This is a genomic window from Saccharopolyspora sp. NPDC002578 (assembly GCF_053592695.1).
Genome location: NZ_JBSFWJ010000046.1, coordinates 1 through 52,775, shown reverse-complemented (window position 1 = coordinate 52,775; position 52,775 = coordinate 1). Strand labels below are relative to the sequence as shown.

General features: G+C 71.6%; 43 protein-coding genes. 25 read left to right on the top strand and 18 right to left on the bottom strand.

Translation table 11 applies throughout. The features are described from left to right. Both ACWD38_RS20920 and ACWD38_RS20915 read left to right on the top strand, forming a co-directional pair. Positions 1 to 382: hypothetical protein (locus ACWD38_RS20920; RefSeq protein WP_450124718.1), on the top strand; the 382-nt coding region annotated here is incomplete at its 5' end. After that, positions 366 to 881 carry a GNAT family N-acetyltransferase gene (locus ACWD38_RS20915; protein ID WP_184477922.1) on the top strand — a complete coding sequence of 172 codons (516 nt, stop codon included), beginning with the start codon at positions 366 to 368 and terminating at the stop codon, positions 879 to 881. The genes ACWD38_RS20920 and ACWD38_RS20915, both read left to right, overlap by 17 nt. Here the strand turns inward: ACWD38_RS20915 and ACWD38_RS20910 are convergent, their stop codons facing one another. Further along, positions 882 to 5,468 carry an ATP-dependent helicase gene (locus ACWD38_RS20910; RefSeq protein ID WP_450124717.1) on the bottom strand — a complete coding sequence of 1,529 codons (4,587 nt, stop codon included), beginning with the start codon at positions 5,466 to 5,468 and terminating at the stop codon, positions 882 to 884. A 139-nt stretch (positions 5,469 to 5,607) separates the two neighbouring features. On the opposite strand from ACWD38_RS20910, the gene ACWD38_RS20905 reads away from it, so the two are divergent. Next, positions 5,608 to 7,374 carry an Hsp70 family protein gene (locus tag ACWD38_RS20905; RefSeq protein WP_184477924.1) on the top strand — a complete coding sequence of 589 codons (1,767 nt, stop codon included), beginning with the start codon at positions 5,608 to 5,610 and terminating at the stop codon, positions 7,372 to 7,374. Here the strand turns inward: ACWD38_RS20905 and ACWD38_RS20900 are convergent, their stop codons facing one another. Then, positions 7,375 to 7,500, bottom strand: coding sequence for a hypothetical protein (locus tag ACWD38_RS20900; protein WP_281398785.1), 126 nt, complete (start codon positions 7,498 to 7,500; stop codon positions 7,375 to 7,377). It lies immediately after the preceding gene. A gap of 42 nt (positions 7,501 to 7,542) precedes the next feature. Between ACWD38_RS20900 and ACWD38_RS20895 the strand changes: the two genes are divergently transcribed. The 3 genes from ACWD38_RS20895 (at position 7,543) to ACWD38_RS20885 (ending at position 10,127) form a co-directional block, all read left to right on the top strand. Continuing rightward, on the top strand, positions 7,543 to 7,737 hold the full coding sequence (locus ACWD38_RS20895) for a DUF3046 domain-containing protein (RefSeq protein WP_184477925.1): 195 nt from the start codon (positions 7,543 to 7,545) through the stop codon (positions 7,735 to 7,737). A gap of 498 nt (positions 7,738 to 8,235) precedes the next feature. Further along, positions 8,236 to 9,279: a recombinase RecA gene (gene recA, locus ACWD38_RS20890; RefSeq protein WP_184477926.1), complete on the top strand. Its 1,044-nt coding sequence runs from the start codon at positions 8,236 to 8,238 to the stop codon at positions 9,277 to 9,279. Between the two features lie 8 nt (positions 9,280 to 9,287). Continuing rightward, complete coding sequence (locus ACWD38_RS20885) at positions 9,288 to 10,127, top strand: regulatory protein RecX (protein ID WP_425503533.1); 840 nt, start codon at positions 9,288 to 9,290, stop codon at positions 10,125 to 10,127. 70 nt (positions 10,128 to 10,197) lie between these two features. Here the strand turns inward: ACWD38_RS20885 and ACWD38_RS20880 are convergent, their stop codons facing one another. Then, a complete protein-coding gene (locus ACWD38_RS20880; RefSeq protein WP_450124720.1) occupies positions 10,198 to 10,650 on the bottom strand; it encodes an N-acetyltransferase family protein in 453 nt (150 codons plus the stop codon). 180 nt (positions 10,651 to 10,830) lie between these two features. Between ACWD38_RS20880 and ACWD38_RS20875 the strand changes: the two genes are divergently transcribed. After that, entirely contained in the window at positions 10,831 to 11,496 is a 666-nt protein-coding gene (locus tag ACWD38_RS20875; protein WP_184477928.1) for an HAD family hydrolase, read from the top strand. A 5-nt stretch (positions 11,497 to 11,501) separates the two neighbouring features. On the opposite strand, the gene ACWD38_RS20870 is transcribed toward ACWD38_RS20875, so the two are convergent. The 4 genes from ACWD38_RS20870 to edd form a co-directional block, all read right to left on the bottom strand. After that, positions 11,502 to 12,245, bottom strand: a complete 744-nt coding sequence (locus ACWD38_RS20870) for a hypothetical protein (RefSeq protein ID WP_450124716.1) — start codon at positions 12,243 to 12,245, stop codon at positions 11,502 to 11,504. A 26-nt stretch (positions 12,246 to 12,271) separates the two neighbouring features. Beyond that, positions 12,272 to 13,687 (bottom strand): polysaccharide deacetylase family protein, encoded by a 1,416-nt coding sequence (locus tag ACWD38_RS20865; protein WP_184477930.1) that lies wholly within the window; start codon positions 13,685 to 13,687, stop codon positions 12,272 to 12,274. 129 nt (positions 13,688 to 13,816) lie between these two features. Further along, entirely contained in the window at positions 13,817 to 14,440 is a 624-nt protein-coding gene (eda, locus tag ACWD38_RS20860; RefSeq protein WP_184477931.1) for a bifunctional 4-hydroxy-2-oxoglutarate aldolase/2-dehydro-3-deoxy-phosphogluconate aldolase, read from the bottom strand. 105 nt (positions 14,441 to 14,545) lie between these two features. Further along, entirely contained in the window at positions 14,546 to 16,405 is a 1,860-nt protein-coding gene (gene edd, locus ACWD38_RS20855; protein ID WP_184477932.1) for a phosphogluconate dehydratase, read from the bottom strand. Positions 16,406 to 16,951: 546 nt separating this feature from the next. On the opposite strand from edd, the gene ACWD38_RS20850 reads away from it, so the two are divergent. After that, positions 16,952 to 17,569, top strand: a complete 618-nt coding sequence (locus ACWD38_RS20850) for a transporter substrate-binding domain-containing protein (RefSeq protein ID WP_184477933.1) — start codon at positions 16,952 to 16,954, stop codon at positions 17,567 to 17,569. 19 nt (positions 17,570 to 17,588) lie between these two features. Here the strand turns inward: ACWD38_RS20850 and ACWD38_RS20845 are convergent, their stop codons facing one another. The 4 genes from ACWD38_RS20845 to ACWD38_RS20830 form a co-directional block, all read right to left on the bottom strand. Then, entirely contained in the window at positions 17,589 to 18,455 is an 867-nt protein-coding gene (locus ACWD38_RS20845; protein WP_184477934.1) for an amino acid ABC transporter permease, read from the bottom strand. Beyond that, positions 18,452 to 19,102 carry an amino acid ABC transporter permease gene (locus tag ACWD38_RS20840; protein WP_343071260.1) on the bottom strand — a complete coding sequence of 217 codons (651 nt, stop codon included), beginning with the start codon at positions 19,100 to 19,102 and terminating at the stop codon, positions 18,452 to 18,454. Before ACWD38_RS20840 ends, ACWD38_RS20845 begins: the two co-directional genes overlap by 4 nt. 74 nt (positions 19,103 to 19,176) lie before the next feature. Further along, positions 19,177 to 20,070 carry a glutamate ABC transporter substrate-binding protein gene (locus ACWD38_RS20835; protein ID WP_184477936.1) on the bottom strand — a complete coding sequence of 298 codons (894 nt, stop codon included), beginning with the start codon at positions 20,068 to 20,070 and terminating at the stop codon, positions 19,177 to 19,179. Between the two features lie 64 nt (positions 20,071 to 20,134). Next, on the bottom strand, positions 20,135 to 20,863 hold the full coding sequence (locus tag ACWD38_RS20830) for an amino acid ABC transporter ATP-binding protein (protein ID WP_184484907.1): 729 nt from the start codon (positions 20,861 to 20,863) through the stop codon (positions 20,135 to 20,137). Between the two features lie 684 nt (positions 20,864 to 21,547). Between ACWD38_RS20830 and miaB the strand changes: the two genes are divergently transcribed. Both miaB and ACWD38_RS20820 read left to right on the top strand, forming a co-directional pair. Then, positions 21,548 to 23,038: a tRNA (N6-isopentenyl adenosine(37)-C2)-methylthiotransferase MiaB gene (gene miaB / locus ACWD38_RS20825; RefSeq protein ID WP_184477937.1), complete on the top strand. Its 1,491-nt coding sequence runs from the start codon at positions 21,548 to 21,550 to the stop codon at positions 23,036 to 23,038. After that, positions 23,035 to 23,625, top strand: coding sequence for an Rv2732c family membrane protein (locus tag ACWD38_RS20820; RefSeq protein ID WP_246456695.1), 591 nt, complete (start codon positions 23,035 to 23,037; stop codon positions 23,623 to 23,625). Before miaB ends, ACWD38_RS20820 begins: the two co-directional genes overlap by 4 nt. 175 nt (positions 23,626 to 23,800) lie before the next feature. On the opposite strand, the gene ACWD38_RS20815 is transcribed toward ACWD38_RS20820, so the two are convergent. Then, complete coding sequence (locus ACWD38_RS20815) at positions 23,801 to 25,129, bottom strand: DUF349 domain-containing protein (RefSeq protein WP_184477938.1); 1,329 nt, start codon at positions 25,127 to 25,129, stop codon at positions 23,801 to 23,803. Positions 25,130 to 25,410: 281 nt separating this feature from the next. Between ACWD38_RS20815 and ACWD38_RS20810 the strand changes: the two genes are divergently transcribed. From ACWD38_RS20810 to ACWD38_RS20790, 5 genes are all read left to right on the top strand, one after another. Next, a complete protein-coding gene (locus ACWD38_RS20810) occupies positions 25,411 to 26,175 on the top strand; it encodes a class III extradiol ring-cleavage dioxygenase family protein (RefSeq protein WP_184477939.1) in 765 nt (254 codons plus the stop codon). Between the two features lie 54 nt (positions 26,176 to 26,229). Continuing rightward, positions 26,230 to 27,141, top strand: a complete 912-nt coding sequence (gene miaA / locus ACWD38_RS20805) for a tRNA (adenosine(37)-N6)-dimethylallyltransferase MiaA (RefSeq protein ID WP_450124715.1) — start codon at positions 26,230 to 26,232, stop codon at positions 27,139 to 27,141. A 9-nt stretch (positions 27,142 to 27,150) separates the two neighbouring features. Beyond that, a complete protein-coding gene (gene dapF, locus ACWD38_RS20800) occupies positions 27,151 to 28,002 on the top strand; it encodes a diaminopimelate epimerase (RefSeq protein ID WP_450124714.1) in 852 nt (283 codons plus the stop codon). 237 nt (positions 28,003 to 28,239) lie between these two features. Further along, positions 28,240 to 29,610, top strand: a complete 1,371-nt coding sequence (gene hflX / locus ACWD38_RS20795; protein WP_221316231.1) for a GTPase HflX — start codon at positions 28,240 to 28,242, stop codon at positions 29,608 to 29,610. 112 nt (positions 29,611 to 29,722) lie between these two features. Beyond that, on the top strand, positions 29,723 to 30,733 hold the full coding sequence (locus ACWD38_RS20790; protein WP_450124713.1) for a hypothetical protein: 1,011 nt from the start codon (positions 29,723 to 29,725) through the stop codon (positions 30,731 to 30,733). A gap of 277 nt (positions 30,734 to 31,010) precedes the next feature. Here ACWD38_RS20790 and lexA read toward each other — a convergent pair whose 3' ends face one another. Next, positions 31,011 to 31,694, bottom strand: coding sequence for a transcriptional repressor LexA (gene lexA, locus ACWD38_RS20785; RefSeq protein ID WP_450124719.1), 684 nt, complete (start codon positions 31,692 to 31,694; stop codon positions 31,011 to 31,013). Positions 31,695 to 32,170: 476 nt separating this feature from the next. On the opposite strand from lexA, the gene ACWD38_RS20780 reads away from it, so the two are divergent. From ACWD38_RS20780 to ACWD38_RS20770, 3 genes are all read left to right on the top strand, one after another. Next, positions 32,171 to 32,482 (top strand): LysM peptidoglycan-binding domain-containing protein, encoded by a 312-nt coding sequence (locus tag ACWD38_RS20780; protein WP_450124712.1) that lies wholly within the window; start codon positions 32,171 to 32,173, stop codon positions 32,480 to 32,482. A 273-nt stretch (positions 32,483 to 32,755) separates the two neighbouring features. After that, positions 32,756 to 33,241, top strand: a complete 486-nt coding sequence (gene nrdR / locus ACWD38_RS20775) for a transcriptional regulator NrdR (RefSeq protein WP_184484919.1) — start codon at positions 32,756 to 32,758, stop codon at positions 33,239 to 33,241. Positions 33,242 to 33,362: 121 nt separating this feature from the next. Continuing rightward, positions 33,363 to 36,191, top strand: coding sequence for a vitamin B12-dependent ribonucleotide reductase (locus tag ACWD38_RS20770; RefSeq protein WP_184477942.1), 2,829 nt, complete (start codon positions 33,363 to 33,365; stop codon positions 36,189 to 36,191). Positions 36,192 to 36,397: 206 nt separating this feature from the next. Here the strand turns inward: ACWD38_RS20770 and ACWD38_RS20765 are convergent, their stop codons facing one another. Together ACWD38_RS20765 and ACWD38_RS20760 are read right to left on the bottom strand one after the other, a co-directional pair. Continuing rightward, positions 36,398 to 37,657: an aminotransferase class I/II-fold pyridoxal phosphate-dependent enzyme gene (locus tag ACWD38_RS20765; RefSeq protein WP_343071695.1), complete on the bottom strand. Its 1,260-nt coding sequence runs from the start codon at positions 37,655 to 37,657 to the stop codon at positions 36,398 to 36,400. Positions 37,658 to 37,802: 145 nt separating this feature from the next. Further along, positions 37,803 to 38,117, bottom strand: coding sequence for a hypothetical protein (locus tag ACWD38_RS20760; protein ID WP_184477944.1), 315 nt, complete (start codon positions 38,115 to 38,117; stop codon positions 37,803 to 37,805). A gap of 165 nt (positions 38,118 to 38,282) precedes the next feature. Between ACWD38_RS20760 and ACWD38_RS20755 the strand changes: the two genes are divergently transcribed. Both ACWD38_RS20755 and ACWD38_RS20750 read left to right on the top strand, forming a co-directional pair. Beyond that, a complete protein-coding gene (locus ACWD38_RS20755; RefSeq protein WP_450124711.1) occupies positions 38,283 to 41,615 on the top strand; it encodes a phosphodiester glycosidase family protein in 3,333 nt (1,110 codons plus the stop codon). A gap of 104 nt (positions 41,616 to 41,719) precedes the next feature. Then, positions 41,720 to 42,823, top strand: a complete 1,104-nt coding sequence (locus ACWD38_RS20750) for a DUF4192 domain-containing protein (protein ID WP_184477946.1) — start codon at positions 41,720 to 41,722, stop codon at positions 42,821 to 42,823. A gap of 71 nt (positions 42,824 to 42,894) precedes the next feature. Here ACWD38_RS20750 and galE read toward each other — a convergent pair whose 3' ends face one another. The 3 genes from galE to ACWD38_RS20735 all read right to left on the bottom strand — a co-directional run bounded on the left by galE (position 42,895) and on the right by ACWD38_RS20735 (position 45,818). Next, complete coding sequence (gene galE, locus ACWD38_RS20745; protein ID WP_450124710.1) at positions 42,895 to 43,857, bottom strand: UDP-glucose 4-epimerase GalE; 963 nt, start codon at positions 43,855 to 43,857, stop codon at positions 42,895 to 42,897. Positions 43,858 to 43,944: 87 nt separating this feature from the next. Continuing rightward, positions 43,945 to 45,123: a galactokinase gene (galK, locus tag ACWD38_RS20740; protein WP_184477948.1), complete on the bottom strand. Its 1,179-nt coding sequence runs from the start codon at positions 45,121 to 45,123 to the stop codon at positions 43,945 to 43,947. Beyond that, the gene (locus ACWD38_RS20735; RefSeq protein WP_184477949.1) at positions 45,120 to 45,818 is read right to left on the bottom strand and encodes an iron dependent repressor, metal binding and dimerization domain protein; all 699 of its coding nucleotides are present in this window, start codon (positions 45,816 to 45,818) and stop codon (positions 45,120 to 45,122) included. Before ACWD38_RS20735 ends, galK begins: the two co-directional genes overlap by 4 nt. A 135-nt stretch (positions 45,819 to 45,953) precedes the next feature. Here ACWD38_RS20735 and ACWD38_RS20730 point away from each other — a divergent pair, with 135 nt between their 5' ends. The 5 genes from ACWD38_RS20730 to ACWD38_RS20710 all read left to right on the top strand — a co-directional run bounded on the left by ACWD38_RS20730 (position 45,954) and on the right by ACWD38_RS20710 (position 52,607). Then, the gene (locus tag ACWD38_RS20730; RefSeq protein WP_184477950.1) at positions 45,954 to 46,805 is read left to right on the top strand and encodes a sulfurtransferase; all 852 of its coding nucleotides are present in this window, start codon (positions 45,954 to 45,956) and stop codon (positions 46,803 to 46,805) included. Positions 46,806 to 46,916: 111 nt separating this feature from the next. Continuing rightward, a complete protein-coding gene (locus ACWD38_RS20725) occupies positions 46,917 to 48,092 on the top strand; it encodes an acetoin utilization protein AcuC (RefSeq protein WP_450124709.1) in 1,176 nt (391 codons plus the stop codon). An 84-nt stretch (positions 48,093 to 48,176) separates the two neighbouring features. Next, positions 48,177 to 51,014, top strand: coding sequence for a bifunctional acetate--CoA ligase family protein/GNAT family N-acetyltransferase (locus ACWD38_RS20720; protein WP_246456697.1), 2,838 nt, complete (start codon positions 48,177 to 48,179; stop codon positions 51,012 to 51,014). Between the two features lie 90 nt (positions 51,015 to 51,104). Continuing rightward, entirely contained in the window at positions 51,105 to 51,998 is an 894-nt protein-coding gene (locus ACWD38_RS20715) for an alpha/beta hydrolase family protein (RefSeq protein WP_450124708.1), read from the top strand. Between the two features lie 153 nt (positions 51,999 to 52,151). Next, positions 52,152 to 52,607, top strand: a complete 456-nt coding sequence (locus ACWD38_RS20710) for a hypothetical protein (RefSeq protein ID WP_450124707.1) — start codon at positions 52,152 to 52,154, stop codon at positions 52,605 to 52,607. Positions 52,608 to 52,775: the final 168 nt, after the last annotated feature.

The following is a 52,775-nucleotide window of genomic DNA, read 5'->3' as shown; positions in this document are numbered from 1 at the left end:
AACCTCAGCGGTTTCCTCGCTGCGGGATCTTTTTTCCAAGTGGCTCCGCCACGAGGGAAAAAGCTGTCCTCGCGAGGAAACCGCTGAGAACCCGCTGGTGGTCTTCTTGCTCTGGTGGTCACTGCTCAGCGGCTTCGCCGCTGACAAGACACTGAACACGAACGCCGCTCAGCGTGAAGGGAAAGAGCAAAGACATGCTGAGAACTCGGTGTGGTCCCGGTTGTTTTGGTGGTTGCTGCTCAGTGGCTTCGCCGGTGACGAGGCGGTGAGGGGAAGATCGAACCAGATGGGGAGTGTTGTCCACAGTGGATTGACCTTGGTTAATTCGTTTGCCGGGGGGTGGGGCGGGTTGGGAAGGTGGCGGCATGTTGTTGAGGCGTGAGCTCGCATCTGATGCGGAAGCCGTGCGAGCCGTCCACCGCGATGCGTTCGCCACCGCGGAAGGCACCGCTCCGGTCGAAGTCGGGCTCGTCGACGCCTTGCGCGCCGACGCCGGGTGGATTCCGGCGCTGTCGATCGTGGCCGTCGAACCCGGTGGCGAGGTCGTCGGTCACGTCGTGGCGACCCGCGGCCACGTGGGAGACCGGCCCGCGCTGGGCCTGGGGCCGCTCGGGGTCCTGCGCCGGGCGCAGCGCCGCGGCGTCGGCAGCGCACTGATGCACGCCGTGCTGGCCGCAGCCGACGCGCGGGACGAACCGCTGGTCGCGCTGCTCGGCCACACCGAGTACTACCCGCGCTTCGGATTCGTGCCGTCCACGGACCTCGGCATCACCCCGCCGGACCCCGAGTGGGCCGCGCACTTCCAAGTCCGCGCGCTCACCGAGCACACCCCGGAGATCACCGGCACCTTCGACTACGCGCTCCCGTTCCGGGAGCTGTGATCACGCGCGCAACCGGAGCCCTTTCGGAGTGGCGCGGAACCCGGCGTCGGTGAGGATGTCGGCCATCCGCGACCCCCAAGCGCCCGCGCCGTCGGTGCGCTGCACCGCCAACTGCTCCAGCCAGCCTTCCCGCACCGCCCGCGCGAGCCCGCCCGCCGCGTCCCGCAACGGCTGTTCGTCCTCGGTGAACGACAGCAACGACTTCCCGCCGCGCTCCACGTACAGCACGGCCGCGCCGTTGACCAGCACCACGAGCGAACCGGCCTTGCGGCCCGGCCGGTGCCGGGTGTCGCCCACCGGGTCCGGCCACGGCAACGCGGCACCGTAGGGCTGCGCCGGGTCCGCCGCCGCCAGCACCACGACCGAACGGTCCTCCCGCTCCTCCTGCCCGGACAGCGCGCGCACCCGGTCGATCGCGCCCGGGACCGCGAACTGCGCCGCGCCCAACCCCTCGACGACGTAGCCGCGGCGGCACCGCCCGGACTCCTCCATCGCCCGCAACACCTTGTACACGGCGGAGAACCCGCCGGTGACGCGTTCCGCCTCCAGCGCGCCGCGGGTCAGCACGCCGTGCCGCTCCAAGAAGGCCTCGGCTCGAGCGTGTGCCCGCCGGGTCGGTTCTGCCGCCGGTACCGGTGCCAACGACCACCTGCCCGACACCGTCGGCGGACCGCTGCGGCTCGGCATCGACGGGCGCCCGGCGCGCAACCGCGCGTACCTGCCGCGCGGAGCACTGCGCCGCGGCTTGTGCGCGGCCCCCTTGCCGGAGACCAGCGACCGCAGCGGAGCCAGCGTGTCGTTGGTGACCGTGCCGGACCACACCAGGTCCCACAGCGCCGCGATCACCGCGTCATCCGCGGGCGCCTGCTCGCCGCCTTCCACGACGATCGCCCCGGCCCGGTCGGCCAAGGTCCGGAAGAACTGCGCCCCGCCGTCCAAAGTGGACAAGATCGCTCCGTGCAGCGGGCTGTCCGCGGTCGCCTCCGGCAGGTCCGGCAGCAACAGGTCCGCCACGTCGGTGGGCGCCAGCGCGATCCACCCGTCGCCACCGGCCAGCGCACCCGACCCCACCCAGGTCACCTCGCCGGTGGAGGTCAGCTCGTCCAGCAGCGCGGGCGAATAGCCCGGCAACCTGGCGGGCAGCACCAGCGACTCCCACGCGCTCGCCGGAACCGGCGCGCCCGCCAGCTGCTCCACCACCGAATACACGTCGTCCACCGTCGGCGCCGTGCGCAACCGGGCCCCGACGCCGTGCCACACCGGGAGGAACCGGCCCAGCGCCGCGGGCTCCACCGGTTCCACTTCGGCCCGCAACCGCGCCAGCGACCCCCGCCGCAACCGGCGCAGCACCTCCGAGTCGCAGTACTCCAGCGCCCGGCCACCGCCGGATTCCAGCGGGCGCAGCTCGCCGCGCACCAACCGGCCCGAACCCGCGAGCCGATCCAGCACGTCGTGCACCACCGCGACGCCCAGCCCGAAGCGCCGCGCCGCGGACTCCGCCGCGAACGGGCCGCGGCAGCGCGCGTACCGGATCAGCAGTTCCCCCAACGGATCCGCGACCGGTTCGGTGAACGCCTCCGGCACGCCCACCGGCAACGCGACTCCCAGCGCGTCCCGGACCTTGCCCGCGTCCTCGATCGCGATCCACCGGGGCTCCCCGGCCACCCGCACCTCCAGCACGCGGCGCTGCGCGCGCAGGTCCGCCAGCCACTCCGGACGGATCCCGCGCTCCGCGGCCTCCGCGCTGGACAGATCGCCCAGGAACCGCAGCAGGTCCACCGCGGACTCCGCGTCCTTCGCGTGCCGTTCGGGGACGAGCCGCTGCAACTGCTGCTCGACCTCCGCGATCACCTCCGGATCCAGCAGCTCCCGCAGCGCTTCCGACCCGAGCAGTTCCGCCAGCAGCGTCGAGTCCAGGCTCAGCGCCGCCGACCGGCGCTCCGCCAACGGCGCGTCCGTCTCGTACAGGAACATCCCGATGTAGCCGAACAGCAGGCTGCGCGCGAACGGCGACGGCGACGGCGTCTCCACCTCCACCACCCGCACCTTGCGGGCGGCGACCTGCGACATCAGCTCCGTCAGGCCCGGCACGTCGTAGACGTCCTGCACGCATTCCCGCATCGCCTCCAGCACGATCGGGAACTGCTCGTACTGCGCCGCCACCGCCAGCAGCTGCGCCGACCGCTGCCGCTGCTGCCACAGCGGTGAGCGCTTGCGCGGATCCCGCCGCGGCAGCAGCAACGCCCGCGCCGCGCACTCCCGGAACCGCGCCGCGAACAACGCCGAGCCGCCGACCTCATCGGTGATCACCCGCTGCACCTCGTCCGGGGACAGCAGCACGTCCTCCGCGGTCGGCAGCACGTCCGCACCGGACTCGTCCAACGCGTCCGCCAGCCGTACCACGATCCCGTCGTCGGAGGACGCGACCTGCGGATCGATGCCGCGCCGCTCCCGCAACCGGGCCCCGATCGCCAAACCCCACGGACCGTTCACCTGCGCGCCGAACGGCGAATGCACCACCATCCGCCAGTCGCCGAGCTCGTCGCGGAACCGCTCCACCACGATCGTCCGATCGTCGGGCACGTGCCGCGTCGCGTCCCGCTGCTCGGCCAAGTACGCCAGCAGGTTGTCCCGCGCCCACTCGTCCAGCCCGGCGCGCGCCATCCGTTCCGTCGCCGCCTCCCGGTCCGCGGCCACCAGCTCCCGGACGAAGGCGCCCAGCGCGCGGCCCAGCTCCAACGGCCGGCCCGGGGAGTCGCCCTTCCAGAACGGCATCCGCGCGGGCTGCCCCGGCGCGGGCACCACCACGACCCGGTCGTGGGTGATGTCCTGCACCTTCCACGACGAGGTGCCCAGCAGGAACGTGTCGCCCACCCGCGACTCGTAGACCATCTCCTCGTCCAGCTCACCGACCCGCACGCCGCCGCGACCGGCCTCCTCGTCGCCCGGCGTCGTCACCGTGAACAGGCCCCGGTCCGGGATGGTGCCGCCCGAGGTCACGGCGAGCCGCTGCGCACCCGGCCGCGCCCGCAGCTCGTCCTGCACCCGGTCCCACACGATGCGCGCCCGCAGCTCGCCGAACTCCTCGCTCGGATACCGCCCCGCCAGCATGTCCAGCACCGCGTACAGCGCCGAATCCGGCAGGCCCGCGAACGGCGCCGCCCGCCGCACCACCCTGGCCAGCGACTCCAGGTCCCACGGCTCCATCGCCACCATCGACACGACGTGCTGGGCCAGCACGTCCAGCGGGTTCCGCGGGAAGGACAGCGACTCGATCAACCCGGCGGCCATCCGCTCCGCCACCACCGCGCAACCCACCAGGTCACCCCGGAACTTCGGGAACACCACCCCGTGCGAGACCGCCCCCACCTGGTGCCCGCCCCGGCCGATGCGCTGCATCCCGGAGGCGACGCTCGGCGGCGTCTCCACCTGCACCACCAGGTCCACCGCGCCCATGTCGATGCCCAGCTCCAGCGAGGAGGTCGCCACCACGCACGGCAACCGGCCCGACTTCAGCTCCTCCTCGACCGCGGAGCGCTGCTCCTTCGACATGGACCCGTGGTGCGCCCGCGCCACCGTCACCGCCGCGCCGGAGGTGACACCGGAACCGCCCACCGCTTCGGCGGGGAACTTCCCGGCCCGCTCGGCGGTCTCGCCCGCCTGCTCGGTGGCGAGCTCGTTGATGCCCGCCGTCAGCCGTTCCGCGAGCCGCCGCGAGTTCGCGAACACGATCGTCGACCGGTGCCGCCCGATCAGGTCCAGGATGCGCTCCTGCACCGACGGCCAGATCGAGGTGCGCTGCTCGGCTCCCGCGGCCGACCCCGTCACCTCGCCGGTCGGCTGTCCCAGCTCCGCCAGGTCCGGCACCGGGACCTCGACGGCGACCTCGACCTGCTTGGCGTGCTCCGGCTGCACCACGCGCACCGGACGGCCGCCGCCCAGGAACGTGCTCACCTCGGAGACCGGGCGCACCGTGGCCGACAACCCGATCCGCTGCGCCGGTCGAGCCAGCAGCTCGTCCAGCCGTTCCAGCGACAACGCCAGGTGCGCCCCGCGCTTGGTGCCCGCCACCGCGTGCACCTCGTCCACGATCACCGCCTCGACGCCGCGCAGCGACTCCCTGGCGGCCGAGGTCAGCAGCAGGAACAGCGATTCCGGGGTGGTCACCAGCACGTCCGGCGGTTTCCTGTTGAACGCGCGCCGCTCCTCGGCGGGCGTGTCGCCGGTCCGCATCCCGACCCGGATCTCCGGCGGCGTCCCGCCGTGGCGCTGGGTGGCCTGCCGGATGCCGGTGAGCGGGGCGCGCAGGTTGCGCTCGACGTCGACCGCGAGCGCCTTCAGCGGCGACACGTACAGCACCCGGCAGCGCCGCTTCGGGTCCTCCGGCGGGGGCGCGGAGGCCAGCCCGTCCAGCGCGGACAGGAACGCGGCGAGCGTCTTGCCGGACCCCGTCGGTGCCACGACCAGCGCGTTCTCGCCCGCGCCGATCGCCTGCCACGCCCCGGTCTGGGCCCGGGTCGGCGCGTCGAACGCGCCCCGGAACCACTCGCGGGTCGCGGGGGAGAAGTCGTCCAGCGGATCGCTCACCCCTCCATGCTGGACCACGGCACCGACAGTGCCGCCGATGACGATTCGCCCGAACCACCCACTTGTGATCGTCCGCCGTGACAACATTCCGCAGAACGGGTGAGTCCACCCCGGATCTGGCTACGGAAGGACAAAACCGGTGCGCGTGTTGTCGGTCGATCTTGGCACCTCCAACACGGTGGCGGTGCTTTCGGCGCACGGCAGGCCACCCAGGGTCATCGAGGTCGACGGCTCGTCGACGATGCCCTCGGCGGTGTTCGCCACCGAGGACGGCGCGATCATCGTGGGCCGCGACGCGGAACGCCGAGCGCGCCTCGACCCCTCCCGGTTCGAGCCGAACCCGAAGCGCCGCATCGACGAAGGCACCCTGCTGCTCGGTGAAACGATCATCACCGTCACCGACGCGATGGCCGCCGTCCTGCACCGCGTGGCGGAGGAGACCACCCGCCAGCTCGGCGGCGTCCAGCCCGACGAAGTGCGGCTCACCCACCCCGCGCAGTGGGGTACCACCCGCTGCAACGTGCTGCTGTCGGCGGCCCGGCTCGCCGGTTTCGGCAGCAACCTGGTGCTGGTGCCGGAACCCGTCGCCGCCGCGGCGCACTTCGCGTCCTTCCCCGACCGCTCGCTGCCGCAGGGCAGGGCACTAGCGGTCTACGACCTCGGCGCCGGCACCTTCGACTGCGCCATCGTCGGCGCCACCCAGAGCGGCTTCGCGGTCCTCGCCGAGGACGGACTGGCCGACCTCGGCGGACTCGACGTCGACGAGGCGCTGCTCGAACACGTCGGCCGCCAGGTCTCCAACAAGGACCCGCAGCGCTGGCAGGCGCTGCTGCGCCCCACCACCACCGCCGACCGCCGCACCCAGCGCACGCTGCGCGAAGACGTCCGGGAAGCCAAAGAAGTGCTGTCCCGGCACGTGCAGACCGAAGTGCCCATGCCGGAACCGTTCGCCGACGTGCTGGTCACCCGCCAAGAACTGGAGGCGCTGACCCGGCCGAGCCTGCGCCGCAGCGTCGAGATGCTCGCCGCGCTGCTGCAGGCGAACGGGATGACGCCGCAGCACCTCGCCGGGCTCTACCTGGTCGGCGGTTCGAGCCGGTTGCCGCTGGTGGCGAGCCTGATCGGGGAGCAGCTCAACGTCGTCGCCACCAGCCTCGACCAACCGGAGACCGCGGTGGCGCTCGGCGCCCACCACGTCCCGCGCGACGGCGCCGCGCTGCGCACCGGCGACCTCGGCGGCATCCCGCCGCAGGCCGCGTTCGGCCCGCCGCAGCCGATGGCGCAGCCGCCCGCGCCGCCCGGCCCGCAGCAGCCGTCCCGCCGACCCGGTCGCCGCCCGTGGCTCATCGGCGGGTCGATCGCGGCGGCGGTGCTGCTCGTGGCGGTCGTGGTGTTGGCCGCCGTCCTCGGCGGGGGCGGCGGGGTGCCCACCGCCGAGCAGTGCCGGGACACCACCACCCAGGACGCCGCCGGCTTCACGCCGTGCCTGAACAGGCTCGCCGGGGACCTGCCGGAACGGTCCAACTGCGTACCCGGCTGGCAGCGCTTCGTCGCCGGGCTGCGCGACCTCGACGGCACCGTCGTGTCCTGCGCGGAGGGGAACCCGAACGAGGACACCCTGGTGATCTACACCCACCTGGGCTCACCGGAGGAGGCGCGGCAGCGCGCGGACCTGCTGCTGATGTTCCACGGCGCCACCGGTGACCAGGTGCAGGCGAACTGGTCCGGCAACGGCTACTCCGGCCACTACCGGGCGGTCACCGGGAAGACCACCGGGACGCTGGTGTTCACCGTCACCGACCGGCCCGTGGTGGGCATGGTGCTGGCGCCCAACCAGGACGGGCGGCTGACGCCGGACGCGCTGGCCGACGACTTCGAGCGGACCGTGCAGCCGGGCGCGGCGTGATCAGCGCCCGCGCTGGTTCCACAGCCAGCGCAGCGCGACGACGATCGCGACCAGCAGCATCGCCGCGATCACGAGTTGCCCCAGCGGGCTGGACATACCGGTCGGGTCGGCTTGCATCAGCAGCACACCACGACGGTACCCGCGGGCGCCCTCGGTAGGCTGGACGCGATGCGACACACCGATTTCCGCGAACGCATGGCCGAGGAGTTCGGCCGGTTGCGAGCCGAGATGCTCGCCGAGGACCACGTGATGTCGGAGCTCGGCGGCCGCACCGTGGACGAGGCGCTCGAAGCCGGCTTCTCGCCGAAGCAGGTGTGGCTAGCCCTATGCAACACCTTCGAAGTCCCTGCTTCGCGTCGTTGAATCTCTGCTTCCTGCTTCGGCTCGTTTTGCTTTGGTGGTCGGGTAGCGGAACCTCAGGTGTCTTCTCGCTGCGGGATCTTTTTCCCGAGTGGCTCCGCCACGAGGGAAAAAGCCGTCCTCGCGAGAAGACACCTGAGAACCCGCGGGTGAGGGCTTTTCGACGTGGGCTATGTGCTTCGCACATACAGGCACGGCTTCGCCGCCAAGCAGGCTTGCTTCGCCGCCCAAATGCACGGCTTCGGCGTTTAGGTGGAGGGCTGTCGGGGGTTGGTGGGGATCTTGTTCATGCGGAAGGGTGATGGTGTTGGCGTGTCGGCTCGATGATCGAACATCCGTTCGCCTATGATCGGGTTTGCGGATCGGACCTCGGTGTTCGCCGGGCCCCGTCGCCGGGCAACGGGCGGCCGGGTGGCCAGGGCAGTCCACCGGAGTGTCGGTCCCTACCCGTAGCGTCGTGCGCACACGACGAAGCTTCGACTTGACCGAGGTGGACCCCCGATGGCAGCGACACCGGACAAGGGCAAGGCGCTCGAACTGGCCCTCGCCCAGATCGACAAGCAGTACGGAAAGGGATCGGTGATGCGTCTCGGCGACGAGACGCGGGCACCGGTCGAGGTCATCCCGACCGGGTCCATCGCGCTGGACGTGGCCTTGGGCATCGGTGGCCTGCCGCGGGGGCGCATCGTGGAGATCTACGGCCCGGAGAGCAGTGGTAAGACCTCGGTCGCGCTGCACGCGGTGGCCAACGCGCAACGGCTCGGCGGCACCGCCGCGTTCATCGACGCCGAGCACGCGCTGGACCCGGAGTACGCGAAGGCGATCGGGGTCGACACCGACGCGCTGCTGGTCTCCCAGCCCGACACGGGCGAGCAGGCGCTGGAGATCGCGGACATGCTGATCCGCTCCGGCGCGCTGGACTGCATCGTGGTCGACTCGGTGGCCGCGCTGGTGCCGCGCGCCGAGATCGAGGGCGAGATGGGCGACAGCCACGTCGGCCTGCAGGCCCGGCTGATGAGCCAGGCGCTGCGCAAGCTGACCGCGGCCCTCTACAACGCCAAGACCACCGCGATCTTCATCAACCAGCTCCGGGAGAAGGTCGGCGTGATGTTCGGCAGCCCGGAGACCACCACCGGTGGCAAGGCGCTGAAGTTCTACTCCTCGGTGCGGCTGGACGTGCGGCGGATCGAGACGCTCAAGGACGGCTCGGACGCGGTCGGCAACCGCACCAGGGTGAAGGTGGTCAAGAACAAGACCGCGCCGCCGTTCAAGCAGGCCGAGTTCGACATCATCTACGGCATCGGGATCAGCCGCGAAGGTTCGCTGATCGACATGGGCGTGGAGCAGGGCATCATCCGCAAGTCCGGTGCCTGGTACACCTACGAGGGCGACCAGCTGGGCCAGGGCAAGGAGAACGCCCGCAAGTTCATGCGGGAGAACCCGGACGTGGCCAACGAGATCGAGAAGCGGATCAAGGAGAAGGTCGGCATCGGGGCGAAGGTGGACGCCGAAGAGGCCGCGGACCCGGCTCCCGTCGAGTTCTGAGCCCGGCGGTGTCGGCAGACGACGACTCCGCGGAGTTCTCCCGGTCACGGTCGGACTCGGCGGGTGCGCAGCGCGGCGGCGGCCGTTCCGGGCGGGGCGTGTGGCGCAGTACCGACCACGCGCCCGGTTCGCCGGTCGCCGGTGCGGGGCTGAGCTCATCCGAAGCGGAGACCACCGGACCGGACGGTTCCCCGCCGCGGGGCACCGGCAAGCGCCGCCGCCGCAGCGCCATGGCGGAGTCCTCGGAGTCTCCGGAACCGTCGGGGACGCCGGACTCCTCGGCGGCTCGGTCTCCGGGGCGCACCGGCAGGCGGCGGCAGCAGGAGGAACGCCCGCCGGGGGTGCCGCAATCCCCGGAGGCGTCGGCCCGCGACGTGGTGTACCGGCTGCTGGCGGTGCGTGCCCGCAGCCGAGCCGAGCTGCGCCAGGCCTTGCTGCGCAAGGAGATCGACGAAGACGTCGCGGACGCGGTGTTGCAGAAGTTCGTCGACGCGGGCCTGGTCGACGACGCCGAGTTCGCCGAGGCGTGGGTTAGCGAGCGGCAGCGCAACCAAGGTCTGAGCCGCAAGGCGTTGGGCTACGAGTTGCGCCGCAAGGGCGTCGAGGAGCACCTGGTCGCCGAAGCTCTCTCCACTGTGGACACGGATGCCGAGCAGGAGCGGGCGCGGGAACTGGTGCGCCGCAAGCTCCGCTCGCTCACCGTGGACGACCCGGAGAAGCGGCTGCGCCGGCTCGTCGGAATGCTGGCCCGCAAGGGCTACCCGGAAGGCATGGCCTTCCGGGTGGTCAAGGACGAGCTCGACCGGTCGGACCTGGAAGCCGGTGCGGACGACGCGGAAGCACCGTGACGAGCACGCTTTCCCGGCGCACCGCCCTTCCCACCGTCGGTAATCCTGAGCGACGGCGGGTGGGCACGGCTCATGGGGCCGCGTCACCGACGGAGCGTCCGACGAACACGAGGTCGTGGACCACGCCGTCCAGGTCGGCGACGCCCGGCAGCAGTCCCCACTGCTGAAATCCGTGCGACCGGAAGAGCCGGATGCTCGCCTCGTTGGCGGCGAAGATGCTGGCCGCGAGGGTGCGCACGCCCAGCCGCGGCGCGTGCGCGATGGCCTCGTCCAGCAGGTGGTGGCCCTGCCCCCGTCCGCGGTGGTCCGGGTGCAGGTAGATCGCGAGATCAGCGGTCACGTCGTACCCGGGCCGCCCGTTGAGGAACGGGTCGAACGACAGGTACCCGGTCACCGTCCGCGGCGAGCCCGGTTCGTGCCCGACCCAGACGGGACGACGGTCGGGGGGCGACTCGGCGAACCACGCTTCGCGCGCCGAGACGTCGACCGGTTCGAGGTCGCACGTGCTCGCCTTGGCGGGGATGGCGGCGTTTAGATGTCGACGATGGCAGGCAGGTCGTCCCGGGTGGCGAGGCGGTGCGCATAGGGCAAGGTCGTTCTCCGCGGTTCGGGGGATGACGGGAGATCGTCGGGTTTGGCTAGGCTGCCGGATCTGGCGGCGGTAGTCGATCGGGACAGGGGTGTTATGCGAGTCGGCGGTGGGATGACCTCAGCGGCACGGCACATCGTGTGGGACTGGAACGGCACGTTGCTGGACGACAACGACGCGGTCGTCTCGGCGGTGAACGCCGTGTGTGCAGAGTTCGGGCGCGAGCACATCGACCTCGAGCAGTGGCGGTCGATCTTCAGCCGCCCGCTGCAGCAGTGCTACGAGCGGCTGCTGGACCGCCCGCTGTCCGAAGCCGACTGGAGCAGGCTCGACGTGCTCTACCACGAGCACTACCGGGAGCTGCTGCACACGGCGAAGCTGGCCACCGGCGTCCCGGACGTGCTGCGCGAATGGGGAGAAGCGGGCCGCACGCAGTCCTTGCTGTCGATGTGGTTCCACGACGAGCTGGTCCCGCTGATCACCCGGCTGGAGCTGCTGCCGTTGTTCGAACGGGTCGACGGGTTGCGCACCGACATCGGCGGCGGAGCCAAGGCCGAGCACCTGCGCCACCACCTCGCGGAACAGGGACTCGACCCGGCCGACGTGGTGCTCATCGGCGACGTGCTCGACGACGCGCTCGCGGCGGAGCGGGTCGGTACCGGCTGCGTGCTGGTGACGACGGGCGTCATGAGCCGTCGCGCGCTGGAGACCGCCGGCGTTCCCGTGGTCGATTCCATTCCCGAAGCGGTGGACCGGATCTCCACGAACCTCGCGGCCTAGCCGGATCAGTACAGCGTCGGCGGCGAGGTCGTGACGACGCGCCGCCACGGCCCGTCGGGCACGTCGGACTCCTCGACGAAGCGCCAGTCGACCCGGTCGTGCGCGCCGTTGAGTTGGGTGAAGCCGAGGCAGCCGTTCAACGCGGGGGACACGTCCAGCCCCGCCCCGTTGAACCGGGTGTTCACCGGCCGGGGGTCGTCGTGCCCGAAGACGTACCGCGCGTCGTGGTACTCGGCGGGCCCGGCGTCCTGGACCTGGCCGAAGCACACGGCGTCACCCCTGGTGAGCTGCACCCAGCGGTTCTTCAGGTAGCTGAACGACTCGTCCCGCTCGCGGCCGGCGTAGCCCGGATCCCGGCTCCAGGGCACCACGGCGCCGCGCTGCTCGAAGGCGATGGGGTCGTTGAGGTCGTCGAAGGGGAGATCGAGGTAGAACGGGTTCTCCCGCGGCGTCATCCTGGTCGGGAAGTAGCCGTTGGCGGCGGTCCGCGGCTCCGTGTCGCACCGGCCGTCGAGCAGGACTCCGTCGCAGCCGCCGTAGTGCTGCTGCCAGGCGGAGTCGTAAGTCGAGATGACCTGGCTGCCGTCGGAGGTGTCCGGGTCGAGGACCTCACCGACCCAGAAGGTCGTCGCCACGATGCCGGTGTGCCACGGGTACTGGCGGCCGTGCACCTGCTCACCGCCCGCGCAGGAAGCGGTGATCAGTGCCGCGGCCAGCGCCGCCGTCGCGCGACCCCGGGGCACCGGCATGCGCGGTCACCCCGATTCCGGGCAGGTCACAGGCACAGCCACCTCCGGGGGACCCACCAGTCCAGGTCGCGGCAGGCGCTGTCGTTGCTGGCTTCGGCGTTCACCCTGACCCCGTAGTCGTCGGTGGTGAGCGAACCGCGGGAGAACAGGGCGAGCCCGAAGCTGATCCCGGTGGCCTCCTCGGGCACGGCCGGGGTGGTCCAGGACGCCTCCGTCCACTGCTGCGCGGGCGCGAACGTCGGGCCCGCCGCCCAGTACCGCCACTGGCCGACGCGGTCCCGGTAGTACACCGCGAGCTGGGTGGGCGCGGTGGACTTGTACCAGGTGCTCAGCGAGTAGTTCTGCCCCTTCCGCGCGGGCAGCGCGTATTCGCCGAGGTCCAAGGTGGACATGAGCTTGGCGTCCCCGTCGGTGAACCGCGGCATGTCCAGCCGCTGCGCCCACTCCCCGTCGTGCGCGTCGCGCGTCCTGGTCCACACCGGCGTGTTCGTGCCCCAGCCACCGGTTTCCCACCCGAGCGGGACGCCGTCGGGACCGGCCTGTTCGAGCGAGGCGTTCACCGGCCGGTCCCGCTGCTGCGGCGGCGGTGCCCGGTGGACCGGCGCGACGGCGCCGCCGATGACCTCGTGCACGGTGCGCACGGCGGTCCCGCGGTCGTGCAGCCACGCCGCGAACTCGTCGAGCACCCCGGGGCTCACCGCCAGCGGACCGCACATGTCGCAGGTCTGGTGCAGCACCAGCGGCACCCAGCCGCCTCCCGAGTCGTCCGCGCGGGTCACCGCCTCCTTCAACTCGTCGACGGTGGTGTCCCGCGTGAGCATGCCGGGCGACCGGATCTCGTAGGGATCGGCGGGCGGCATGGATTCGGCGGCGACGCAGTCCGGGCAGTCGCGAGCGCGGAGCCCGCCCATGGTCCGCGCGCTGCTGTAGCCGCACTGCTCGACCGCGGCGCGCACGTCGTCGTCGACTTCGTCGAACGGGGCGGTGAACGAGGTGACCTGGTAGCCCCACCGGTTCAAGTTGGCGCGATCGTCGCAGATCTGCCTGCGCATCTCGTCGGGGCTCACCTGGGTCAGGTCCGGGTGAGTGACGGTGTGCCCGCCGATCTCGTGGCCTTCCTCGGCGACGCGCCGCAGTTCCTCGTGGCCGAGGTAGCCGGGGCTCGCGATGGCGCCGGAGATGATGTAGAAGGTGCCGTGCATCCCGTGGCGCTGCAGGACTTCGGCGCCCGTGGTCTGCGAGACGCTGCCGTCGTCGAAGGTGAACGTGACCACGGTGCCCGGCTGCGGGGAGTGCTGCGCGGGCGCGGCGGTGACCGGACTCGCCGCGGCGACGCCGAGCAGGGCCGCCAGCAGCAGGGAGACGAGCGCTCGCCGGTGCGTGGCGAGGCGACCCGGCCAGCGGTGTCGGATGTCGCGCAGGTGCATTCGGTGACCGCCCAAGCTTCGAGGTCCTCCGACGCTACGAGCTGGCGACGACCGCTCGGATCGCCTGCGGAGGGGACACCGCCTACCGCGTTCGCACGAGTGCCGGTGCCACCCGCGACGAGCCGCGGGTGGCACCGGTCGTGCTCAGCCGAGGGCCGCGGCCTGCCGGGCGAGCGCCTCGATCTGGCCCCACTGCCCGGTGGCGAGCAGCTGCTTCGGAGCGAGCCACGACCCGCCGACGCAGCCCACGTTGGGCAGCGCGAGGTAGCGCCCGGCGTTGTCGGTGCCGATGCCACCGGTGGGGCAGAACCGCAGCTGCGGCAACGGCCCGGCGATGGACTTCAGGTAGGGCACGCCGCCGCTGGCTTCGGCGGGGAAGAACTTCATCGCGGTCATGCCGCGCTCGGCCAGCCGCATCGCCTCGGACACGGTGCTGATCCCGGCGAGGTAGGGGAGGCCGGTGGCGTCGATGTCGTCGAGCAGCCGATCCGTGCTGCCCGGCGTGACGATGTAGCGCGCCCCGGCTTCGCGGGCCTTGTCGGCCTGCCCGACCTCGGTGACGGTGCCCGCGCCGACGACGATCTCCGGCACTTCGGCGGCGAGCTGTTCGATCGCGGGAAGCCCGGCGGGCGTGCGCAGGGTGACCTCGATGGTGCGGATGCCGCCGCGCAGCAGCGCCTGCCCCAGCGGGACCGCGTGGGCGGCGTCGTCGAGGGCGACGACGGGAACGACGGGACTGATGTCGAGCACTTCGGAGGCAGTGTTCATGGCGGGGTTCACCTGTTTCCGTAAACGCCAGTTCAGGCGGTCGATCGCATTGATCCTGTCATGTCGCGCGGGGGCCGCGGGAGGTTCGCGGCCCCCGGCGGAGGATCAGACGGGCAGGTCGCTCGGCGCGCCGGTGCGCTGCTGCGGCGCGAACACGCTAGCGCCCTGGTCGGCGCGGCCGACGGAGCGGCGGAACGCGGCGAACAGCTCGCGCCCGGTGCCGTGCTGGGTGGCGGGGGCGCCGCGAGCCGGTTCGCGGGCCGCGAAGTCCTCGTCGCCGACGAGCACTTCCAGGGTGCCCTGCTCGGCGTCCAGCCGGATCATGTCGCCGTCGCGCACCCGCGCCAGCGGGCCGCCCGCGGTCGCCTCGGGGGTGAGCTGGATGGCGGCGGGGATCTTGCCGGAGGCCCCGGACATCCGTCCGTCGGTGACGAGCGCGACCTGGTGCCCGCGGTCCATGAGCACGCCCAGCGACGGGGTGAGCCCGTGCAGCTCGGGCATGCCGTTGGCCTGCGGACCCTGGTTGCGGATCACGACGACGACGTCCTGGTCGAGCTCGCCGGACCGGAACAGCGCGGTGAAGTCGTGCTGGTCGTCGAAGACGCGCGCGGGCGCGGTGACGACGCGGTTCTCCGGCTTGACCGCGGAGACCTTGATGACGGAGCTGCCGAGGTTGCCGCGCAGCACCCGCAACCCGCCGTCGGGCGCGAACGGGTCCTGCACCCCGCGCAGCACGTCCGGGTCGAGGCTCTCGGCGGGAGCGTCGCGCCAGACGAGCTCGCCGTCTTCGAGGAACGGCTGCTTGCGGTAGTGGTCCAGGCCGAACCCGGCGACGGTGTGCACGTCGGGGTGCAGCAGTCCGGCGTCGAGCAGCTGGCCGACCAGGGTCTGCACGCCTCCGGCGGCGGCGAAGTGGTTGATGTCGGCCGAGCCGTTCGGGTAGACCCGCGACAGCGACGGCACGATCGCGGAGAGCTCCGCGAAGTCGTCCCAGGTGAGTTCGATGCCCGCTGCGGCGGCGATCGCGGGCAGGTGCAGCGTGTGGTTCGTCGAGCCGCCCGTGGCCAGCAGCGCGACGACCCCGTTGACCAGCGCGCGCTCGTCCAGCAGCCGCCCGATCGGGGCGGGGTCCTCGCCGCGGGCGAGCTGCACGACGCGCCGCGAGGCCTCCTCGGTGAGCGCTCGGCGCAGCGGGGTGCCGGGTGCGACGAAGCTGGAGCCGGGCAGGTGCAGACCCATCACTTCGACGACGAGCTGGTTGGAGTTCGCGGTGCCGTAGAACGTGCAGGTGCCGGGGGAGTGGTAGGAGGCCGATTCGGCTTCGAGCAGGTCTTCGCGGGTGGCTTTGCCTTCGGCGAACAGCTGCCGGATGCGGCTCTTCTCCGTGTTGGGCAGGCCGGAGGCCATCGGGCCCGCGGGCACCAGGATCGTCGGCAGGTGCCCGAAGGCGAGTGCGCCGATGAGCAGGCCGGGCACGATCTTGTCGCAGACCCCGAGCAGCAGGGCGCCGTCGAACATCTCGTGCGACAGCGCGACACCGGTGGCCATCGCGATCACGTCGCGCGAGAACAGGGACAGCTCCATGCCCGCCCGGCCCTGGGTGATGCCGTCGCACATGGCGGGAACCCCACCGGCGAACTGGGCGACCCCGCCTGCTTCGCGCACCGCGTCCTTGATCTGCGGCGGGTATTCGGCGTAGGGCTGGTGCGCCGAGAGCATGTCGTTGTAGGCCGACACGATCGCCACGCCCGGCTTGGTCTCGCCGCGCACCGCGATCCGGTCGGCGCCGCTACACGCCGCGAAACCGTGGGCGAGGTTGCTGCACGGCATTCCGGACCGGACCGGTCCGTCGGCCGCCGCCGCGCTGATGCGGTCGAGGTACTCGCGCCGGGTCTGCTCGCTGCGGCTGCGGATACGTTCCGTGACTCGCTGCACGACGGGGTGGATGGTCGCTCGCGTCGCCATTCGTCGCCTCCTGACGGATTCGGTGCTGCTTGCGCACACGGGCGACGACGCTGGCGCCTCTGATCTTCGTGACGCCAGCCACACTAACGGGTGTGATGCAGAAGTCAAAACCGATACAGAGCAGGCCATGATCGTGAACTCGGCATGTCGGATGGATGACGAGCCGCGATACGCGTCCGTTCAGCGGCACTGACCTGGAGCGATGCTCGCGCGCCCGGGACGCCGCTGCCTGCGGGCGGGCCGTACGAGGTCAGCGAGGTTCTGGTGATTTCCCGAGCGCGCCGGAGGGCCCGGAGCCCGCGGTCGACGGCGCGGCGGTGCCGTGAACGGCCGGTTGCGGCGGACCTCCCGCGGCCGAAGAAGATCACCACTTCGAGTCGGGGGTGCGGAATCGCCACGCGCGGCGCGACGGGATCCGCCTTCGATCGGGCGGAATCCCGTGGCCGCCGCGGCCGATCGGAGCTCCGCTGATCACCGCTCGTGTTCGGGACGGCCGGCGCGGTGGAGGGGCTTCCGAAGATCCGCTCGGCTGGCAGGATGGGGCGCATGCGCAGCGGTGTGGTGGCAGTGGTGCTGGCGAGCGCGGTGGCGCTGGCCGGATGTTCCGGCGGCAGCGGCGAACCGGAGCGGTCGCCCGACGCCGCGCCGCCGCCGGTGGCACCGCCGACGAGCGTGGCGCCGCCGCCCCCGGTCGAGCTCGACGACTCACCGACCCTGGAGAAGATCCGCCGGCGCGGTTCGCTGCTGGTCGGACTCCGCGCGGAGGAGCCGGACTTCGCCGCGCGCGACGGCGCGGGCGGCTACCGCGGCTTCGACGTCGAGGTCGCGAAGCTGGTGGCCCAGGAGCTCGGCCTGAACCCGGACACCCAGATCTCCTACCGGTTGCTGCCGAAGACGCTGCGCGCCGACGCGCTCGCGGGCGGCAGCGTGGACCTGCAGTTCGGCGGCCTGGACCCGGCCGGCCCCGGCGTTGCCGGGGTCGGGCCGTACGCGGTCACCGAGGACGGCGCCGAGCACTTCCTGGTGATCAAGTCCGGGGACGACGCGATGCGCGATCAGCTCTCCGATGCGCTCACCGCGGTGGTGAGCGACGGCGGCTGGCAGCGGGCCTACGACGGCACGCTGGCCACGGCCGGGGTGCAGGCCCGCCCCGCTCCGCGCTGAGCGGCGGCGGACCCGCCGGTCACACCGCGCGGCCGGTCTCGACCGCGCTGGGCGCGGTGAGCCCGCCCTTGCGCCCCTGGCTGAGCCTGCGCTCGGTGAACACCGCGGCGCGGCTCAACGCGTAGTTGATCAGCACGAACACCACGCCGATGACGAAGTACGTCTGGATCGGGTTGTTCAGGTTCTGGATGACGATCTGCCCCTGCCGCACCAGATCCACGTACGAGATGATGAAGCCCAGCGAGGTGTCCTTCACGATCACCACGAGCTGGCTGATCAGCGCGGGCAGCATCGCCCGGAACGCCTGCGGCAGCACCACGGTGCGCAGCACCTGCGAGCGGCGCAGCCCGATCGCGTAAGCCGCCTCGCTCTGCCCGCGCGGCAGCGACATGATCCCGGCGCGCACGATCTCGGCGATGATCACCGAGTTGTACGCGGTCAGCCCGATCACCAGGTACCACATCACCGGCATGTCCAGGCCGAACGACGGCAGCACCCGGCTGGCGAAGAAGACCGCGATGACGACCGGCACGCCGCGCAGCAGCTCGACGAGGCCGACCACAGCCCACCGGTACCAGGGCGCCGCCACGACGCGCGAGACCGCGAGCAGCGTGCCGATGGCCAGCGAGAGCGCCATCGCCAGCACGGCCGCGAGCAGCGTGTTGCCGAGCCCGGCGCCGAGCAGGCTCCACAGCGCGGTGAACGTCCCGTTGGTGGGGTCGATCAGCGGCCCCCACTTGTCCACGGTGAGCTGGCCGTTGGTGCCGAGCGTCACCAGCACCCACGCCAGCAGCGCCAGCAGCAGCGCGCCCACGACGACGCTGACCACCAGTCCGCGCCGCTTGGCGACCGGCCCGGGAGCTTCGTAGAGCACCGAGTTCGTCATCGGGCGATCGCCACCTTCCGCTCCAGGACGCCGAGCAGCAGCCCGGCCGGGATCGTGATCACCAGGTAGCCGAGGACCACCCCGATGAGCACCGGCAGCACGGCCTCACCGCGCGCCGAGGTCAGCGTGTCGCCGACGGCGAACAGGTCCCCGCCGACGCCGAACGCGCCCACGATCGCCGAGTTCTTGATCATTGCGATGATCACGTTGCCCAGCGGCGGAACCACGGTGCGCACCGCCTGCGGCAGCACGACCAGTCCCAGCGTCTGGCCGAATCCGAGGCCGATCGCGCGCGCCGCCTCGGCCTGGCCGGGCGGCACGGCGTTGATGCCGCTGCGGATCGCCTCGCACACGAACGCCGAGGTGTAGAGGGCGAGCCCGATGGTCCCGAACCAGAAGTACGAGCCGTTGAGCCCGAGCTCGGGCAGCCCGAAGGCCATGAAGAACAGCACCACGGTCAGCGGGCAGTTGCGGAACACGGTGACCCACGAGGTGCCGGTGGCGCGCAGCGGTGGCAGCGGCGCCACCCGGAACGCCGCGATCACGGTCCCCAGGACCATCGCGAGCACTCCCGCGTACAGGCAGATCTGCAGCGTGCGCAGCAGTCCGTTCAGGTACAGGGGCAGGTTGTCGGTGATGACGTGCACGGTTCTCTCCGGCTCTGCGGACAGGGGAGGCATGGATGAGGGGCGCCGTCGCGGCGCCCCTCACCGGAATTCGATCAGCTGCAAGGGTCGAGCTGCGGCAGCGGCGGCGTCTCCGGCGACACCTTGCCCGCGCTCGCCTGCCAGGCCTTCTCGTAGGTCCCGTCACCCGCGGCCTTGGTGAGCGTGTCGTCGATGAACTGGCAGAACGGCACGTCGCCCTTCTTGATGCCGATGCCGTAGGGCTCCGAGGTGAACTGCTTGTCGACGAGCTTGAACTGCCCGCCGCTGTTCTCCACCAGACCCATGAGGATCACGTTGTCGGTGGTCACGGCCTGCACCTGGCCGGTGCGCAGCGCGTCGGAGCACTTCGAGTAGACGTCGAACAACGTCAGGTTCTGCGGGTCGACGAACTTCTTGATCTCTTCGGCGGGGGTGGAGCCGGTGACCGAGCAGACCTTCGCGCCGCTGGCCCGCAGCGACTCGGGGCCGGTGATCTCCGCGTTGTCGCTCTTGACCATCAGGTCCTGCCCGGCTTCGTAGTACGGCCCGGCGAAGCTGATGCGCTCCTTGCGCTTGTCGTTGATCGTGTAGGTGGCCACGACCATGTCGACGAGGTCCTGCTCGATCTTCTCCTCGCGGGTCTTGCTCGGGGCTTCGACCCATTCGATCTGCTCCGGGGAGAGGCCGAGCTTGGCGGCGACGATCTTGCCGATCTCGACGTCGAAGCCCTGCGGCGTGCCGTCGAGGCCCTTGAGGCCGAACAGCGGCTGGTCGAACTTGGTGCCGATGCGGATCTTGCCCGCCTGCTTCAGGTTCGCCATCGTGCTGCCGGGCGCGAACTCGGCGTTCGTGTCGACCGGGACGTCGGTGCCGCCCGCGAGCTGGTTGCCCCCGCCGCCTCCGCAGGCCGTCAGCACCAGCGCCGCCGACGCCACCAGCACGCCCCAGCGCATGCTCCGAGCTCTCATCTCGAATGCCCCTCTCTGAAATGAACCGAACGGCGCGTCCCGCGACGTGCGCGGGACCGCGAGGTCAGTGGGTGAGGATCTTGCTCAGGAAGTCCTGGGCCCGCGCGCTCTCCGGTGCTTCGAAGAACCGGCTCGGCGTGGAGTCCTCGACGATGCGGCCGTCGGCCATGAACAGCACGCGGTGCGCGGCGCGGCGGGCGAAGCCCATCTCGTGGGTGACGACGAGCATCGTCATGCCCTCGGCGGCCAGCCCGGCCATCACGTCGAGCACCTCGTTGACCATCTCCGGGTCGAGCGCGGAGGTCGGCTCGTCGAACAGCATGACCTTCGGCTTCATCGCCAGGGCGCGGGCGATCGCCGCCCGCTGCTGCTGGCCGCCGGAGAGCTGGGCGGGGTACTTCTGCGCCTGGTCGGCGATCCCGACCCGTTCCAGCAGTGCCGTCGCCTCCCGCTCGGCGGTGGCCTTGTCGAGCTTGCGGACCTTGATCGGGCCGAGCAGCACGTTCTCGAGGATCGTCTTGTGCGCGAACAGGTTGAACTGCTGGAACACCATGCCCACGTCGGCGCGCAGCTCGGCGAGCGCGCGTCCTTCGGCGGGCAGCGGCTTGCCGTCGATCTCGACGGTGCCGGAGTCGATCGGTTCGAGCCGGTTGATCGCGCGGCACAGCGTGGACTTGCCCGATCCGGACGGACCGAGCACGACCACGACCTGGCCGGGCGGCACGGTCAGGTCGATGTCCTGCAGCACGTGCAGGGACCCGAAGTGCTTGTCGACCGAGGACATGCGGATCATCGGCGAATCCGGGGTACCTGCGGTCATGCACTCTCCTAGCCCGAGAAGTCCGGATCTGATGGCGAAAATTTAAGCCGCCGGACACGATTAGTCCATATGGTGCGGGTCAACGCAGGTTGCAACTCGGTTACGCGTCCGGGGAAGACGAGGGTTTTCCCGGATTCTCACAAGATCTGCCCGCAGGCCCGCCAACTGCGTGTACGCGTCTCTTCGCGGAGGGTTCCAGTGCGCGATCGATGATCGTTCCGAGCGTTCCCGCTGCTTCTGCTCGGTGACGTTCCGTGCTCGCAGGATTTCGGGTTCGCCCGTACGGCCGCGTTCGTGCGTGACTCGTAGTAGCGCCTGCGGGTGAAGTTCGATTGCGCCATTCGCCACTCATCTCGTACTCGCGGCCACGGCTTCGCCGACCGGATCGAACAATGCCCACTATGAATGAGCCGACCCGCGCGGCGAGGCGTTTTCATTCGATTTCCCCGCCGGTCCGGAAATCGCGCGAGCACGCGGATTCCACCGCGCGGACCCGGTCCGGCGCCGGTCGGCACCGACGAGCGCGGGACCGCGCCACCCGCTCGGAAACGGCGGTCGTCGCAGCTCCGGGAGCTCCTGCGCAGGACCGGCAACGACCGTCGGCACTGGTCTCCGGGCGGCCATCGAACGCTCCTGAGCAGCCGATATGGTGGCGGGGTGAGCACGACGAGCGTTTCCAGGACATATGACATCCGCACGTACGGATGCCAGATGAACGTGCACGATTCCGAGCGGCTGTCCGGAATGCTGGAAGACGCCGGTTACGTGCGCGCCGCGAAGGACCACGACCCCGACGTCGTCGTGTTCAACACCTGCGCGGTCCGGGAGAACGCCGACAACCGGCTCTACGGCAACCTCGGCAGGCTCCGGCCCGCGAAGCAGGAACACCCCGGCATGCAGATCGCCGTCGGCGGTTGCCTCGCGCAGAAGGACCGCAGCGAGATCGTGCGCCGCGCGCCCTGGGTCGACGTCGTGTTCGGCACCCACAACCTCGGTTCGCTGCCCACGCTGCTCGAACGCGCCCGGCACAACGACGAGGCCGAGGTCGAGATCCTCGAATCGCTGGAGACGTTCCCGTCCACGCTGCCGGCCCGGCGCGAATCGGCCTACTCCGGCTGGGTGTCGGTCTCGGTGGGGTGCAACAACACCTGCACGTTCTGCATCGTGCCCGCGCTGCGCGGCAAGGAGAAGGACCGGAGGCCCGGCGACGTGCTCGCCGAAGTGCAGGCCCTGGCCGACGAGGGTGTGCTCGAGGTGACGCTGCTCGGCCAGAACGTCAACGCCTACGGCGTCGAGTTCGGCGACCGGCTCGCCTTCGGCAAGCTGTTGCGCTCCTGCGGCGAGATCGACGGCCTCGAACGCGTGCGCTTCACCTCGCCGCACCCGCGCGACTTCACCGACGACGTGATCGAGGCGATGGCCGAGACGCCCAACGTCTGCCACCAGCTGCACATGCCGCTGCAATCCGGCTCGGACCGGGTGCTCAAGGCGATGCGCCGGTCCTACCGCTCGGACCGCTACCTGAACATCCTGAGCAAGGTGCGCGAGGCGATGCCGGACGCGTCGATCACCACCGACCTCATCGTCGGTTTCCCCGGCGAGACCGAAGAGGACTTCGAAGCGACCCTCGACGTCGTCCGCCGAGCGCGGTTCAGCACGGCGTTCACCTTCCAGTACTCCAAGCGCCCCGGCACGCCCGCCGCCGAGCTGCCCGACCAGCTGCCGAAGGAAGTCGTGCAGGAGCGCTACGAACGGCTCGTCGCGGTGCAGAACGAGATGTCCTGGGAGCTCAACAAGGGCCTCGTCGGCCAGGACGTCGAACTGCTCGTCGCCGAAGGCGAAGGCCGCAAGGACGTCGAGACCCGCAGGCTCTCCGGCCGGGCCCGCGACGGGCGGCTCGTGCACTTCCACCCCGGCGGTGCCATCGACCGCGAGATCCGGCCCGGCGACATCGTGCGCACCACCATCACCAGGGGTGCCCCGCACCACCTCGTCGCGGACGGCGAGCTCAGCGCGCACCGGCGCACCAAGGCCGGCGACCGGTGGGAGGAGGGCCGCAGGCCCAAGACCTCCGGGACCAGCCTGGGGCTGCCCACCTTCGGCGCCCCGGCGGCGCCGCCCGCGACCGAACAAGGATGTGGCTGTTGAGCGACGACGAGCGGCGATCCCGCCCCGAGCCGGACGAACCGGTGGACCCCGGCGACTCGACCAGCCCGGACCTCGACGCTCAGGAAGGGACCGACGTGCAGCGCACGGAACCAACGGACACGAGCGGCACCGACCAGGACCGCGCCGACCGGCAGAGCCTCTCCCAGGCCGAACGCGACCTGCTGCGGCGCATCGACCCCGGCAGCAAAGCCGTCACCATCGCGGCCGTCATCCTGGTCCTGATCGTCAGCTCGCTGCTGCCGTGGATCGGGGACTCGACCGGCCTGGAGATCCTGCTCGGACGCGCCGACCCGGCGTTGGACGTCGGCCTGCTTCCCAGGCTGTTCGCGCTCAACGCCACCATCGTCGGCGTGCTGATCGGTGCGCTGGCGCTCACCACCCGCCGCTGGGCGATCGCGTGGGTGGCGGGGATGGCGGCCATCATCGTGTCCTTCGAAGGCATGATCGCGATCTGGTCCCGACAGACCACGCCTTCGGGCGGCCCCTCGTGGGGTTTGGTGCTCGCCGCGCTGTGCATGGTCGTGCTGGCCGTGCAGTGGATCCGCGTGGTGCTGACCCGGCCCTGACGTCCGCTTCCGGCGAGGACCTCGTTCTCGCGGCGAGGCGAAACCCGCGCGGATCGCGGCTCGGCGGCTCAGCTGCGACGAACCCGTTGGCGCGCCCGGCGACCGCCCGTGCGCAAGAACGGGTCGTGACGGTGCCGGGCGGTGGGCGCCGATCGGGCGCCCACCCCGGAATCGATCAGCGGTCGGCCAGGGCCTGCTCCGCGGCGGAGAGCCACACGCGCCACTGACCGGCCTGCTCGTCGGCCTTCTTGGCGCGCTTCTCGTCGCCCGCCGCGCGCGCCTTCTCGGCCTGCGCCTCGAACTGCTCCACCCGCTCGCGGAACTGGTCGACCCGCGCCTGCGCCTCCGGGTCGGTGCGCCGCCACTGCGCGTCCGACGCCGACCGGACCCGGTCGGCGACCGTGCGCAACCGGCCTTCGAGCTCGCGCATCCGCTCCCGCGGCACCTTGCCGACCTCGTCCCAGCGCTGCTGGATCCGCTGCAGGTGCGCCTGCGCGGCGGACAGGTCCGCGCCGGGATCGATCGCCTCTGCCTCGGTGAGCAGCGCTTCCTTCAACTTGGCGTTCTCCGCGAACTCCGCGTCGCGTTCCGAGAACGCCGCCGAGCGGCGGGCGAAGAACGCGTCCTGCGCGGCGCGGAACCGCTGCCACAGCGCGTCGTCGCTGTCCTTCGGAGCACGGCCGCTGGCCTTCCACTCCGCCATCAGGTCCTTGTAGCGCGTGGCCGTCGCGCCCCAGTCGGTCGACTCGGTCAGCGACTCGGCCTCGTCGACGAGCTCCTGCTTGCGGACCTTCGAGGCCGCGCGCTGCCGGTCGAGGTCGGCGAAGTGCGACCCGCGCCTGCGGTTGAACGCGTCGCGGGCCTTGGAGAACCGCCGCCACAGCTGCTCGTCGGTCTTGCGGTCCACACCGCGCACCGACTTCCACTCGTCGAGGATCCCGCGCAAGCGGTCCCCGGCGGACTTCCAGTGCGTTGCCTCCGCCGCGATCTCCTCGGCCTCGGCGGCCAGCGCCTCCTTACGGGCCACCGCGTCCGTGCGGGCCTGCTCCTTGTGCGCCTTCGCTTCCTCGACCGCCTTCTCAGCGTGCTGCACGAGGTGTTCGACCAAGGCGCCCAGCGCCTCCAGGTCGCCGACGACGGCGGCTTCGGGCAGTCCGTCGCGCAGGTGCTTCGCGCTGGTCAACGACTGCTTCGCGTCCCCGGAGCGACTGCTGAGCCGCTTCTCGAGCAGCTCGGCCTCGGTGCGCAGGTCGTCGAACTTCCGGGCGAAGTGCGCCAACCCCTCCGACGGCTCACCGGCCTGCCAGGAACCCACGGCGCGCTCACCGTCGACCGTGCGCACCCACACGGTGCCTGCTTCGTCCACCCGGCCCCACTGGCCCGGATTCGCCGAAGCCGCCGGGACCGTGGGCGTTGTCGAGGTGGACCCGGTCCCGGTGACGGCCGCAGCCGCGTCGGGCGTGGCGCCCGCAGTGCTCTCAGGGGTCGTGTCCTGGTGCGTCATGACCGGAATCCTCCTCGGGTACCCGCTTCGGTGCCCGTGCCGGGCACGGGCGCCCCGCGCGTGCGGGGCCGGTGCGCGGCGATCCGGACTCGCGTGGTGAGTCCGATCTCCGCTGGCGCATTCAAACAGGTCGCCCCCGGCTCCGGAATTCCGGCGGTACCACTGCGCGGTCCGCGCGGTCGCGAACGCAGGTCCTGCCAGGTCCTCCGACCGCCCGTCGCGCGCCCCGTTCGGGTCCCTGCTCCGCTCACCGCTGACCGTGACCTTTACCGTGCACGGGTGTGATCACCCGCATCGCCGTGGTGCCTTACCCGCCGTTGCTCGTCCCCGAACTGACCGTGCGGTCGACTTCGCTGATCGAGCCCGTGCGGAGCGCGTGCCTGCGCGCCACCACCAGTTTGACGGAAGCCGCAACCGAATGGGTGGCCGTCGGTGTAGATCGTTCCGGACCGGCGGTCCTGAGCCCGGCCACCACCGGCACGTTCGCCGGTTACGGCGTCGACGTCCCGGTGGCGCTGCGGGAGAGGGCGGAGCGGTCCGCACCGCCCGACCCGGACCTGCCGCTGCCCGCGCTGGTCGCCGGTCTCCTGCGCGCGCAGGCCGGTGCGCGGTCGGTGACCGTGCGGCTGCTGGCGCCGGACACCCCTGCCGACCAGGCCGCCGAGCTCGGTGCGCGGCTCGACGCCGACGGCCCTGAGACAGGGCTGCTGGTGCTCGCCGAAGGCGGCAGCCACCGGGACGAACGATCACCGCACCTCCCCGACCCGCGGGCGGCCGGGCTCGACGACGCCCTGCGCGACGCGCTGCGCGACGTCGACGGACCCGCGCTGCTCGGGCTGGAACCGCAGGAGTGCGACGAGCTCGGCGTGCACAGCCGGGCCGCGTGGCAGGTCGCCGCGGGCGTCGCCGCGACCGGCACGTGGCAGGCGGAGCCGCTGTACTCGGACACCCCGCTGGGCATCACGTACCACGTGGGCGTGTGGTCCAGGGCGGTGCAGGAGCCCGGCGCGAGCGCTCTGCGCGGGGAATCGCCGCTGCGCCGCTGACCTGGCGTCGGCCCTGGGTGAATCGATCGGGGGACAGGCCTTACAGTCGCCACCGTGTCCGCCGCATCCACAGCTCGACCGGTGGCGATCGTCGGGCCCACCGCCACCGGCAAGTCGGATCTCGCCGTCGAGGTCGCGATCGAGCTCGGCGGCGAGGTGATCAACGCCGACGCGATGCAGCTCTACCGCGGCATGGACCTCGGCACCGCCAAGCTCACCGAGGCGGAGCGCCGCGACGTCCCGCACCACCTGCTGGACGTGCTCGACGTGACCGAGGCGGCCTCGGTCGCCGCCTACCAGCGGGAAGCGCGCGCCGCCGTCGAGGACGTGCTGGCGCGCGGACGCACCCCGGTGCTCGTCGGCGGCAGCGGCCTGTACGTGCAGGCGGTGCTCGACGACCTGCGGTTCCCCGGCACCGACCCGGACGTGCGGACGCGCTGGGAGGAGGAACTGCGGACCTGCGGCGAGGCGGCGCTGCACCACCGCCTCGCCGAACTGGACCCGCCCGCCGCGGCGGCCATCCTCCCCTCGAACGGGCGACGCCTGGTGCGGGCGCTGGAGGTCATCGAGATCACCGGGCAGCCGTTCTCGGCGAACCTGCCCGTCCCGGGCCCGCCCCGCTACGACACCGTGCTGATCGGCCTGGACCGGCCCGTCGCCGAACTCGACGACCGAGTCGATCGGCGGGTCACCTGGATGTTCGACACCGGACTGGTCGCCGAGGTGCGCGAACTGGCAGACCACGGCCTGCGCCACGGCCGGACGGCGTCCCGGGCGCTGGGCTACCAGCAGGTCCTGGCCGAGCTCGACGGATCCGGCGACATGACCGTCGCCGCCGCCGAAACCGCCCGCCTGACCAGGCGCTTCGTGCGCAAGCAGCGCTCCTGGTTTCGCCGCGACGACCGCATCCACTGGTTCGAGCCGGCGACGGCGAGGCCCGGGATCCACCGGCTGCTGCGCACGTAGACTCGTCACGTGCGGTTTTCCGAAGGACCTGAGTTCACCAAGGGCCACGGCACGCAGAACGATTTCATCGTGCTGCCCGACCCGGACGGCGAGCTGAAGCTCACCGATGCCCACGTGCGCGCGCTGTGCGACCGCCGTCGCGGCCTCGGAGCCGACGGCGTGCTGCGCGTCGTGCCCGCGGGCGCGGTGCCCGACGCCCCCGACGACGTTGACCCGGACGTGTGGTTCATGGACTACCGCAACGCGGACGGGTCGCTCGCCGAGATGTGCGGCAACGGCGTCCGGGTGTTCGCCCGCTACCTCGTCGAAGCGGGGCTGGTCGAGCAGTCCGAGTTCCCCGTCGGAACCCGAGCCGGGATCCGCTCGGTCCGCACCCACCCGGACGGCGGCAGCACCGTCGACATGGGCGCGGCGCGGATCTTCGGCGACTCCGCGGCCACGCACGGCGGCAGGGAGTTCGCCGGGGTCGCGGTGGACCTGGGCAACCCGCACCTGGCGTGCGTGACCGAGGCGGACCTCGACGCGCTCGACCTCGCCGAAGCGCCCGAGCACGACGGCGGGCTGTTCCCGAACGGCGTCAACGTGGAGTTCGTGCGCCCCACCGAGCCGCAGCGGGTGCGGATGCGCGTGCACGAACGCGGGGTCGGCGAAACCCGTTCCTGCGGCACCGGCACGGTCGCCGCCGCCGTCGCGGCGCTGCGCGCCGACGGGGAGAGCACCGGTCGCCGGATCGTCGACATCCCCGGCGGCACCGTGCAGGTCGACGTGACCGAGACGACGACGCTGCTCACCGGGCCCGCGGTGCTGGTCGGCGGCGGCAGGCTCGACGCCGGCTGGTGGCGGCAGGTCGAGGGCGGCTGAACCGCCTCGGGCGGTGGTCACACCGTTCGAAGGGTGAAAACCGCTCGCGTGCCGTGGGACAATGGTGCCGATATGAAGAATTCCGCACTGTGGTCACATGAGGCAGGCACCCCGGCCGGTGCCCGCACGACAGCCGAAGCCGACGACGGCATCCGCCTGGACGGGGAAGCCCCGCTCGACGACGGCGACTTCGGCTTCCAGCCCGAATCCGACCTCGCGGACCCGTCCGCAGGGGAGATGGCACTCGAAGAGCGCGCCTCGCTGCGCCGCGTCGCGGGGCTGTCGACCGAGCTCGCGGACATCACCGAGGTCGAGTACCGGCGCCTGCGCTTGGAACGCGTGGTGCTGGTGGGCGTCTGGACCGAGGGCGACGCCGCGCACGCCGAGACGTCGCTGGCCGAGCTCGCCCGGCTCGCCGAGACCGCGGGCTCCGAGGTGCTCGACGGGTTGGTGCAGCGCAGGCCGCGCCCGGATCCCGCCACCTACGTGGGGTCCGGCAAGGTCAAGGAGCTGCGCGACGTCGTGATCTCCACCGGTGCGGACACCGTCATCTGCGACGGTGAACTGTCCGCCGGTCAGCTGCGCCAGCTGGAGGACAAGCTCAAGGTCAAGGTCATCGACCGGACCGCGCTGATCTTGGACATCTTCGCCCAGCACGCCAGCTCCAAGGAGGGCAAGGCCCAGGTCGAGCTGGCTCAGCTGCAGTACTTCCTGCCGCGGCTGCGCGGCTGGGGCGAGGCGATGTCCCGGCAGGCGGGCGGGCGCGCCGGTGGTGCCACCGGTGGTGTCGGTACCCGTGGTCCCGGTGAGACGAAGCTGGAGACCGACCGCCGGTTGATCCACAAGCGGATCAGCAAGCTCCGCAAGGAGCTCAAGGCCATGAGCACCGTCCGCAGCACCAAGCGCGGTCGGCGCGAAGCGCAGCACGTGCCCGGTGTGGCCATCGCGGGTTACACGAACGCGGGCAAGTCCAGCCTGCTCAACGCCCTGACCGGGGCCGGTGTGCTGGTCGAGGACGCGCTGTTCGCGACCCTGGATCCGACGACGCGCCGTGCCGAGACCCCGGACGGCAGGCCGCACACGCTGACCGACACGGTCGGCTTCGTCCGGCACCTGCCGCACCAGCTGGTGGAGGCGTTCCGCTCGACGCTGGAAGAGGTCACCGCCGCCGATCTGCTGGTGCACGTCGTGGACGGTTCCGAGCCGCAGCCGCACGAGCAGGTCTCCGCGGTGCGCACCGTCGTCTCCGACATCGCGGCGGAGCACGGTGCCCCGGTGCCGGAGGAGCTGCTCGTGGTGAACAAGGTCGACCAGGTCGACCCGACCCGCATCGCGGAGCTGCGCCAGTTGCTGCCGGGCGCGGTGTTCGTCTCGTCGCACAGCGGTGAGGGCATCGCCAACCTCCGCGAGCTCATCGCCGAGCGGCTGCCCAGGCCGGATGTGCTCATCGACGCGCTGGTGCCCTACACCCGCGGTGAGCTGGTGGCCCGGGTGCACGCCGAAGGCGAGCTCGTGGCCGAGGAGCACACCGCCGACGGGACCCGGTTGCGGGCGAAGGTCCGTTCCGACCTGGCCGGTGCGCTGCGCCCGTTCGTAGGAGCCGGATGAGCAGGACGGGGAAGGCCCGGGCCGTCGTCGTCCTCGCGCGGTGACCGAGCCGGTGCGCACTGCCCGTCGTCGGTCGCGCCGGTCGTGCGCGTTCGTCGCCGCCCTCGCGTTGGTGGGCGTCCCGACGGGGGTGGCGACCGCTCAGAGCGGTGTCGCGCCCGAGCAGCGGTGCCGGATCAGCGACCCGAACTTGACGGAGTTGTCGGGCTTGGCCTCCGACGGCCGGTACTGGTACGCGGTCGACGACGGCGGGAGCTCGATCCGGGTCAGCTTGCTCGACCGCGGTGATTGTTCGGTGCGGGACGTGTGGACCTCCGAAACCGACCCGTACGACGTCGAGGACCTCGCCCTGGCGCCGGACGGCGCGGTGTGGCTGGCCGATACCGGCGACAACCGGCGCCAGCGGAGCACCGTGGCGCTGCACAGGCTGACCGAGGACGGCGACTCGACGCTGTACCGGCTCAGCTATCCGGACGGCCCGCACGACGCGGAGGCGATCCTGCTCGACCGGGCCGGCACTCCGCACGTGGTCACGAAAGAGCCGTTCGGCGTGGCGTTCGTCTACCGCCCGGCCGCTGCGCTCGCGGCGGACGCGACGGTGCCGTGGGAACGGGTCGGCTCGGTCGCGCTGCCCACCACGGATTCGCCGGACGGCCCGATCAAGGGAATCGGCACCCGGCTGGTGACCGGCGGGTCGGTGAGCCAGGACGGGACCATGATCGCGTTGCGGACCTACACCGAGGCGTACCTGTTCCACGCTCCCGACGGGGACGTCGCCGCGGCGCTGCAACGTCCTCCGGTGCCGTTGCGGTTGCCGCCCGAGCCGCAGGGCGAGGCGATCGCCTGGGAGCCGGACGGCACGCTGCTGACGACTTCCGAGGGACTGCAACCGGTGTTCGCTCTGCCCGCCGCGGCGGCACTGCTCGCCCCCGCGGAGCCCGAAGCCCCACCGTCCCCGGAAACCCCGGACGCCGACCCCACGCCCCAGGCGCATCCCGACGAGGACGGCACCGCTGACTCCGAGCCGACCGGCGAGGCGTTCTCCACCGCACCCGCGCTCGTCGTGGCCGCTGGCCTCGCCGCTCTCCTGCTGTACTTCCTGGCCCGAATGCGCCGCCGCTGACGGCAATCCTTGATCATTATCCCGCCGGCCGCGAAGCCGTTGAGCAACGACCACAGCGTGAGAGGACTACTCGCGAGTCCTCACGTTCTTTTCGTGAGGACAGGATTTTCGTGTGGGGCGAAGCCGGCGGCTTCCTCGTGGGACGGCGATTTCGTGATGTAGGGAGCTACATGAGAAATCGATCGCGCAGAGTAGGGAGCCGCCGCCACACGACTCCCACTCAGGCCAAGAACAAAGACAGGTTCCGAGGCCCCGGCCGCTCTCCGAAAGGTTTCCCTCAGAGGCGGCGCAGGACTGCTACTACCTTGCCCAGGATCGTCGCGTCGTCGCCGAGGATGGGCTGGTACGCCTCGTTGTGCGGGACGAGCCACACGTGGTCCTCGGTGCGCTTGAACGTCTTGACGGTCGCTTCGCCGTCGATCATCGCCGCCACGACGTCACCGTTGTCCGCGTCCGGCTGCTGGCGCACCGCGACCCAGTCGCCGTCGGTGATGGCCAGGTCGGTCATCGAGTCGCCGACGACCTGGAGCAGGAACAGCGAGCCCTCGCCGACGATCTCCTTCGGCAGCGGGAACACGTCCTCCACCGATTCCTCGGCCAGGATCGGGCCGCCGGCGGCGATCCGGCCCACCACCGGGACGTACGCGGGCTTCGGCCTACCGGCGAGCTCGGACTGCTCGGAGTCGGCGACCAGCACGCCCACCGTGCGCGGGCGGTGCGGATCACGCCGCAGGAAGCCCTTCCGCTCCAGCACCCGCAGCTGGTAGGCGACCGACGAGGTGGACGTGAGGCCCACCGCGTCGCCGATCTCGCGCACGCTCGGCGGGTAGCCGTGCTCCCGCATCCAGCTGCGGATCGACTCGAGCACCTTGAGCTGCCGGTCGCTGAGTTCGTCGGTGCCCGGCTGTTCGGGGACCGACGAGGCGGGCGCGGTCGGCTCCGCTGCCGCGCCACCTCGGATATCGGTCACGATCGCCTCCGCGCCGCGAGAACCGTTCGTCGATCCGGCGCCGTCGGACGTGCCGCCGAGTTCGTCGTTGATCGATTCGGTCGTATTGCTGACCACCACTGCCTCCTGTCCTCGTGAACGGGACTGCTCGTGACTCCGATTTCCACAGTAGACGGGGCGAAGTGGAAGATCAAACACCTGTTCGAGTTAATTTGAGCCAGACCCTGGCGCATTCGGGCACTGTTGGTACACAATCGCACGCAGGTTCGATCGAACACCTTTTCGATCTTGTACGTCGATCTGCGGGCCGGTCTCCGGCCCCGATGCTGGAGGTGCTCATGGTGGCGATGTCCGGTGCGGCGACCCGGTCGCGATCCGGCGCTGCGAGAATGGGATCACCGGCGGTTCCGGCGGGTGGGCTCTCGCTGCCGCGCGGGGCCGTCGCGGCCGAGCCGCCAATGCTGGGGGCTGCGCGGTCCGCTCCTGGGGTGGAGGCGGCGCGGGCTGGGTGGCTCGCCGCCGCCCGCGAGTGCGCCTGGCTCGTCGCGGTGGGTGCCTGCGCATTCGTCGGCGTCCTTCTGTTCGGCGTACTCGCGCTGGATTCGGGAGCGCGGCCGGTGCCGGATGCTACGGCGGTCGCGCGCGTGGCGGACGGCGACACGCTGTGGTCGGTGGCGGCGCGTTTCGCTCCGGACAGTGACCAGCGCGCGGTGGTCGGGCGGATCGTGGAGCTCAACCGCCTCGGCGCCGACGGGTCCGGGTTAGGTCGCACGTTGATCGTTCCCGCGCAGCGCGGCTGACGCCCGGGGCGTCATCTCGCCCGCCTCTCGGGGTGTCGGCTGGGGCTTCCGCAGGTCGCTTGGTTCGATGTCACTCGACCGGGCGGGGAGGGGTGGGTCGGTTTGCTTCCCGATCTGCGGCGGATTAAAGTCGACCACAACATCTAGTAGTTACGCCGGTGTAGTTACTCCACAGGTTGGGATCACGGAGTATTCACGCGTCCACGGACCGTGAGCGCGACCGGCTACCGCGATGGTGTGGGTGACGACGACGCCGGGAAGGGGGTGAGTCCGATGCGGTGCCCGTTCTGCCGAGGCGACGATTCGCGAGTGGTCGACTCGCGCGAGGTCGAGGAAGGCCAGGCGATCCGGCGCAGGCGATCATGTTCAGCCTGCGGTCGCCGGTTCACGACGGTGGAAGAGCTCGTGCTGTCGGTCGTCAAGCGTTCCGGCGTCACCGAGGCGTTCAGCCGGGAGAAGGTGGTCCGGGGAGTGCGGCGCGCCTGCCAGGGTCGTCCCGTGGAGGAGGACGCGCTGCAGCAGCTCGCGCACCGCGTCGAGGACGCGGTCCGCTCCCGGGGTGTGTCGGAGTTGTCCAGCCACGAGGTCGGACTCGCGATCCTGGGACCGCTGCGCGAACTGGACGAGGTCGCGTACCTGCGGTTCGCCAGCGTGTACCGGGCCTTCTCCTCCGTCGAGGACTTCGAGAAGGAGATCGCGGACCTCCGGGACGCGGCGGGCGTCGTCGCCCGTGCGGCCGAGGAGAACGCAGGTGGCTAGGTCGAAGCGGCGGCACGCGAGGCGCGGGTCGGCGAACGTGGGTGGGATGCGACCGAACCGGACGGGGAGCCCGGACGGTGGCGGGAATGCACGAGCGAGCAACAGGGAAGAGGGACAGGTCATGACAGAGACCGTGGGCAGCCCGGCCGGCGCCGCGGGGGAGCCGGATTCAGGTGCTCGTACCAAGGGCATCCGGGTGCAGCGCGTCTACACCACCGAGGGGGTGCACCCCTACGACGAGGTGTCGTGGGAGCGCAGGGACGTGGTGATGACCAACTGGCGGGACGGTTCGGTCAACTTCGAGCAGCGCGGAGTCGAGTTCCCCGACTCCTGGTCGCTGAACGCGGTCAACATCGTGACCAGCAAGTACTTCCGCGGGGCCCAGGGCACCGCGCAGCGTGAGAGCAGCCTGCGGCAGCTGATCGACCGGGTCGTGAAGACCTACGTGCGCGCCGGCGTCGAGCACGACTACTTCGCCACCGACGCGGACGCAGAGGTCTTCGAGCACGAGCTGACCTGGATGCTGCTGCACCAGGTGTTCAGCTTCAACTCGCCGGTGTGGTTCAACGTCGGCACCAGCTCGCGGCAGCAGGTCTCCGCCTGCTTCATCCTCTCCGTCGACGACACGATGGAGTCGATCCTCGACTGGTACAAGGAAGAGGGCCTGATCTTCAAGGGCGGTTCCGGCGCGGGCCTGAACCTGTCCCGGATCCGTTCCTCCAAGGAGCTGCTGTCCTCCGGCGGCACCGCGTCCGGGCCCGTCTCGTTCATGCGCGGCGCCGACGCCTCCGCGGGCACCATCAAGTCCGGCGGCGCTACCCGCCGGGCCGCGAAGATGGTCATCCTCGACGTGGACCACCCGGACGTCGAGGAGTTCATCGAGACCAAGTCGAAGGAAGAGCGCAAGATCCGCGCGCTGCGCGACGCCGGGTTCGACGTGGACCTGGGCGGCGCGGACATGGCCTCCGTGCAGTACCAGAACGCGAACAACTCGATCCGCGTGAACGACGAGTTCATGCGGGCCGTGGAGAGCGATGGCCGGTTCGGCCTGCGCGCCCGCACGGACGGCTCCGTGGTCGAGACGGTCCAGGCGCGCGACGTGTTCCGGAAGATGGCCAAGGCCGCCTGGGACAGCGCCGACCCCGGCATCCAGTACGACGGCACGATCAACGACTGGCACACCGCGCCGGAGAGCGGCCGGATCTCGGCCTCGAACCCGTGCTCGGAGTACATGCACCTGGACAACTCCAGCTGCAACCTGGCCTCGTTGAACCTGATGAAGTTCCTGCGCTCGGACCTGACGTTCGACGCGGAACTGTTCGAGAAGGCAGTCGAGCTCGTCATCACGGCGATGGACATCTCGATCAGCTTCGCGGACTTCCCGACCGAGGCCATCGGCGAGACGACCCGCAAGTACCGCCAGCTCGGCATCGGGTACGCGAACCTGGGTGCGCTGCTGATGGCCACCGGGCACGCCTACGACTCCGACGGTGGCCGGGCGCTGTCGGCGGCGATCACCTCGCTGATGACCGGTACGGCCTACAAGCGGTCGGCTGAGCTCGCCGGCGCGGTCGGCCCCTACGAGGGCTACGCCCGCAACGCCGACGCCCACCAGCGGGTGATGCGCAAGCACGCCGCGGCCAACGACCTGGTCCGCACGTACCACCGCAACGACGTGGCCGTGCACAAGCTGGCGACGAAGGTCTGGCAGGACGGCCTGGAGATCGGTGCCCGCAACGGGTGGCGCAACGCGCAGGCGTCGCTGCTGGCCCCGACCGGCACGATCGGCCTGATGATGGACTGCGACACCACCGGGGTCGAGCCCGACCTCGCGCTGGTGAAGTTCAAGAAGCTGGTCGGCGGCGGCTCGATGCAGATCGTCAACCAGACGGTGCCGCGGGCGCTCAAGGCGCTGGGCTACCAGGAAGAGCAGATCGAGGCGATCGTCGAGTACATCGCCGAGCACGGCCACGTCGTGGACGCCCCGGGGCTGCGCCCCGAGCACTACGAGGTGTTCGACTGCGCGATGGGCGAGCGTTCGATCGCTCCGATGGGCCACGTGCGGATGATGGCCGCGGTGCAGCCGTTCCTGTCCGGTGCCATCTCGAAGACGGTGAACATGCCGGAGGCGGCTTCGGTCTCCGACGTCGAGGAGATCTACTTCGAGGGCTGGCGGCTGGGCCTCAAGGCACTGGCCATCTACCGGGACAACTGCAAGGTCGGCCAGCCGCTGTCGGCGGGCAAGGGCGACAAGTCCTCCTCCGAGAAGGAGGTCGAAAAGCAGATCGAGTACCGCCCGGTCCGCAAGCGGCTGCCGAAGAAGCGGCCCAGCCAGACGGTCTCGTTCACCGTGGGCGGTGCCGAGGGCTACCTGCACGCCGGTTCGTACCCGGACGACGGCCTGGGCGAGATCTTCGTGAAGCTGGGCAAGCAGGGCTCGACGCTGGCGGGCGTGATGGACGCCTTCTCGATGTCGATCTCGGTGGGCCTGCAGTACGGCATCCCGCTGGAGTTCTACGTCTCGAAGTTCCAGAACCTGCGCTTCGAGCCCGCCGGCATGACCGACGACCCGGACGTGCGGATGGCGGGCAGCGTCCTGGACTACCTGTTCCGCAGGCTGGCCCTGGACTACCTGCCCTACGAGAAGCGCGCGCAGCTGGGCATCTTCACCTCCGACGAGCGCACCGCCCAGACCGCGGACTACGGCTCGGGTTCGACGAGCGGCGGCGAAGTCGACCTGGACACCATGCGCTCCACCGTGGAGTCCTCGGTGTCGGATTCGCGCCGTGACGAGGACGACCGCGGCGCGGGCAGCTCCACGGAGCTGCTGGAGCTGCGGTTGGGCAAGGCCGCCGACGCGCCGCTGTGCATGACCTGCGGTACGAAGATGCGCCCGTCCGGTTCCTGCTACCTCTGCGAGGGCTGCGGCTCCACCTCGGGGTGCAGCTGATCGAGGGCACGAGCGCTCGGGACGACCTCGATCGTTTGCGAGCGTTGACCTGAAGTAGCACTGCGGCGGGTGGTCCGGCTTGATGCCGGGCCGCCCGCCGCTGTCGTGACCGGCTGCGGACGTGTCTTCGCCGGCATGCCGCACCGATGCGAAAGCGGGGGCCGATCGTGTGATCGGCCCCCGCGCTCGTGTCGTCCTCCCCGAATTCAGCCTTCGTGTTCGGCCAGCAGCTTCTCGGTGCCGACGAGTCGCACGCACGTCGCGAAACCGGCGATGGCCACCTCGAGCTCCGACTGCTCCGGGTAGGTCGGCGCGATGCGGATCACCTGGTCGAGCGGGTCGTCGCCCCGGGGGTGGGTCGCGCCGGCCGGGGTGAGGGCGATGCCGGCCTCCTTCGCCTTGGCGACCACCGCGCGGGCGCAGCCCGCGGGCACGCGCACGGTGATGAAGTACCCGCCCTCCGGGCGGGTCCACTCGGCGAGGCCGGTCCCGCCCAGTTCGGCGTTGAGGATCTTGTCGACCGCTTCGAACTTGGGCCGGATCACTGCCGCATGTCGGCGCATGTGCTCGCGGAGGCCGTCCGCGTCGCGGAGGAACCGCACGTGCCGCAGCTGGTTGATCTTGTCGGGACCGATGCTGCGCTTGGCGGTGCAGCCCAGCCACCACTGGACGTTCGCCGGGGAGCTGCCGAAGAAGGCGACCCCGCCGCCAGCGAACGTGATCTTCGAGGTGGAGCCGAACACGAACGCCCGGTCCGGATTGCCGTGCTCGGCGCAGAGCCCGAGCAGGTCCGCGATCGCGGCAGGCTCATCGCCGAGGTGGTGCACCGCGTAGGCGTTGTCCCAGAAGATCCGGAAGTCGGGTGCGGCCGTGGGCATGGCGGCCAATCGGCGCACCGCGTCCTCGGAGTAGACGGCGCCATCCGGGTTGCTGTACTTGGGCACGCACCAGATGCCCTTCACCCGCGGGTCTTCGGCGGCGAGCCGCTCCACGACGTCCATGTCCGGGCCGTCCGAGGTCATCGGCACCGGGATCATCTCGATGCCCAGCCGCTCGCACAGCGCGAAGTGCCGGTCGTAGCCGGGAACGGGGCACAGGAACGCGATCTGCGGCTCGTCCACCCAGCGGCGCTGCCCGCCGGGCAGCGTGCCGAGCAGCGCGAACACGAGGGCGTCGTGCATCAGTTCCAGGCTGGAGTTCCCCGCGGCCAGCAACTGCTCCACCGGCACCTGCAACGCGTCGCTGAAGATCGCCCGCAGTTCGGGCAGGCCCTGCAGCCCGCCGTAGTTGCGCAGGTCGGTGCCATCAGCGGACACCGCGGCTTCCGGTGATTCCAGCAGGCCGGCGGACAGGTCGAGCTGCTGCGGCGACGGCTTCCCCCTGGTGAGATCCAGTTTCAGCTCGCGCGCGGCCAGCGCCGCGTGGTCCTGGCGGGCGCGATCGCGCTGGACGGTCAGCTCGTCGATGGTCGAGGCGTGAGCGGTCACCGGAGTCCCTTCACCGTGAAAAACGTGGAAAGCCACCGAGACAGCCTAATGAGGCTCCACGCCGGGCCCACGCGCTGGTCGGCCGCCGCTGCCGAGCTGGAGCCGTCGCGGTGGACGTTCTCGTTCAGCCGGTGGGTGCGGTACCGCCCCGAGCGAGCATCCGCGCGGTCACGGCGACTCCACCGGCGGCCGTGAACACCGCGGGCCACGCGCCGATTCGCCGCGCCAACGGGTGCGATCCGGCGAGCGCGCCCGCGTACGCCGCTCCGAGCACGAGGGCCCGGCCGCCGCCGCTGCGCCGTCGGCAGCTCTCCATCGCCGCGAGCCCGCCCGCCCCCGCGACCAGTCCGCTCCAGGAGCGGTGCCGTTGCAGCCTGGTGACGGCGAAACCGGCGACCAGCCCCGCCGACGAGAGCAGAGCGGGCGGAACGCTGCGCATGACCTGGCTCCTTCGCGTGGAAGTGGTTCTTCGACTGTACCGGCGCCCTCGGCGCCGCTGGAGCCGATCGATCGGCATGGGCTGTTCGAGTGTTGTTCAATTCGGCGCTCGCATCCGGAAGCACCGGTGCGATCTGCTGTTGTTCCGGCGTACTCGGGAGGTTGCATGCGGTCGCGCGGTCTTGTCGTGGTGGTGTCCGGGGCGGTGCTGGCGGGTTTGGTGACCGCGCCCGCGGGGGCGAGCGCACCGCTCGGACCGCCGCCGGTGGAGGACGTCCCCGCCGCTTCGGCTGCCGAGCAGGGACCGGTCAGCGTCCGCCCCGGAACGAAGCGGGCGTCGGGCGCGGACGGATTCGAGACCTCGCGGGACACGTCGACGCTCGCCCCGGGACTCACGTTGACCGAGTTCGACCGCTACGAACCGGAAGGCTGGCTGCGCGGTGATGTGCTCACCGCGGACTTGGCCGGTTCCGGGTTGCGGCCCGCGTACCTGAGTCCGGGTGCGGCCTCGGCGCGTGCTCCGCTGGCCGAGCAGCTCTCGGGTGCGATCGCCGGGGTCAACGGAGATTTCTTCGACATCGACGCCTCCGGTGCGCCGCTCGGCGCGGCGATGTCGGACGGTGAGCTGCTCAGCGCACCCGCCGCCGGGCACAACGACGTGGCCGCGGTCGGCGGTGCCCGAGCAGCCGGGCGCTTGATGCAGGTGTTCCTGGCGGCCGAGCTGACCCGCGCGGACGGCACGGTCACACCGATCACCGACCTGAACGCGCCGACGATCGCGCCGGACGGCATCGGCCTCTACACGCCGTACTGGGGCGATGCTTCCCGCGGATCGGTGGTGGACGGACGTGCGCCGGTCGTGGAAGTGGAGGTGGCCGGTGACGTGGTCACCCAGGTGCGCCCCGCCCCGGCGGAAGGTCCGGTTCCCGGCGGCGCGGTGCGCTTGCTCGGGGTCGGCGGTGGAGCCGAGGCGCTCGGTTCGCTGCGACCGGGTGACCGGGTCGACGTCCACTACCGTCCCCGCGAGCAGGGCGCGGACGTGGTGGTCGGGGGCAACAAGGTGCTGCTGCGCGGGGGAGAGGTGCAGCAGGTCGACGACGTGGCGCTGCACCCGCGCACGGCCGTGGGGTTCTCCGCGGACGGCACCAGGATGTGGCTGGTCACGATCGACGGCAGGCAGGCCGACAGCCGCGGCGCGACGGAGCGGGAACTCGCCGAGCGGCTGCGCGCCCTGGGAGCGGCCGACGCGATCAACCTGGACGGGGGCGGATCGTCGACGTTGCTGGCGCGGGAGCGCGGTGCCGCTGCCGCGGGCGTGCACAACTCGCCGTCGGACGGTGAGCTGCGCCCGGTGCCCAACGGGATCGGGTTCTCCACCGCGCCGGGCAGCGGGCGGCTGCGCGGATTCCGCGTCGAACCGTCCGACGGCACGCGGGTGCTGTCCGGGCTCACCCGGCGCCTGACGGCGCACGGCCACGATGAGACCGGGGCCCCGGTGGCGGCGGACCCGGCGTGGTCGGTCTCGCCGGGCGGGGGCCGCGTGGACGGCGGAGTCCTGCGCGCGGGACGGCCGGGGACCAGCACGGTCACCGCGATCGCCCCGGGAGGCTCGGGATCGGCCGAGCTGACCGTGCTCGGAAGGCCCGTCCGGATCAGCGCGGACACCGCACGGGTGGAGCTGCCCGCGGAGGGCGCGCGGGGCCGGTTCCAGGTGCTCGGCCATGACGCGGACGGTTTCGCGACCTGGGTGGAGCCGGCGGACGTGCGGCTGGAGTACGACCGGCGGGCGGTGCGGATCGAGCCGGACGGGGACGGTTTCGCGGTGACGGCGCTGTCGCCGTCGGCGAGTTCCGCGGTGACGGCGCGGGTGGGCGATCAGGTCACGCACCTGGGCGTCACCACCGGCTCCCGGCCGGAACCGCTGGCGCCGCTGGACGGACCCGCGGGCTGGAACGCCACGGCTTTCCCGGCATCGGTGCGCGCATCGTTGAGCGAGGCGCCGGGGCGCGCGGGAACTCCCGGCCTGGCCTTGGACTACGCGCTCACCGGCAGCACGACGACGCGCGCCGCCTACGTCAACGCCGATGCGCCGCTGCCGCTGCCACCGGGGACGCAGCGCGTGGGGGTGTGGGTGAACGGCGACGGGAACGGCGCGTGGTTGCGCGGCACCGTCGAGGACGCGGCGGGCGTGGCCACCACGGTGGACCTGGCGCGGAACGTGGATTGGACGGGCTGGCGCTACGTGGAGGCCCCGCTGCCCACCGGGACGTCCGGCGCGTTGCGGTGGCAACGGCTGTACGCGGTCGAACCCGACGGCGCGCGGCAGTACGCCGGGAGGTTGGTGTTCGACGAGCTGACCGCGCGGGTCGCGCCCGACGTGGCGGTCCCGCCGAACCCGCGGCCGCGGGATCCCTCGGTGGTGCAGGACGCGACGTTGCCGCCTGCTCCGGGAGCGGCCCGGATCGCGGTGGTCAGCGACGCCCAGTTCACCGCTGACGATCCGGACGGCCCGCTGGTGGCGTTGGCGCGGCGGTCGCTGCGCGAAGCGGTGGCCGCGCGGCCGGACGCGTTGGTGATCAACGGGGATCTGGTGGATCGGGGCACCGCGGCCGATTTCGACCTGGCCCGCCAGGTGATCGATTCGGAGGTGGGCGGCCGGGTGCCCTGGTACTACGTGCCGGGCAACCACGAGGCGTCCGGGCCGGGTGATCTCAGCGAGTTCACGGCCGAGTTCGGTGCGACCCACCAGGTCGCCGACGTCGCGGGCAGCCGCGCGGTGCTGCTGGACTCCTCGGCTGGGTCGCTGCTCGGCGGCGGGTTCGACCAGGTGCGGATGCTGCGGTCGGCGCTGGACGAGGCGTCGGAGGATCCGCGGATCCATTCGGTCTCGGTGTTCCTGCACCACCCGCCGGACGATCCGGGGCCGGGCGAGGCGTCCCAGCTCTCCGATCCGAAGGAAGCTGACCTGATCACCCGCTGGCTGGCCGATTTCGAGCGGGAGACGGGGAAATCCGCCGCGCTGGTGTCGGGGCACGCTGGCGTCTTCCATTCGTCCACGGTGGACGGCGTGCAGGTGGAGGTGAACGGCAACTCGGGCAAGCAGCCCGCGGCCGCCCCCGGAGACGGTGGCTTCACCGGGTGGAGCCTGCTGCGGATCGATCCCTCCGATCGGAGCGGCCCGGTGCGGTGGGAGACGCGTCCGTACGTCGATCGGCTCGAACTGGCAGTGCCGCCGGTGGCGGTGGGAGCCGACGTACCGGTGGAGGCCGACGTGGTCCAGGGACATCGGGTGGTGCCGGTGCGATATCCGGTGAGCGCGGACTGGGAAGGCGGCCGGTCGGTGCACGTCGGGCGGCCCGACGAGGCGGCTCCGGGCTCGGTCGCCGCCTTCGATCCGGCCACCGGGGCGCTGACCGGGCTGCGGCCGGGGCGGGCCGAACTGAGCGTGATGATCAATGGGGTGAAGAAGACCACCGAGTTCACGGTCACTCGGAAGTGAGTTTTCCAGGTCAGGACACGAAGTTGTCCACAAGCGATCGATTCGTCCACAGATTCGAAACTTGACCCTGCGGCGGCTCGCCCGGCCCCACCGATGTTCTGGGTATGACCGCTACTCCGCTCAACGCACGCATCCGCATCGGCGACGCCGGCGAGGTGCTGGCCGCCGTCCCGCACCTGCTCGGCTTCACCCCGGCCGACTCACTGGTGCTGCTCGGCCTGCACACCGCCGGGGACACCGCCACGTTCGGCCTCACGCTGAGGCTGGACCTGCCACCGCCGGAACATCGCCGCGCGCTCGTCGAATACGTCTCAACCGGCCCGCTGGTCCGGCGGGGCGTCACCGGCGTCATCGTCGTGGTCACCGGATCCGGCACCGTCGAGCACGGGCCGCCGGGCGATCCGCCGCCCGATCGGTCCGACCCCGACCCCGCCCCCGGCGACGATGTCGACGCCCCGCAGCGCGAGCTGATCGCGCTGCTGCGGGACGGGCTCGACGAGGCCGGGATCGAAGTGCTGCACGAGCTATGGACCGATCGGCTGGAGGCGGGCGGATCGTGGCGGTGCTACGACGATCCCGTGTGCGGCGGGCGCATTCCGGATCCGAAGCGCACCGCGCTCGGCGCCGCGATGGCCGCCTCCGGATCGGTGACCTTCGACAGCCGCCAGGAGCTGCAACGGTTGGTCGCGCCGGAATCCGAACAGGTGCTGGCCCGCTGGTCGGCACGGCTGACCGGCATGACCGAGGACCGGGAGCGGGAACCCGCCGGGGTCGGCGTGCACCGCGACGTGTCGATCGCGCTCGCCGGGATCCGCCGGACGGCGGCGGGGGAGGCGCTGACCGAGGACGACCAGCTCCGCATCCTGCTCGCGTTGTCCGACCACCGGGTCCGCGATCTCTGCCTCGGGGTGGCGCTGGGCGAGTCCGCGCTCGCCGCCGAGCAGCTCTGGCTGGGCCTGGTGCGCAAGGCACCGGAACCGGAGGTCGCCGAGGTGGCCGCGCTGCTGGCGTTCTCCGCGTACCTGCGCGGCGAAGGCGCGCTGGCGAGCGTGGCGCTGGAACGGGTGGAGGCCGGTCGGCCCGAACACGCGCTCGGCGGACTGCTGCGCCGGGCGCTGGACACCGGCGTCTCCCCGAAGGAGATGGCCGAGATGGCCAAGGACGCGATGACCGACGCCCAGCTGATGATCGAACAGGAGGAGTCCTGATGGGCCCCGCGATGCAGCACCACGAAGCCGCTCCGGTGCCCGGCGGCTTGCCGGCCGGGCACCGGGGGAGGTCAGCCCTGCTGACGAGCGCGGGTGAAGTCCCAAGCGTCGCGCACGATCGTGGACAGGTCGGCCAGCTTCGGCTTCCAGGACAGCTCTTCGCGGGCGCGGTCGCTCGCGGCCACCAGGGTCGCCGGGTCACCGGCCCGGCGCGGTGCCACCGCGGCCGGGATCGGGTGGCCGGTGACCGCGCGGCAGGTCTCGATCACCTGCTGCACCGAGAACCCGGTGCCGTTGCCCAGGTTGTAGATCCGGTGCTCACCGGGCCGCGCGTTGTCCAGCGCCAGCAGGTGCGCGTCGGCGAGGTCGGTGACGTGGATGTAGTCGCGGACGCAGGTGCCGTCCTCGGTGGGCCAGTCGTCGCCGTACATCTGCACCTGCTCCCGCTGGCCCAGCGCGACCTGCAGCACGATCGGGATCAGGTGCGTCTCGACGGTGTGCCGCTCGCCGAACGCGCCGTGCGCACCCGCCACGTTGAAGTAGCGCAGGCTCACCGCGCCCAGGCCGTGGGCGGTGGCGTAGGAGCTGATCGCGTGGTCGATCGCGAGCTTCGTCGCGCCGTAGGTGTTGGTGGGCCGGGCCGGGGCGGTCTCCGGGATCGGCACGGTGTCGGGTTCGCCGTAGGTGGCGGCGGTGGAGGAGAACACCAGGCGCGGCGTGCCGTGCTCGCGGACGGCCTCCAGCAGCCGCAGCGAGGTGAGCACGTTGCCCTGCCAGTACTTGTGCGGATCCTGCATCGACTCGCCGACCAGCGACTTGGCCGCGAAGTGCAGCACTCCGTCGTACCCGTCGGCGAGCAGATCACCGGCGGCCTCCGCGATGTCGGCCTGCACGAAGGTGCTGCCCGGCGGTACCGCGTCGGCGTGCCCGGTCGAGAGGTCGTCGACCACGGTCACCTCGTGACCGTTCTCCAGCAGGCGTGCCGCGCACACGCTGCCCACATATCCCGCACCACCGGTGACGAGGAGCTTCACGGAGGTTCTGCCTTTCCTGAGACATCGAACTCGCCAGAGGCGTCTGGCTCGGCGGCCCCGCGGTACCGCGGGGCCGAGCCGGCGAGGCTATCGGTCTCGGCCGGCTCCGGCCGCCGGGGTCGCGGTGAACAACCGCGGCGGGGTCAGCCCGTGCTCCTCGTAGGAGGCGAGCACCGCTTGCCCGATCCGCTCCCGGTCCTGCGCGCGGACCAGCGCGATGGCCGACCCGCCGAAACCACCGCCGGTCATCCGGGCGCCCAGCGCGCCCGCTTCCAGCGCCGCGTCCACCGCGACGTCCAGTTCCAGGCAGGAGATCCGGTAGTCGTCGCGCATGCTCACGTGCGACGCGGTCAGCAGCGGCCCGATCGAGCCGAGCTCACCGGCGTCGAGCTCGGCGACCGTGGAGATCACCCGGTCGTTCTCGGTCACCACGTGGCGCACCAGCGGGCGCAGTTCCTCCGGGAGCACGGCGAGCGCCTCGTCCAGTTCCGCGACGGACACGTCGCGCAACGCCTTGATGCCGAGCAGGTCGGCGGCGTGCTCGCAGCCGCGGCGCCGCTCGCCGTACCCGGACTCGCTGTGCGAATGCTTCGCACGGGTGTCGATCACCAGCAGTTCCAGGCCCACCGCCCCGGTGTCGAACGGGATCTGCTCGAGCTCACCGGAACGCACGTCGAAGAACAGGGCGTGCGACTCGGTGCAGCGCAGCGACGCGGTCTGGTCCAGGAGTCCGGTGGGGGCGCCGACGAAGTCGTTCTCCGAGATCTGCACCCAGCGGGCGACGTCGGACAGCGGTGCCGCTTCCGGCCCGTCCGCCGGCCGGCCGGCGAGGTCGAGCAGCGCCAGCGCGACCGCGCACTCCAGCGCGTGCGAGGAGGACAGCCCGGCACCGGCGGGCACGTCCCCGGCGATGACCAGGTCGGCGCCGGGCACGTCGATGCCCTGTCCGCGCAGCGCCCACGCGACTCCGGCCGGGTACGCGGCCCAACCGGTCTGCGCACCGGGTGCCAGCGCGTCCAGCGGCGTCGGATCGGCCCGGTGCAGCACGCCGTCGTCACCGAGGGTCGCCACCGACAGCCGTCCGTCGGTCCGCGGCGCGGCGGCCACCGCGATCCGGTGCGGCAAGGCGATGGGCAGCACGAAGCCGTCGTTGTAGTCGGTGTGCTCGCCGATCAGGTTGACCCGGCCGGGGGCCGACCAGACCGCGCTCGGGGCACGCCCGTGCTCGCCGCCGAACGCTTCGGCGGCGGACTCGGCGGGGCTCACCGGGCGAGGACCAGGACGGCGTGGGCGATGCCGGGGGCGAGCTGGGTGCTGCCCTTGGGGCCGGTGACCTCGATCGGCTTGTTCACGCCGGTGACCGGAACGATCTCGATCTCCTGGGCGGGCATCAGCCCGACTTCCTTGAGCTCGCTCATCAGGTCGGGGTCGAGCTGCACGTGCTCGGCGATTCGGCACACCGTGGCACGGCCGCCGCCCCGGCGGGCGATCTCGTCGACGCGCTGCAGGTCGGCTTCGTTGGCGGGTGCGGGCTGCGGGCCCGCGCCGAGCTCTTCGAGACCGGGAATCGGGTTGCCGTACGGCGAGGTCGCGGGATTGCCGAGCAGGGCGACGAGCTTGCGCTCCACCGCTTCGCTCATCACGTGCTCCCAGCGGCACGCCTCGTCGTGCACGTGTTCCCACTCCAGGCCGATCACGTCGACCAGCAGCCGCTCGGCGAGCCGGTGCTTGCGCATCACGCGGACCGCGCGGGTGCGCCCGGCTTCGGTGAGCTCCAGGTGCCGGTCCTCGGCCACGGTGAGCAGTCCGTCGCGCTCCATCCGGGCCACGGTCTGGCTCACGGTGGGCCCGCTCTGCTCCAGGCGTTCCGCGATGCGGGCGCGCAGCGGGACGACGCCCTCCTCCTCCAAGTCGTAAATGGTGCGAAGGTACATCTCGGTGGTATCGATGAGATCGTTCACGCTGGCTCCCCGTTGCAGTCCCACCCACGATTCTAGTCCCGCGGCACTACCGCCGGTCGGTGGCTTCCGAGCAGCCGTTTCCAGTGTTCGGGGCCGTTCTTCCGGCTCAGTTCCCATTCCGTCCAGGAGGTCGACATGGACCCGCTGATCAGCGTGGATGATCTTTCCCAAGAGGTCGCGGGCGCGCTCCCGCCGGTGCTGCTCGACGTCCGGTGGAGCCTGCTGGGGCCACCCGGCAAGCAGGACTACGACCGCGATCACCTGCCGGGTGCGGTGTTCGTGGATCTCGACACCGAACTCGCCGCTCCGCCCGGCGCGGGCGGGCGCCACCCGCTGCCCGCGGCCGCCGACCTGCAGGCCGCGCTCCGGCGGGCCGGTGTCACCGCCGACCGGGAGGTCGTGGCCTACGACGCGGACAACGGTTCGGCCGCCGCGCGGGCCTGGTGGTTGCTGCGGTGGGCGGGGCATCCCCGGGTTCGGGTGCTCGACGGCGGCTACCGGGCCTGGGTCGCGCGGGGCAACCCGGTGACGGCCGAGGTGCCGGAGGTCGTGCCGACCGACTTCCAGGTCGTCCCCGATTCGCTGCCGGTGATCGACGCGGACGAGGCGGCGCGGCTGGCCGGGGACGGACGGCTGCTCGACGCCCGAGCGCCGGAGCGGTACCGGGGCGAGGTGGAACCCGTCGACCCGAGGGCCGGACACATCCCGGGTGCGCGCAACGCGCCGTTCGCGGCCAACGTCACCGAGGACGGGACGTGGCGGACGCCGCAGGACGTGGCCGCGCTGTTCCAGGAACTCGGGGTGGACGGCTCGTCGCCGGTCGGGGCGTACTGCGGCTCGGGCGTGACCGCGTGCTCGACCCTGCTCGCGCTCGAACACGCGGGGCTGAGCGGCCCGGGGAATCCGGCGGCGCTCTACGCCGGGTCGTGGTCGCACTGGTCGGCCGATCCCGATCGCCCCGCGGCCACGGGCGAGCAGCCGAGCTGATCAGGCACGTGCACGGGTTGCCGGTGACCGGTTCCACCACTCCGGAGGCGCGGATTCCGCTGTGCCCTGGGCCACTGTGGGGGCGGACACAGGGCAGGTAGCGTCCCGGTCATGGGCGACACATGCGCGGTGGTGTGGGACGAGTCGGTCCTCGACTACGACCTCGGCGGCGAGCATCCGTTGCACCCGGTCCGGCTCGACCTGACGATGCGCTTGGCGCGGTCGCTGGGCCTGCTCGACGACGTGACGCCGGTGCCGCCGCGACCGGCATCGGACGAGGACCTGCTCCGCGTCCACCGTCCGGACTACCTGGCGGCGGTGCGCTCGGCGCCGACCTCGGCCTGGGACGTCGGGTACGGCCTGGGCACCGAGGACAACCCGATCTTCGATCGGATGCACGAAGCGTCCGCGCTCATCGCCGGAGCGTCGATCACCGCGGCCGAACAGGTCGTGTCGGGCCGGGCGGACCGCGCGGTCAACATCGCGGGCGGCCTGCACCACGCGATGCCGGAACGCGCGGCGGGCTTCTGCGTCTACAACGACTGCGCCGTGGCCATCGCCTGGATGCTCGAGCAGGGCGTGGAGCGCATCGCCTACATCGACGTCGACGTGCACCACGGCGACGGGGTGCAGGCGGCGTTCTACGACGACCCGCGAGTGCTGACCGTCTCGCTGCACCAGCACCCGATCACGTTGTGGCCGGGCACCGGCTTCGCCACCGAGACCGGCGGGCCCGGTGCGGAGGGGTCGGCGGTGAACGTGCCGCTGCCGCCGGGAACGGGTGACGCGGACTGGCAGCGGGCGTTCCAGGCCGTGGTGCCCTCGCTGCTGGCCGACTTCCGGCCGCAGGTGCTGGTCACGCAGTCCGGGGCGGACGCGCACCGGGAAGATCCGCTGGCGGACCTGGCGATGTCGGTGGACGGCCAGCGGGCCTCCTACCGCAGCCTGCGGGACCTGGCGCAGCGCTACGCGGGCGGCAAGTGGGTCGCGCTCGGCGGCGGTGGCTACTCGCTGTACCGGGTCGTGCCCCGCAGCTGGACGCACCTGCTGGCGACCGCGCTCGACCGGGACCTGGACCCGGCGACGTCGCTGCCGCAGGACTGGCTGGCGCACGCGTTGCGGGTGGCGGGGAACGTTCCGCTGCCCACGTCGTTGACGGATGGGGAGGATTCGTCGTTCGCGCCGTGGACCGGGGTCACCGAGTCCACGGTGGACACGGCGATCCGGGACGCGCGGCACGCGCTGTTCCCGTTGCACGGACTGGATCCGGCCGATGTTCGCGATTGACATCGGCGGCGCACGCGTGACCGCACCGGCGGCGCAGTGCGCCCGGCCTGCTCGACGCCGGTGCGGTTGAGAGGGTGCTGGCTGATGGGTGGCTGGGCGAAACGGCGCGGTGCGAACGGTGACGGTCGGCCGGAGGACCAGGACAGCGCCGACGGCGCGGTGTCGAACGGCGCGGCACCCGCACCGCTCACGCCTCCACCCGCCGATCAGCCGGCCGCCGGGAACCCGCCCGCCGAACAGCCGGAACCGCAGGACGACACGTCGAGCGCGGTGCTCGGCGAGACCTACCCGCGCCGCTGGGAAGCCGACGTCGTGCTCTCCGACGGCGGCACCGTGCACCTGCGTCCCATCACGCCCGCCGACGCCGACCAGCTGATCTCGTTCCACGGCAGGCTCAGCGACCGCACCCGCTACTTCCGCTACTTCGGCCCGTACCCGCGGATGCCGAAGCGGGACGTGGAGCGGTTCAGCACCGTCGACCACCAGAACCGGGTCGCGCTGGTGGCGTTGCTCGGCGACGACATCGTCGCGGTGGGCCGGTTCGACCGGCTCGACGAGCAGGACTCGGCCGAGGTGGCGTTCGTCGTGCAGGACCAGCACCAGGGCCGCGGTCTCGGTTCGATCCTGCTGGAGCACCTGGCCGCGGCCGCCCAGGAGTGCGGCCTGGACCGGTTCGTCGCGGAAGTGCTGGCGGAGAACTCGGGGATGGTGCGGGTGTTCCGCGACGCCGGCTACCAGGTGCGGCGCGCGATGGAGGAAGGCGTCGTGCACCTGGAGTTCGACATCGACCCGACCGAGGAGTCGCTGGCGGTCGCGCGGGCCCGCGAGCAGGCCGCCGAGGCGCGCAGCGTGCACAACCTGCTGCACCCGCGCGCGGTGGCGGTGATCGGTGCGTCCACCGATCACCGCAAGATCGGGCACGCGGTGCTCGTCAACCTGCTCACCGCGGATTTCGCCGGTCCGGTGTACCCGGTCAACCCGGAGCACCGTTCGGTGCGCGGGGTGCGGGCGTACCCGTCGGTGCTCGACATTCCCGACGACGTGGACCTCGCGGTGGTGGCCATCCCGGCCGCCGGGATCGACGAGGTCCTGGACGCCTGCCTGGCCAAGGGCGTGAAGGCCCTGGTGATCGTGAGTTCCGGCTTCAGCGAGTCCGGCCCGGACGGCCGCGAGATCGAACGCCGCATGGTGCGCGCCGCCCGGGTGCACGGCATGCGGGTCGTCGGCCCGAACGCGCTGGGCGTGGTCAACACCGACGCCGGTCACCGGCTCAACGCGACGCTCGCGCCGCGCCTGCCGGGAAGCGGGCGCACCGGGTTCTTCTGCCAGTCCGGTGCGCTGGGCGTGGCGATCCTGGCGACCGCGACCGACCGCGGCCTGGGGCTGTCCACCTTCGTCTCGGCGGGCAACCGCGCCGACGTGTCCGGCAACGACATGCTGCAGTACTGGCAGACCGACCCCGCCACCGACGTGGTGCTGCTGTACCTGGAGTCGTTCGGCAACCCGCGCAAGTTCGCCCGGCTGGCCCGGCGACTGGCGCGCACCAAGCCGATCGTGGTCGTCAAGTCCGGTCGCAACGCCGTGCGCGCGGGGTTGGCCGCGACATCGGTGCAGGTCGACGAGACCAGCGTGCAGGCCCTGTTCGAGCAGGCCGGGGTGATCCGCGTCGATTCGGTGGCGCAGATGTTCGACACGGCGCTGCTGCTGGCCCACCAGCCGCTGCCCACCGGTGAGCGGGTCGCGGTGGTCGGCAACTCCTCGGCGCTGGGCATGCTGGCCGCGGACGTCGCGCAGGCGGAAGGGCTGCGGCTGGCGGCCGAACCGGTCGACGTGGGCGCCTCGGCGGAACCGGAGGTGTTCGCCGCCGCGGTGCGCGAAGCGGCGCTCAGCGATGACGTGGACGCCCTGGTCACGGTTTTCGTGCCGCCCGTCGCGGTGCCCGGCACGGCCTACGCCCGCGCGTTGCGGGAGGCGTTGCAGGAGGCGGGCATCGCGGCGACGAAACCGGTGGTGACGACCTTCCTGGCGGCGGAGGGCGTGCCGGACGAGCTCGCGGTGCCGGGGCCGGACGGCTCGGCGGGCTGGGGGTCGGTGCCGTCCTACCCGAGCCCGGAGCGGGCGGTGCTGTCGCTGGCGAGGGCGACCCGCTACGCCCGCTGGCGGGCCGCGCCGCAGGGCCACTTCACCCGCCCGGAGGGCATCGCGGCGGAGCGGGCCAGGGAGCTGGTCGAAGCGTCGTTGACCGAGGGCGACACGCGGCTCAGCGACGAGCAGGCGGTGGAGCTGCTCGGGCACTACGGGATCGAGCTGGTGGCGTTCCGGCGGGTGCGCAGCGAGCAGGACGCGGTGCGCGCGGCGACCGAGCTGGGTTTCCCGGTGGTGCTGAAGTCGGCGGACGACCAGCTGCGGCACCGCACCGACCTGGTCGGGGTGCGGCTGGACCTGGTGAACGCCGACGCGGTCCGCGCCGCCTACGCGGACCTGCTCCGAGTGTGCGGTGCACACGAGGTCTACGTGCAGAACATGGCCGGACGCGGCCATTCCTGCGTGATCGACCTGATGGACGACCCGTCGTTCGGGACGCTGGTCTCCTTCGGACTGTCCGGTGTGGCCAGTGAGCTGCTGGGGGACAAGGCCTACCGGGCGGTCCCGATGACCGATGTGGACGTGGCGGCGCTGGTGCGGTCGCCGCGCGCGGCGCCGCTGCTGGCCGGGTACCGGGGTGACGAACCGGCGGACCTGGCGGCGCTGGAGGACCTGGTGCTGCGGGTGGCGACGCTGGTCGAGGACCTGCCGGAGGTCCGCGAGCTGACGTTGCAGCCGGTGCTGGCCTCCGCGGCCGGGGTGCGGGTCACCGGTGCTCGGATCAGCGTGCGCCCGTCGGCCGCCACCCCGGACACGGGGCCGCGCAGGCTGCGCTGAGCCGGATCACCCCTGACTCTCACCGGAACTCAGTCGTATCGTTATTCTGTGTCGAGCTGACGAGCCGAGTTCGAGGACGGGAGTCCGCCAATGGCCGACCTGACGTTGACCGAGCTGGGCGTGGTGTCCGCGGGCGATCACCGGTTGCGGGTCGGTGCGCTCGCCGCCGACGACCCGGCGGCTCCGGTCGTCATCGTGCTGCCCGCGATGGGCGTCCCGGCCACCTACTACGGGCCTTTCCTCCGGGAGCTGCACGCGCAGGGCTGCTCCGCGGTGAGCGTCGACGCGCGCGGGCAAGGTGCCGCGACCCCGGCCGCCGACCGGGGCGTCCGGTTCGGGTACCAGGACCTCGTCGACGATGCCGCCGCCGTCGTGGACCTCGTCGAGCGCGAGTTCCCGCACGCGCCGAGGTTCCTGGTCGGCCACAGCCTCGGCGGCCAGATCTCGCTGCTGTTCGCCGCCGCGCACCCGGGCAGGGTGCGGGGCGTGACGCTGCTCGCGTCCGGCTCGGTGTGGTTCCGCAGCTTCCCCGGCCTGCAGGGCTGGAAGAACCTGATCGCCACCCAGACCGTCGCGGTCCTGTCCGCCGTGCTCGGCTACTGGCCGGGGGAGCGGTTCGGCTTCGGCGGTCGCCAGCCCGCCGGAATCATGCGGGACTGGGCGCGCCAGGGCCGCACCGCCCGGTACCGCCTCGGCGGCTCGAAGATCGACTACGAGAAGGCGTTGCGGGAGCTGGACGTCGCGTTGCTGACGGTCAGCGTGGAAGGCGATGAGCTCGCCCCCGAGTCCTCAGTGGATCACCTGGCGGCGAAGGCGGTCGCGGCGCCGCGCACCCGGCGGCACTACTCCTGCGAGATCGCGGGCGCGACGAAGCTCGGCCACTACGCGTGGGTCTACAACAGCGGTGTGCTCGTCGGCTGGATCAAGGATTGGGCCACCGCCGCCCGCCGCACCGGCACGACGGCGGACGCGGACCGGAGCTGAGCCGGTCCGGACTGCCGGATTCGGATCGAAACGTTCACTGTGAATGCCGCTGACCAGCTGTTTCGATGCCGGTTGCGGTGAAATCCGCGGTGTCGTCCCAAAAGATCCGCGCTTCCGCGCAACCCCGCGGCGAACGCACTCCGTCTTCCGGGCATGAAACGCCTACACACCACAGTGGGCGCGGGCATGCTGCTCCTCGCCTTCACCGCCTGCGCCGGACAGCAAGAAGACGTCGGATTCGGCGGGCAGCCGCCGGTCCAGACCATCCCGGTCGACCCGAAGCCCGAGCAGGAACGCACACCCGTGCCGGACAATCTGATCAAGGCCGCGGACCAGTCCGGGACCAACGCACCCCGCGTGTGGACCCAGGACGGCGGCTCCGTGGTCGTCACCGAAGGCCAGGAAGGCGGCTGCAGCAAGGTGCGCGCCGAACTCGCCGAGGAGAACGACCAGGAGGTGAAGCTCGTGCTGGTCAACGAGACCCCGGAACCGCCGGGGATCTGCACGATGGATCTGCGCCATCCGCCGTTGGCGCTCCAGCTGGCCGAGCCGCTGGATCAGCGGACCGTCGTGCTCGAAGAGCGCGATGTGAAGGTCCCGCGGAACTGACCGCGGTGACCTGAGCGTCGCAGGCACTTCTCCCGTAGGAGGTGGGGCTCCTACGGGAGAAGTGCGTTCCCGCGTTCGTGGTGTGCAGCGGCCGGTGGTGCCCGATCGGGCACCACCCGCCGGCGTGGGGGGGGGGGCGGGAAGCGCAGGAAGCGGGGTTAGGGCAGC

Bases quoted from the DNA above. Each gene is read 5' to 3' on its own strand.
- ACWD38_RS20915 (WP_184477922.1), top strand. From the start codon at position 366: ATGTTGTTGAGGCGTGAGCTCGCATCTGATGCGGAAGCCGTGCGAGCC.
- ACWD38_RS20895 (WP_184477925.1), top strand. From the start codon at position 7,543: ATGCGACACACCGATTTCCGCGAACGCATGGCCGAGGAGTTCGGCCGG.
- recA (WP_184477926.1), top strand. From the start codon at position 8,236: ATGGCAGCGACACCGGACAAGGGCAAGGCGCTCGAACTGGCCCTCGCC.
- ACWD38_RS20875 (WP_184477928.1), top strand. From the start codon at position 10,831: ATGACCTCAGCGGCACGGCACATCGTGTGGGACTGGAACGGCACGTTG.
- ACWD38_RS20870 (WP_450124716.1), bottom strand. From the start codon at position 12,245: ATGCCGGTGCCCCGGGGTCGCGCGACGGCGGCGCTGGCCGCGGCACTG.
- eda (WP_184477931.1), bottom strand. From the start codon at position 14,440: ATGAACACTGCCTCCGAAGTGCTCGACATCAGTCCCGTCGTTCCCGTC.
- edd (WP_184477932.1), bottom strand. From the start codon at position 16,405: ATGGCGACGCGAGCGACCATCCACCCCGTCGTGCAGCGAGTCACGGAA.
- ACWD38_RS20850 (WP_184477933.1), top strand. From the start codon at position 16,952: ATGCGCAGCGGTGTGGTGGCAGTGGTGCTGGCGAGCGCGGTGGCGCTG.
- ACWD38_RS20845 (WP_184477934.1), bottom strand. From the start codon at position 18,455: ATGACGAACTCGGTGCTCTACGAAGCTCCCGGGCCGGTCGCCAAGCGG.
- ACWD38_RS20835 (WP_184477936.1), bottom strand. From the start codon at position 20,070: ATGAGAGCTCGGAGCATGCGCTGGGGCGTGCTGGTGGCGTCGGCGGCG.
- ACWD38_RS20830 (WP_184484907.1), bottom strand. From the start codon at position 20,863: ATGATCCGCATGTCCTCGGTCGACAAGCACTTCGGGTCCCTGCACGTG.
- ACWD38_RS20815 (WP_184477938.1), bottom strand. From the start codon at position 25,129: ATGACGCACCAGGACACGACCCCTGAGAGCACTGCGGGCGCCACGCCC.
- hflX (WP_221316231.1), top strand. From the start codon at position 28,240: ATGGCACTCGAAGAGCGCGCCTCGCTGCGCCGCGTCGCGGGGCTGTCG.
- nrdR (WP_184484919.1), top strand. From the start codon at position 32,756: ATGCGGTGCCCGTTCTGCCGAGGCGACGATTCGCGAGTGGTCGACTCG.
- ACWD38_RS20770 (WP_184477942.1), top strand. From the start codon at position 33,363: ATGACAGAGACCGTGGGCAGCCCGGCCGGCGCCGCGGGGGAGCCGGAT.
- ACWD38_RS20760 (WP_184477944.1), bottom strand. From the start codon at position 38,117: ATGCGCAGCGTTCCGCCCGCTCTGCTCTCGTCGGCGGGGCTGGTCGCC.
- ACWD38_RS20755 (WP_450124711.1), top strand. From the start codon at position 38,283: ATGCGGTCGCGCGGTCTTGTCGTGGTGGTGTCCGGGGCGGTGCTGGCG.
- ACWD38_RS20750 (WP_184477946.1), top strand. From the start codon at position 41,720: ATGACCGCTACTCCGCTCAACGCACGCATCCGCATCGGCGACGCCGGC.
- ACWD38_RS20730 (WP_184477950.1), top strand. From the start codon at position 45,954: ATGGACCCGCTGATCAGCGTGGATGATCTTTCCCAAGAGGTCGCGGGC.
- ACWD38_RS20725 (WP_450124709.1), top strand. From the start codon at position 46,917: ATGGGCGACACATGCGCGGTGGTGTGGGACGAGTCGGTCCTCGACTAC.
- ACWD38_RS20720 (WP_246456697.1), top strand. From the start codon at position 48,177: ATGGGTGGCTGGGCGAAACGGCGCGGTGCGAACGGTGACGGTCGGCCG.
- ACWD38_RS20715 (WP_450124708.1), top strand. From the start codon at position 51,105: ATGGCCGACCTGACGTTGACCGAGCTGGGCGTGGTGTCCGCGGGCGAT.
- ACWD38_RS20710 (WP_450124707.1), top strand. From the start codon at position 52,152: ATGAAACGCCTACACACCACAGTGGGCGCGGGCATGCTGCTCCTCGCC.